The organism is Psychroflexus salis, assembly GCF_014640175.1.
Classification (GTDB): domain Bacteria; phylum Bacteroidota; class Bacteroidia; order Flavobacteriales; family Flavobacteriaceae; genus Psychroflexus; species Psychroflexus salis.
In genome coordinates, this window is sequence record NZ_BMGL01000014.1 from 1 (window position 1) to 57671 (window position 57671).

A 57671-nucleotide genomic window follows, 5' to 3' on the forward strand; every position below is an offset into this window, starting at 1 on the left:
TGCGCCGATGGTACTGCAATTATGTGGGAGAGTAGGTCGCCGCCTTCCTTATACTAAAAGTCCTTTATCTATAAAAATAAAGGACTTTTTTGTTTGTAGTAATATTAAATTAAAGTATCTGTAATTAATCCTTTATGTGAGATTTCTAATAAAATTATAAAGTACTTTCAAAACTGGATGTTTACTTCTGGTTTCTTCATCTTGGAAAAATAGTTTATCAAGTTCTAAATCTTTAAAACCAATAATGTTTTCAATTTCCGAGTCTTTTATTTTTCTATATGCCATTGACCAATCTGAAAATAACCTATCTTCTAAAACTCCTTTGTCTAGAAGTAGCAAATCGCTATGTCTAGGATCTTTTTTTATCTTTATATACACTTTGTCAATCTCTTCTGGAGGACCTTCTATGTATTGTATAAATTTCCCTTGGATAAGCAAAAGTAATCCTGTTATAGCTAATTTTCTGTTTTTTTCTCTAACTTGGTAAAGTAAATCTTCTACGTCTTTTTCATTTAAAACGTTTGCTTGATTACTCATGTAGGATACATATTCTAATTTCATATTGTAAGGTATGATACCGGAAAAATAAGTATTTTTTTAAATATTTAGTTTATTATTTAGTGAATTCAAAAAAGTTTATTTCAATTTTGTGGAAAATATAAAATAAATGAAGATTAAACTTAAGAAACCAATATGTTTTTTTGATTTAGAAACAACAGGAACCAATATTGCAAAAGATAGGATAGTAGAGATTTCTATTTTAAAGTTATTTCCTAATCAAAATAAAGAAATTAAAACTTGGCTTGTTAATCCAGAAATTCCTATTCCTAGTGAAGTTACAATGATTCACGGTATATCTAATAACGATGTTAAAGATCATCCAACTTTTAATCATCTAGCTTCTATTATCTTACAATTTATTAATGGTTGCGATTTAGCAGGATACAATAGTAATCGTTTTGATATTCCTATGTTAGCAGAAGAGATGTTACGCGCTGAACAAGATTTTGATTTAAAAAATGTAAATTGTGTCGATGTGCAAACTATCTTTCATAAAAAAGAGAAAAGAACACTTGAAGCAGCCTATAAATTTTATTGTAATAAAAATTTAGATCATGCACATAGTGCAGAAGCTGATACTACAGCTACTTATGAAGTTCTCGAAGGTCAGTTAGATATGTATGATGATCTTGAAAATGATATAAAATGGTTGGCAAACTTTAGTAAACATAAAGAATTTGCAGATTTTGCTGGTTTTATAAGATATAATAAGGAGGGAAATGAAATTTTTTCATTTGGAAAACATAAAGGGAAATTAGTTGAAGATGTTTTGCAAAAAGAGCCTGGATATTTTGGATGGTTTCAAAATGCTGATTTTCCAAGGTACACAAAAAAAATCCTTACAGCAATTAAATTAAGACAGTTCAATTCTTAGATTATGAAAATTATTTGCATTGGAAGAAATTACGTTGACCACATTAATGAACTTAAAAATCTAATACCTACTAGTCCAGTTGTCTTTTTAAAGCCGGATTCTTCTATTATTCCCAAAAAAAATCCATTTATTATTCCATCTTTTTCAAATAATATTCATTTTGAAACAGAGTTGGTTTTTAAAATTGACAAAGTAGGAAAGCATATTTCAGAAAAATTTGCGCATAAATATTATTCTAAATTTACACTTGGAATCGATTTTACAGCAAGAGATATTCAGGATAATTTAAAAAACCAATCTCTCCCATGGGAAATTTCAAAAGGTTTTGATGGTGCAACTTTTGTTGCCAATAAATGGTTTAATGTTTCAGATTATAATCTTGATGATATTGCTTTTAGTTTATTTAAAAACGACATTCAAGTGCAATCAGCAGTTTCAGCTCAAATGATTTGGAAAATCGATCAATTAATTACTTACGTTTCTCAATTTTATACTCTCAAAATAGGAGACATTATTTTTACTGGTACTCCCGCAGGTGTAGGTCAAGTTTTAAACGATGATGTTTTAAGTGGTTTTATCGGAAGCGTAAAGGTTTTTAGTTTAAATGTAAAATAGTATGAAAGCTGAAATAATTAGTATTGGAGACGAGATATTAATCGGTCAAATAGTAGATACCAACTCTGCTTTTATAGCCAAACAACTAAATGCAATTGGTATAGAAATTCATCAAATAACTTCTGTTCAAGATAATGAAGAATGTTTGGTTAAAGCTTTTAATAAGGCTAAATCTAAAGTAGATTTAGTTATTACTACCGGTGGTTTAGGTCCTACTAAAGACGATTTAACTAAAAAAACCTGGTGCACATATTTTCAAGATGAATTAATACTAAATGAAGGTGTAATGTCTCATATTGAAGAAATCTTCGAAAAGTATGTTAAGACTCCAATTTTACCAGCCGACAAAAGTCAAGCTTATTTGCCATCTAAATCAATTCCGTTATTTAATAAATATGGTACTGCACCAGGTATGTGGATGGAAACTAGCGAATGTGTTTTTATCTCCTTACCTGGAGTCCCGTTCGAAATGAAATCGCTGTTAATAGATGAAGTTATACCACAGTTGACCAAACGTTTCAAAACTCCTTTCATTTTACACCGAACTGTATTAACTTACGGTTTAGGAGAAAGCGCAATTGCTAACAAGATTGAAAAATGGGAAAACCAACTTCCAGAATTCATTAAACTAGCATATCTGCCAAGTCTCGGTAGAGTTCGTTTAAGGTTAACAGCACGTGGAACTGATGAAGATTTACTAAAGAATGAAATAGATGCCCAAATAAAAGATTTACACACATACATCGGAGACATTATTCGAGGCTATGAAGAAGATCTTGGGTTAGAAGAACAAATAGCTAATTTATTAACTCAAAACAAGCTTACATTGTCTACCGCTGAAAGTTGTACAGGCGGTAAATTAGCATCCACTATAACTGAAATACCGGGAGCATCAGCTTATTTTTCTGGCAGTATTGTTAGTTATGCAACTTCTGCAAAAAATGATGTATTAAAAATTGAAAAAGAATTCATAGAAAAATATTCTGTTGTAAGCGCTGAAATTGCAGAAGAGATGGCTAAGCGAACAAGAGTGTTGTTTAATACAGATGTTTGTATTGCTACTACAGGTAATGCAGGGCCAACTAAAGGAGATAGTGATGCAGATATTGGAACAGTTTTTATAGCTATTTCATCTCGCGTAAAAACTGAATCTTTTCAATTCAATTTTGGCACTCACAGAGAACGCGTAACTCATAAAGCGGTAAACAAATCTTTTGAATTATTAATGGATTTTTTGAGGGCCAATCTAACTAATTTAGTTGCATAAATTTTAAATCAGATTTTGCATTTTGAAGAGAATTAATTGAATAAAAATAAATTACAATATATACTTGGCTATATCGATAAAAAGTAGTTAATTTGCAACCTGTTTTTAAAACTTAAAGAAGTAAAGAAATGTCAAAAGTTTGTGAGCTTACCGGTAAAAGAGCGATGTCTGGAAATAACGTCTCTCACGCCTTAAATAGAACGAAAAGAAAGTTTAATGTAAACCTTATTAAAAAGCGTTTTTACATTCCTGAAGAAGATAAGTGGATTACACTTAAAGTAGCTACTTCGGCATTAAAAACAATTAATAAAAAAGGAATTTCAGCTGTTTTAAAAGAAGCCCGTTCTAAAGGTTTCTTGAAAAAATAGTATAATACGATAAGATTATGGCCAAAAAAGGAAATAGAGTTCAGGTTATTTTAGAATGTACCGAGCATAAAAATTCAGGCAAACCTGGAACTTCTCGATACATTACTACTAAAAATAAAAGAAATACGCCGGATAGAATTGAATTGAAAAAATTTAATCCAATTCTTAAAAAAATGACGGTTCATAAAGAAATAAAATAATAAGCTATGGCAAAGAAATCAGTAGGTACGATACAAACTGGAAGTAAGCGTTTAACAAAAGCCGTTAAAATGGTTAGATCCGCTAAGAGTGGTTCGTACACATTTGTTGAAAAAATTATGAATCCAGAAGACGTAAACGATTTTTTGAAATCTAAATAATTTCAAATTACGTATTTATTATTGGCCGTAGCTTTTGTGTTACGGCTTTTTTGTTTTTACTATATTTGCTAGGCTAAACGCTTTTATATTTTCCATGTTATGGGGTTATTCAAAAAAATATTTTCAAAAGAAAAAAAGGAAAAGCTAGATCAAGGTCTAGAAAAGTCAAAATCTAATTTTTTTAGTAAACTAGGTAAAGCTGTTGCTGGAAAATCTAAAGTAGATGATGATGTTCTTGATGATCTTGAAGAAGTCTTAATTTCTAGCGATGTTGGTGTCTCTACCACCATAAAAATTATCAGAAGAATTGAAGATCGGGTTGCTAAAGATAAATATCTAGGTACCGAAGAGTTAAATGCTATTTTACGAGAAGAAATCGCTAGCCTTCTTAGTGAAACGGAAGATGATAACCTTACTAAAAAACCAGAGCTAGGTCATCCACACGTTATCATGGTTGTAGGTGTAAATGGCGTTGGAAAAACTACAACCATTGGTAAACTAGCTAATCAGTTTAAAAATCAAGGAAAAAAAGTTGTTCTTGGCGCAGGTGATACTTTTAGAGCCGCAGCAATCGATCAACTCCAAATTTGGGCAGACCGTGTCGATGTTCCTATGATTAAGCAACAAATGGGAAGCGACCCTGCTTCAGTTGCCTTCGATACAGTACAAAGCGCCGTTAAACAAAATGCCGATGTTGTTTTGCTAGATACCGCAGGACGTTTGCACAATAAAGTTAATTTAATGAAGGAACTTACTAAAGTAAAACGCGTAATGCAAAAAGTAATACCTTCTGCACCTCATGAAGTTTTACTTGTACTTGATGGTTCTACAGGACAAAATGCATTCGAACAAGCTAAACAGTTTTCTGCTGCTACCGAAGTAACTGCACTTGCCATTACCAAATTAGATGGTACTGCTAAAGGTGGCGTTGTTATTGGTATTAGCGACCAATTGCAAGTTCCTGTTAAATATATTGGAGTAGGCGAAGGAATTGACGACTTACAGGATTTTAATAAAATTGAATTTGTAGATTCTTTCTTTAATCAATAACATGTCAGATTCTTCAAAACAACCCCCAATTCTTAATCCTAAGAATAAAATTGTTTTCAATAAAATAATTTTAATCTACTCTATTTTTTATTTAGCACTTAAAATTTATGCCATTGTTTTTATGAATCAATGGTTAGTTGAAAATTTAATTCTAAGTTCTCCCATTATTGTTATTGGAATTTTAGCTCATTATTTCCAACGTGAACAAATCCAGAATTGGACTTTTATTTTGCTTAGTATTGGTACTGCCATAATTTTAAGATTAAATGAAGCCAAGTGGATACTTCAAATACACGAATTTTTAAATTAAATTCTTATGCTTCAATTGAAATACATTAGTTACTTATTTATTTGCATATTTATTCTTAATTCATGTAAAAATGAAAAAGTATCAAAAACAGCTGAGAAGAAATTCACAACCTGGACTGAATCATCTATCCCAATAATGGATTACGATGAATTTAAACCCATGCTTCAGGCTAAAGACGAGCAAACTTTATATGTTTTTAATTTCTGGGCAACTTGGTGCAAACCTTGTGTTGAAGAACTGCCTTATTTTGAGAAAATCAATCAACGATACGATAATGTTGAAGTGACATTTGTAAGTTTAGATTTTTCAACAAAATTGAACGAACTCGTAATTCCTTTTGCTAATAAGTATAAATTGGTATCTAATATCCTTTTGTTAGACGATACCCGAAGTTTTTATTGGATTCCTGATGTTGATGAAAATTGGAGCGGTGCCATTCCTGCAACTTTAATTTTTTCAAAAAACGAACGTGCATTTTTCGAAAAAGCATTTACATTTGAAGAATTAGAAAGTGAAATTAAAAATCGTTTGCCATGAAAAATATATTCAAATCAATTAGAATTTTAGTTTTAATAAGTATTCCTTTTGTGTTATTTAGCTTTTTCAATCCAACATTGAAAAATGCATACGCTATTGGAGATCAAGTTGAAAATTTTGAATTACCCAATATTGATGGAAAATATGTATCGCTTTCAGATTATACAAATCAAAAAGGAGTAATAGTTATTTTTACGTGCAATACTTGTCCTTATGCTGTAGCTTACGAAGATCGAATTATTGCGCTACATAAAAAGTATGCAGAAAAAGGATACCCAGTATTGGCAATTAATCCAAATGATCCTGAAGTACAACCTGGCGATAGCTTTGCTGAAATGAAAAATAGAGCAAAAGAAAAAGGCTTTACTTTTCCATATTTGTTAGATGAGAAACAACAAGTTTATCCAAAATTTGGAGCATCCAGAACACCGCACGTATTTTTGCTTCATAACGAAAACAGTAACTTTGTTTTAAGATACATTGGTGCTATAGATGACAATTATAAAAATGCTGCTCAAGTAAAAATCCGTTTCTTAGAAAATGCAATTCAAGCTTTAAACGAAGGTAAAGAAATAGAGCTTAAAGAAACAAAAGCGATTGGATGTACAATTAAAACAAAATAATTTTTCCTATAAAATTAATTACAAAATCCACTTCACTTAAAGAAGTGGATTTTCTTTTTCATACATCTTTATAATTCCTTTTTCAAATTCGTACTTTTGCACAGTGAAAAAAACAGAAGGAAAAATAGATTCAAAAAAAGATATTCGAGTTCTTAGCAAAGATCAACTTCGAGAATTCTTTGTACAAGAAGGACACAAAGCATTTCGTGGAAATCAAGTATACGAATGGTTATGGAGTAAAGCATGTTATAGCTTTGATGATATGACCAACTTGTCTAAATCTACCCGTGAATTATTAGAAACACATTTTGTAATCAATAATGTACAAGTTGACCACATGCAAAAAAGTGAAGATGGAACCATTAAAAATGCTGTAAAATTGCATGATGGCTTAACTGTAGAATCTGTTTTAATTCCTACTTTTTCTAGAACTACTGCCTGTGTTTCTTCACAAGTGGGTTGTAGTTTAAATTGTAAATTTTGTGCTACCGCTCAATTAAAAAGGATGCGGAATTTAAACCCAGATGAAATTTACGATCAAGTTGTGGCTATAGATAAAGAAAGTAGAATGTACAATAACATGCCGCTTTCTAACATTGTTTATATGGGAATGGGCGAACCTTTAATGAATTACAATAATGTTTTAAAATCTATTGAAATGATTACCAGTCCTGAAGGCCTAGGTATGTCGCCTAAACGCATTACGCTCTCTACTTCTGGTGTTCCTAAAATGATAAAAAAATTAGCAGACGATGAAGTGCGATTTAATTTAGCAGTTTCTCTTCATTCTGCAAGACAAGAAGTAAGAGCGCAAATTATGCCTTTTACTGAAAAATTTAATTTGGCAGATTTAAGAGAATCATTAGTTTACTGGTTTCAAAAAACTAAAAAGAGAGTTACTTACGAATATATTGTTTGGGAAGGTATAAACGATACACAAGCTGATATTGATGCTTTGGTAGATTTTTGTAAAGCGATTCCATGTAAAGTTAATTTAATTGAATATAACCCAATTGATAGCGACGAATCTTTTCAACAAGCTTCAGATATTGCGGTTGCCAACTATGTAAAGCAACTAGAAAATAAAGGTATAACAGTTACAGTTCGACATTCTCGTGGTAAAGATATTGATGCAGCTTGTGGTCAATTAGCCAATAAACAGTAATTATTCTAACTTTTTTAAATTGCAACATTGATATTATATAACAGAAATATATTCTTTCAGAATTTTTATAACTTTGTTTAAAATATATAAATAATGAAAATTATCTCCAATACACCGCTATATTCAGTCCTTATTTTATTACTGGCACTTTTCTTGAGTTGTGATAGTGATGAATCCTTGCCAGTTGTTAACACAGTAGAAGTGTTAGAAGTTACAACAAACAGCGCTTCAAGTGGCGGAGAAATAATAGATAATGGAGGAAAAACAATAACTGAAAGAGGTGTTTGCTGGTCTACTGACAATACACCTACGATAGAAGATAATAAGACTTCTGATGGAAGCGGACTAGGTCTTTATTCTAGTAACATTACAGGATTAAATTCGTCAACATCTTATTATGTACGTGCTTATGCAACAAATAGTGATGGTACTAGCTATGGAAGTACTATTCATTTTTCAACTCTGAATGGAAATTATGAGTCTACCTTTACAGATTCTAGAGACGGTCAAGTATACAAAGCTGTTGAAATAGGTAGCCAAATTTGGATGGCAGAAAACCTTAAATATTTACCAAGTGTAGCAAGTCCTGATTCAAGTTCAGAATCAGTTCCTTACCATTATGTGTACGGTTATGATGGTAATAGTTTGGCTGCAGCAAAGAACACTTTTAATTATAATAATTTTGGAGTATTGTATAACTGGACAGCCGCTGTAGGAGGATCAAATAATTCGTCTAGTTCAAATCCAAGTGGAATTCAAGGTGCATGTCCTAATGGATGGCATTTACCTAGTAATGCTGAGTGGAATCAATTAACAGATTACTTGGGCAGTGTATTTGTTGCTAATCTCCTTAAAGAACAAGGAGTAGATAATTGGGAAAGTCCCAATGCTGCAATTAATTCAACTGGCTTTACAGCTCTTCCAGGTGGAAGGCGTCGTACTTTTGGACAAAACTATTTTTTTGGTATCGGTACTGCTGGTCATTGGTGGACATCTACCAGTCCAATTAATAATAATGCTGAAGCATATTCAAAGTCTTTACAACAAAATAGAGGCGATTTAATTAATTTTCAATATAATAAAGAAGCTGCTTTGTCTATTCGCTGTGTTAAAGATGAATAGATATCTAAAAGATTAAAAGGCAAATAAGCTCTTGCATTGGCAATTAATTTTTATGTAAATGTCTTTTTGAACAAATAGCTTCAATTTAAGTATGGTTTGAATATTTCCACCATAATTTTATAAAACCTATAACTTCATTTTTTACCTTAGCGTTTCAAAAAATATGATTTGTCTGCAAAAAAATCTTCAAAAGTTAAGGTAACGCCTTTAATGAATCAATACAATGCAATAAAACACAAGTATGCAGATGCTTTATTGTTATTTCGAGTTGGTGACTTTTACGAAACTTTTGGTGAAGATGCTGTAAAAACAGCCCGAATTTTAAATATAGTTTTAACCAATCGAAACAACGGAAGCGAACGTACAGAATTGGCTGGTTTCCCGCATCATTCTTTAAACACCTATCTGCCTAAGCTAGTTAAAGCAGGCGAGCGAGTTGCCATTTGCGATCAATTAGAAGATCCCAAACAAACCAAACAAATTGTAAAACGTGGTGTAACTGAATTAATAACTCCCGGAGTAGCCTTAAACGATGAAGTGCTTCAAAGTAAATCAAACAATTTTTTGGCTGCGCTTCATTTCTCTAAAAATACGGTTGGAGTTAGCTTTTTAGATGTGTCTACAGGCGAGTATCTTGCTTCACAAGGAAAAATAGATTATATCGATAAATTGTTGCGTAATTTTTCTCCAAGCGAAGTCTTGGTTGCTAAACAGGATAAAACTATTTTTAAATCTCATTTTTCACAAGAATTTAATGCGTATTACCTAGAAGATTGGTTGTTTAAGATAGATTATGCAAACGATTCATTAAAACAACACTTTAATACTACATCTTTAAAAGGTTTTGGTATTGAAGATATACAAGAAGGCATTATTGCTGCTGGAGCAATTTTACACTATTTAAGCGAAACCCAACACAACAAAATAAAGCATATTGCACAAATTGCAAGAATACCAGAAGATGCTTACGTGTGGATGGACAAATTTACCATTCGTAATTTAGAATTATACACATCTACATCTCCTGGAGCGGTTACTTTAATTGATGTAATTGATAAGAGCATTACACCCATGGGAAGCCGAATGTTGAAACGTTGGCTCGCTTTTCCGCTGAAAAACAAAACTCAAATTGAACAGCGCCATAATATTGTTAACTTCTTTTATAATCATCATGGAATTCAACAACAAATTCAGCAGCAATTAAAGCAAATTAGCGATTTAGAACGTTTAATTTCTAAAGTAGCTACCCAGAAAATAAGTCCAAGAGAAGTAAATCAACTAAATAATTCACTAGCTGCTGTTTTACCTATTAAAGAAATTTTACTAGTATCTAATTTAGAATCACTTCGCGTTTTAGGTGAAAATATAAACGCATGCGAATTACTTCAACAAAAAATAAAACAAGCTTTAAATGAAGATGCACCGGTTAACATCAATAAAGGAAATGTAATTGCTGAAGGTTTTCACGAAGAATTAGATGAACTACGAAAAATTGCTTTTTCAGGTAAAGATTACTTGGATGAAATGGTAAAAACTGAAATTGAACATACCGGAATTTCAAGTCTTAAAATAGGAAGCAACAATGTATTTGGATATTACTTAGAAGTAAGAAATACACACAAAGATAAAGTTCCTGAAAATTGGATTCGTAAACAAACTTTAGTAAGTGCAGAACGATACATTACTGAAGAATTGAAAACTTATGAAGCTAAAATTCTAGGAGCCGAAGAAAAAATATTAAAATTAGAGCAAGACTTGTTTCAGCAATTGGTTATTTGGTTAGGCGATTATATTGAAGCTGTACAGCAAAATGCTCAATACATTGCAAAAATTGATGTGTTATGTGGTTTCGCTGAGTTAGCAAGAATTGAAAATTATTGCCAACCAAGCATTAATAATTCCTATGCCTTGCAAATTGAAAATGGAAGGCATCCTGTTATTGAAAAACAATTACCAGCAGACGAAGCTTACATTAGTAATTCTATTTTTTTAGATCGAGAAGAGCAACAAATAATCATGGTAACTGGTCCTAATATGAGTGGTAAATCAGCTTTGTTACGCCAAACTGCTCTTATTGTTTTATTGGCACAAATGGGAAGTTTTGTACCCGCTAAATCTGCAGAAATTGGTGTAGTAGATAAATTGTTTACCCGAGTGGGAGCTAGCGATAACATATCCATGGGCGAATCAACTTTTATGGTCGAAATGCACGAAACGGCTTCCATTTTAAATAATATTTCTGAACGAAGCTTGGTATTGCTTGATGAAATTGGTCGTGGTACTAGTACTTACGATGGAATTTCTATAGCTTGGGCAATTAGCGAATACCTGCATGAACATCCAGCTCGTGCTAAAACTTTATTTGCTACACATTACCATGAGCTTAATGAAATGACCGAAAAGTTTCCAAGAATTAAAAATTTTAATGTTTCAATTAAACAGTTAAAAGATAAAGTTTTATTCCTAAGAAAACTCGTAGCTGGTGGAAGCCAACATAGTTTTGGTATTCATGTAGCTAAAATGGCAGGCATGCCACAACATGTTATTTCGCGTGCCAATAAAATTCTAGAAAAATTAGAAAAAAGCCATGCTTCTGAAGAATTAGTAGGTAAATTAAACCAAGCAGCCAACCAACCGCAACTTAGTTTTTTTAATTTAGATGATCCTTTGTTAGAACAAGTTAGAGACGAAATTGTAGATTTAGACATTAACACCTTAACTCCTGTTGAAGCCTTAATGAAACTGAATGAAATAAAACGGATGCTAGTTAAAAAGAAAGATTAACCAATAATCATCCCTGCAATAGTAGCAGAAAGTAATGATGCTAGCGTTCCACCTAATAAGGCTCTAAGTCCAAATTGAGATAAAACTTTTCTCTGTCCAGGAGCTAAAGATCCTATTCCGCCAATTTGAATCCCTATAGATGCAAAATTTGCAAAACCACAAAGCATATAAGTTGCCATGATTACCGATTTTTCAAATTTTAAGCTTAATAAGTTAGCCGTATCTTTTAATTCTGCCAATTGAATATAGCCAACAAACTCGCTAGCTACAATTTTAATTCCTAATAACTGCCCCATTAACATCATGTCTTCTTTGGCTACACCAACCAACCACATTAAAGGAGCAAAAACGAGTCCTAATATAGATTCTAAAGAAAATGATTCGTAAGGAGTGTTGTTTGCAACTACTGCATTTAAGGTAGTTAAATCTCCAAATTTTTCTAAACCATAATTAATCATGGCTATAAAAGCGATAAAAACCAATAGCATTGCACCCACATTGGCAGCTAATTTTAGACCTTCCGTTGTTCCGTTAGAAATCGCATCTAGAATATTCGACCCAATTTTTTCTTGTGAAACTTCTGCTGTTTGATTTATTTTTTCTTGTTGTGGATATAAAATTTTAGAAATAACAATAGCTCCAGGAGCAGCCATTACCGAGGCTGCTAGCAAATGCCTTGCAAACTCTAATTTAGCAACAGGGTCGTCGCCACCTAAAAAACCAATATAAGCTGCTAAAACTCCACCGGCAACTGTTGCCATTCCACCAATCATCACTAAAAGCACTTCAGATTTGGTTAACTTTTCTAAATAAGCTTTAATCATGAGTGGCGATTCGGTTTGACCTAAAAAGATGTTTCCTGCCACGCTTAAACCCTCAGCGCCAGAAATTCCCAATAACTTTCGAAGCACCCAAGCCATGCCTTTAACTACAACTTGAATTACACCTAAGTAAAATAATACCGATGTTAAGGCTGAAAAGAAAATAACTGTGGGTAAAATCTGAAAGATAAAAATAAAGCCAAAAGATTCAGTATTCATTAAATCACCAAGTAAAAATTCACTTCCAGCTACCGTAAAATCAAGAATTTTCACAAAGATTTTGCTAATAATGTCAAAAAAAGCTTGTACATAGCCAATCTTTAAAATACCAATTGCAAGAATTAATTGTGCACTTAGTCCGGCACCAACGGTTTTCCAGCTAATCGCTTTTCGATTAGCACTAAATAAAACAGCAATAATTAATAAAGCAATCATTCCTAAAACTCCACGCCAGAAGCTTTTAAAAGTAAATCCTTGACTTTTTACAAGTTCTTTCTTGTTTTCGGAAGCTAAAACTGATTTTTTTTCAACTTCTTGAAGTTGAATTTTTAATTCGTTATTTTCTAAATATAATTGCGAATCATCTTTTATATAAAATTCAAAACTTGAAAAATTAAAAATATTACCATTGGTTTGAAGTACCAACACACTATCTTTAACTTTATATCTCCCATCAATTTCAACAGAATCTTTAATTATTTTTAGAGTTTCATTTTTACTAAAAGTAAAAGATATTTCAATCTCTTCTGTATTGAAAAATTTTTGATCAGTGTTTTTTTTATATATTTCAGAAACTTTCCACTGCTTTAGCAAATTACTGTTGTTAGTTTGACCAAGTATGCCAAAAAGGCTAAAAAATGTCAATAAGAAGGTAAAGATAATTTTCATTTAAATAAATCTAACGTTTAGAAATTTCGTCTCTAATTTTGGCTGCTTTCTCATAATCTTCATTTTTTACAGCATCTTCTAAGAGTTGGTTTAAATGATTTATGCTAAAATTAGTAAGTTCATTTTTTGAACTAGATGCTGAGCTTTTTCCTGTTGTTTCTTCTTTGTCTGATAATTTGGCATCGAATAACCCAGCACTACTTCCTGGTTTTAGTTGTATGCCAGCCTTTTCAAGTATATTAATGTAAGTAAAAATTGGTGCATCAAACCGAAGAGCTAAAGCAATAGCATCACTAGTTCTTGCATCGATTATTTCTTCAATTTTATCGCGTTCACAAATTAAACTCGAGTAAAAAATGCCATCTACTAGTTTGTGAATAATAACTTGTTTAACATTTACTGCAAAGCGGTCAGCAAAAGCTTTAAATAAGTCGTGGGTTAGTGGCCTAGGCGGTTTAATTTCTTTTTCTAAAGCAATGGCAATAGATTGCGCTTCAAAAGCACCAATAACAATTGGTAATTGTCTTTTGCCGTTAATTTCACTTAGTAGTAATGCATAAGCTCCATTTTGTGTTTGGCTGTAAGATATTCCCTTTATGTTAAGACGAACTAAACTCATGGTTGATTTTAAATAATTAAAAAGCGGTCTAAAAACTAGGCAAATCTACCTAAATTTTAGACCGCCGTTTCAGGCTCCTAAAATATGAATTTAAGCATTATTAGCCTTAAATTCTTTTAGTTTTTCTGTAAGCTTTGGTATAACTTCAAAAGCGTCGCCAACAATACCGTAGTCTGCTGCTTTAAAAAATGGTGCTTCAGGGTCACTATTTACTACTACTTTTGTTTTAGATGCATTTATTCCTGCCAAGTGTTGAATTGCACCAGAAATTCCGATAGCTATGTATAAATTTGATGCAACAGGTTTACCCGTTTGTCCAACATGTTCGCTATGTGGTCTCCATCCCATATCGCTTACCGGTTTTGAACATGCTGTTGCTGCGCCTAATGTGCTGGCTAAATCTTCAATTAAATTCCAATTTTCAGGGCCTTTTAATCCCCGTCCGCCAGAAACTACAATTTCAGCATCTGCAATACTAACTTTATCTGTGTTTTTATCTACCGATTCTACAGTAATGCCAGAATTATTAACCACAACGCCAGTCTCATAATTCACTACTTCAATATCGACTTGGTTTTCATGCACTCCAAATGCATTGCTAGATACACCTATAATTTTAACATTGGTATGTATAGAAGTGATATTAAAAGCTTTATTGGTAAATGCAGTTCGTTTAACTGTAAACTCATTATCTACTTTAGGTAATTCTACAACATTAGATACGTAACCTGCTTCTAAGTTTATAGCCAATAGCGGAGCCAAATATTTTGCATTTGCACTTTGGCTAATCACTATAACTTTTGAATTTTCTTCCTTCGCAATTTCCGAAATAACTTCTGCATAAGCCTCCACATTAAATTTAGTAAAACTATCATTAGCTAAATTTTTTACTTTACTTATTCCGTAAGCTCCTAAATCGTTTGCGCTTTCTGCATTAAAAGAAATTGCAATGGCTTCAGTGTTTAACTGATCGGCTACACTTTTTGCGTATGAAGCTGCTTCTAAGGCTGCTTTTTTAAACTTTCCGTTTTCTGATTCTGTATATACTAGTACTGACATATCTATTTTTTTATATGGCTTTGGCTTCATTATGAAGCAAGTTAATTAATTCATCTATATTTTCTGCATCAACTAATTTTACATCTCCTTTTGGAGCTGGTTTACTAAATTGTTTTGCTTCTGTACTTAATTCGCTAACTGATGCTTCAACTACTTTTAAAGGTTTTTTTCTAGCCATCATTATACCACGCATATTGGGTATTTTTAAATCGCTTTCTTCTACTAAACCTTTCTGACCACCAATTACAAGTGGAAGTGAAGATGTGAGCGTTTCTTTACCGCCATCAATTTCCCGAATAGCAGTTGCTTTATCTCCTTCAACTTCAAGTCCTACACAGGTGTTAATAAAGTTAGCGCCTATTAGTTTGGCAAGCATACCAGGTACCATACCACCATTATAGTCAATAGACTCCCTACCAGCTATAATTAAATCGTAATTGCCATCTTTTGCAATTACTGCTAATTCTTTTGCTACCTGGTATCCATCTTTTGCTTCGGTGTCAACTCGTATGGCTTGGTCTGCACCTATAGCAAGCGATTTTCGAATAGTTGGTTCTGTATCTTTTCCGCCAACTGTAACAACATCTACATTAGCTCCCTGTTTTTCTTTAAACCACATGGCTCTAGTTAGACCAAATTCATCATTCGGATTAATAACAAATTGTACACCATTGGTGTCAAATTTTGTATCGCCATCTGTAAAATTTATCTTTGAAGTCGTGTCGGGCACATGACTTATACAAACTAAAATTTTCATATTTATTTGTTTTCGAATTTACTTGTGCGAATATACAAAAATTAGGCTTTTTTTATTATGCACGCATAACAAAATTTTATTAAATTTTAATAGGCTAAAGTTGTGTTTATTTCTATTTTTGCAACTTCTGAAAATTATATCTAATGAGAACAATACAGTTTAGGGAAGCAGTTTGCGAAGCTATGTCCGAAGAAATGAGAGCAGACGAGTCTGTTTATTTAATGGGAGAAGAAGTTGCTGAATACAATGGTGCATACAAAGCTTCTAAAGGTATGTTAGATGAATTTGGTCCTGATCGAGTAATTGATACACCTATAGCCGAATTAGGTTTTGCTGGAATAGGAGTAGGTTCTGCAATGAATGGCAATCGTCCAATTGTAGAATTTATGACATTTAATTTCTCTTTAGTAGGGATTGATCAAATTATAAATAACGCTGCTAAGATGCGCCAAATGTCTGGAGGACAATTTAACATACCTATTGTTTTTCGTGGGCCTACCGCGTCTGCTGGTCAACTGGGTGCAACGCATTCACAAGCTTTCGAAAGTTGGTATGCAAATACACCTGGTTTAAAAGTTGTAATACCTTCAAACCCTTACGATGCTAAAGGTTTGCTAAAATCTGCAATACGCGATAACGATCCTGTAATTTTTATGGAAAGTGAACAAATGTATGGCGATAAAGGCGAAGTTCCAGAAGAAGAATATACTATTCCTTTAGGAAAAGCAGATATTAAAAGAGAAGGCGATGATGTTACTATCGTTTCATTTGGAAAAATTATAAAAGAAGCTTATAAAGCAGCAGATCAATTAGCAGAAGATCATAATGTTTCTTGTGAAATAATCGATTTACGAACAGTAAGACCCCTAGATTACGATGCAATTATAAATTCTATTAAAAAAACAAACCGACTGGTAATTTTAGAAGAAGCATGGCCATTTGGTAACGTTGCTACTGAAATAACTTATCGTATACAACAAGATGCATTCGACTTTTTAGATGCACCAATAATTAAAATAAATACTGCAGATACACCAGCACCTTATTCTCCAGTTTTACTAAAGGAGTGGTTGCCCAACCACGAAGATGTTATTAAAGCTGTAAAGAAAGTAATGTATCTGTAAGTTGAATAATTTACTTAATTTTGAAGCTTCGTTTGTTACATCAAATGAAGCTTTTTTGTTTATGAAAAAACTCCTTGTAATTTTTGTTCTTCTCTTTGGTACTGCTCTAGTTGCCCAAACCAAAGTAAGCGGCTACGTATACGACGAAGATGGTAATGCTCTACCTTATGCAAATGTTGTATTTCCCAATTCTACCGAAGGTACAATTACTAATGAAGATGGTAAATTTTATTTAGAGTCTGATAAGTCATACTCCAATTTAGAAGTTAATTTTGTTGGTTTTATAACAGAGACAATTCCTTTAAAAAAATCGGCCACGTATAGCCTCAAGGTTACCTTAAAAACAGATAATGAAGCTTTGAGCGAGGTAATAATTTTCAGCGGAAAAACTTCAAAAAAAAACAACCCAGCCATCGATATTTTAAAGAAAATATGGAAAAATAAAAGACAAAATGGAGTAAATAAATTCGATTACTATGCTTTTGATAAATACGAAAAATTAGAATTTGATTTAAATACTATAGATAGTACCTTAATCAACTCCCGAGTTTTTAACGGTATGGAGTTTATTTTTGAAGAAGTAGATACTAACAAAGTAACGGGAAAAACTTATTTGCCTATTTTTATAAACGAAGCCGCTTCTAAAGTATATGGAAATAATGTAAATAATACGAAGCGTGAAATTTTACTAGGAAATAAAAATTCTGGTTTTAGTGATAACCAAACTTTAATTCAATATGTAAAAGATATTTACTCAGAATATAATGTATACGATAATTATTTAAAATTTTTCGATAAAAGTTTTGTCAGTCCTTTGTCTAGAACTGGAATTGATAACTATAATTATGTTTTAGCAGATTCTACTTATATCAATGATAAACATTATTACAACATAGTATATTATCCAAGAAGAAAAGGAGAATTAACTTTTAAAGGAGACTTTTGGGTCAACGATTCTACATGGGCGATTAAAGAAATTAATCTAACCATGAATAAAGATGCAAATATTAACTGGGTTAAAGAAGTATATATTGAACAAGAATTTGAAGTTCTAAACGATTCAGTCTTTTTGATAACTAGAGATCATTTCATGACAGATTTTACTTTTCAAAAAAAAGAAGAATCGCGAGGTGTTTATGGTAAAAGAACTACGCTTTACAGTAATTATGAGTTTAACCAACCTAAATCCAAAACCTTTTATAAAGAAGATTATCAGCCCCATAACGATAGTGTGTATTTTCGAGAAGACAATTTTTGGAAAGATAAGCGGCTTGAACCATTAAATAAAGACGAACAACGTGTTTACACTATGCTAGACACACTCAGAACCGTAGATGCATTCAAGCGAATGTATAGCCTAGGAACTGTGTTAGCAACTAATTACTGGGAAAGAGATGGATGGGACTTTGGTCCTGTTTTTTCTACATTTGGTTACAATGATGTAGAGGGTTTGCGTCTTCGAGCTGGAGGAAGAAGCTATAAAAGTCAAAACGACAAATTCAGATTGCAAGGTTTTTTGGCATATGGTTTTAAAGATGATAAATTTAAATATGGTATTTCGGCTAAATATTTACTAAATCCAAAATTGCATTGGGTAGTTGAAGCAGGTAACCGAAGAGATGTTGAGCAGCTTGGAGCAAGTTTAACCAACACATCAGATGTTTTAGGTAGGAGTTTAGCAAGTTCTGCTGTATTAACAATTGGTGCTAATGCAAGCTTAACCAGTATTAATTTATCAAGTTTAGCCTTTACCATAGAGCCAGCTAGAAATTTTGAAGTTAGGATAGGCTCAACCTATCGAACTTTAATCTCAGCTTCAGATAAATTTAGTATTGCTTATTTTGATGATATTTCAGAAAATTTGGTTAGCGAAGAAACCAAACAATTGGAAACATCAATAATTTTTAAATATATGCCAGGACGTAAAACTTCTGGTTACGGGGTTGAACGGTATATTTTAAACCCAAACGATTATCCAGAGATGTTTTTAAATTATTCTAAAGGATTTACAGGAGCTCTAGACAGCGATTTTAATTATCAAAAGCTACAGTTTTTTTACAGACAGCCGATTCAAATGGGAGGCTTTGGTAAATTTACTTCAACCTTCGAAGCAGGAAAAACATTCGGAGATGTTTCTTTAGGATTACTAGATGTTGTTCCAGGTAATCAAACTTTATTCTCTATTTTAGGTACTTTTCCATTACTTGACTTTTACGATTTTGTAACAGATTCCTATGTTAGTTTACACGTCGAGCATAATTTTAATGGTAGATTGTTTTCCAGAATTCCACTTTTACGCGACTTAGATTTACGTGAAATTGTAAGTGCAAGAGCTGTTTATGGAACAATTTCAGATAGCAATCAAGCCTTAAATGCATCTAATTCTAATCCAGTTTTCTTTGCTCCAGACCAAGAGCCGTATTGGTCATATAGCTTAGGGCTGGGAAATATTTTTAGAGTGTTTCGATTAGATTTTCATTTTAGAGGGAATTATAGAAGTCTGCCTGATGCAAGAACATTTGGTGTTACTGGTGCTTTTGGCTTTTATTTTTAAAAAAAATAAAGAGCTCTAATTAAAGTTTTCTTATTTTTGTCGATTATTTTAATTAATATTTATAGAAATGACTTTTGATGTACTTATAGAAATTCCAAAGGGAAGCAGAAACAAATATGAATACGATTTTGAATTAAAAAAAATACGTTTTGATCGTATGCTTTTTTCTTCTATGATGTATCCAGCAGACTATGGATTTGTTCCAGAAACTCTTGCTCTAGATGGCGATCCGCTAGATGTTTTAGTTTTGGTTACAGAACCTACTTTTCCAGGATGTGTTATGGAGGTCAAACCTATTGGGGTTTTCCATATGACTGATGAAAAAGGTCCTGATGAAAAAATTATTTGTGTTCCTGTAAGCGATCCTGTTGCTAGTAAATTTGAAGATTTAAGTGATTTAAACCCACACTTGGTTTTAGAAATAGAACATTTCTTCAAAGTGTATAAGGATTTAGAAAAGAAAAAAGTTGATGTTGGTGGTTGGGGTAATGTAAATGAAGCTAAAGAAATTGTTTTAGCTTGTGAAAAAAGATTCGAAGAGAGTGATATTCCTTCGCAAGAAGTATCAATAAAGTAACTAAAATTTACAATATTTAAAAGCAGCATCAAAAAATGCTGCTTTTTTTATGGGATTAATTTTTTTTCATTTAGTTTTAACAAAATTTTTAATTAAAATCTATGGAATCAAATGTTATTTTCATTCCTATCATCCTTTCAGTGATAGGTCTATTATTTATGGTAGTTAAAATGTTTTGGGTAAAGAAACAATCACCAGGCAACGCCAGAATGCAGCAAATTTCTAAAAGTATTAAAGAAGGTGCGCTTGCTTTCCTAAACGCAGAGTACAGACTTCTGTTGGTTTTTGTTTTAATAGCTTCAATTGCATTATTTTTTGTTTCTCAAGCTGTAGAAACCACAAGTTGGTTTATTATCCCAGCGTTTATAGTTGGTGCTTTCTTTTCAGGATTAGCTGGAAATATAGGGATGCGCGTAGCAACAGATGCCAATGCAAGAACGGCTGAAGCAGCAAAAACAAGTTTGCCACAAGCCTTAAAAGTTTCTTTTAGTGGAGGAACAGTTATGGGGCTTGGAGTTGCAGGTCTTGCAGTTTTAGGACTAAGTCTTATCTTTTTATTTCTAATGGGTCAGTTTTTAGTAGAAGGTAGTGGAAAATTTTATGAAGAAATGACAATAGTTTTAGAAGCTCTAGCTGGATTTTCGCTAGGAGCAGAATCTATTGCATTATTCGCTAGAGTAGGTGGTGGTATTTATACAAAAGCAGCAGATGTAGGGGCTGATTTGGTCGGTAAAGTAGAAGCTGGTATCCCAGAAGACGATCCAAGAAACCCTGCTACTATTGCAGATAATGTAGGCGATAATGTTGGCGATGTAGCTGGAATGGGAGCAGATTTGTTTGGGAGTTACGTAGCTACTGTTTTAGCAGCGATGGTACTTGGAAATTATGTTATTAGAGATATGTCCACATTAACTCAATTTACAGATAATTTTAATAATATGGGCCCAATATTACTACCGCTTGTAATAGCAGGTGTTGGGGTTTTAGCATCAATCATAGGAACATTTTTTGTTCGAATAGGGAGTAATGAAGCAAAAGAAGCAACTGTTCAACGTGCTTTAGATATAGCCAATTGGTCATCAATTATTTTAACTGGTATTGTTACTTGGTTTTTAATACAATGGATGCTTCCCAATACCATTAATATGGATTTCTTTGGTGAAGGCTTAAAAGAAGTTCCGTCAAGGCATGTTTTTTACGCATGTTTAATTGGTCTTGCTGTTGGTGCATTAATTTCAATGGTAACGGCATATTATACGAGTTTGGGTAAAAAACCTGTACTAGATATCGTCAAGAATAGTTCCACCGGGGCTGCAACCAACATAATAGCTGGTTTAGCAGTAGGTATGAAGTCTACTTTTTGGTCGGTTTTATTATTTGCTGCTGCTATTTATGGTTCGTACGCCTTAGCTGGGTTTTATGGTGTAGCTCTAGCTGCATCAGCTATGATGGCTACAACTGCTATGCAATTAGCAATCGACGCTTTTGGACCAATTGCAGATAACGCAGGAGGTGTAGCTGAAATGAGTGAATTAGATGAAAAAGTTAGAGAACGTACAGATATTTTAGATTCTGTTGGTAATACAACAGCTGCTGTGGGAAAAGGTTTTGCTATTGCATCTGCAGCTTTAACTGCTCTTGCTTTGTTTGCTGCTTATGTTACTTTTACTGGTATTGAAGGTATTAATATATATAAAGCAGATGTTTTAGCTATGCTTTTTGTTGGTGGTATGATTCCAGTTGTGTTTTCAGCTTTAGCAATGAAATCTGTTGGAAAGGCTGCTATGGAAATGGTAAAAGAAGTTCGAAGACAATTTAAAGAAATTCCAGGCATAATGGAAGGCACAGGGACTCCAGAATATGCAAAATGTGTTGATATTTCAACTAAAGCAGCTTTAAGAGAAATGATTTTACCTGGTTTAATTACCATAGTTACGCCAATTTTAGTGGGATGGATTTTTGGAGCTGAGCCATTAGGAGGTTACATGGCTGGGGTTTGTGTTTCTGGTGTGATGTGGGCTATTTTTCAGAATAATGCTGGAGGAGCTTGGGATAATGCTAAGAAATCTTTTGAAGCTGGTGTAGAAATAGATGGAAAGATGCAATATAAGGGAAGTGAAGCACACAAAGCTGCTGTTACCGGAGATACTGTTGGAGATCCATTTAAAGATACTTCAGGACCATCAATGAATATTTTAATTAAACTAACTTGTTTGGTAGGTTTAGTAATCGCTCCGGTTTTAGGTCATCAAGACGATAAAGGTACTAGCGATAATGATTTTAATGAGAAAAATCAAATAGAAGTTACTATCGATGAATCAAATCATCGTGCTGCTTTGCAAGATGTAAATTAGTAACTCCATATATAAAGGAAAAGCCAACTGCTTAAAGTTGACTTTTCCTTTTATATTTCATATAATAAGTATAGTATTGAAATTAAAATAATTTAAAGCTTACAAAACCTAATTTCAGGTGTTATATGGATTTAATTACTTCATTTATAGACTACATTGAGAGTGAAAAGAAATACTCCAAACACACTATATTGGCTTATCAAAAGGATGTTTTGCAATTTAAGTCTTTTGTAGAAAACGTTTTTGATGAAACTAATCTGGCTGATGTAAAATATACTTTTATAAGAAATTGGATCATTTACTTAAAAGAAAAAGGTCTTGAAAATAATAGTATAAACCGAAAAATATCTACACTACAGCTATTTTATAAACACTTATTAAAGTCTAATGTAATAGAAGTTTCACCACTTGTAAAACATAAATCTTTAAAAGCTGGTAAAAAAGAAGAAATTCCCTTTTCAGTTTCAGAAATAGAAAAAGTGTTGGGCTTATTTGGTGATGACTTTGCGTCTATACGAGACAAATTGATAATTGAATTGCTCTATTCTACAGGAATGAGACGAGCAGAACTTGTCGGTTTGACTGAAAATTCGTTTAATCAAGAAAACTTACAATTGAAAATTTTAGGGAAAAGAAATAAAGAGCGGATAGTGCCCTTACTGCCAAAAGTAGTTAGCTTAATTGAAAAATATTTAAAACTTAAAAAAAACTTTTCCGTAACATCTGTTTCTTTTTTTGTAAAGGATTCTGGAGAACCAATCTCAGATAATTTCGTTTATCAAGTTGTAAATAAAGCTTTTGCAAACGCATCAACAAAATTAAAAAAGAGTCCTCATATTTTAAGACATAGTTTTGCCACACATTTATTGAATAACGGAGCTAATTTAGCTGAAGTCAAAGATTTATTGGGCCATACTAGTCTTGCTTCAACACAGGTTTATACACATAATAGTATAGCTAAATTAAAGGCATCACACCAAACAGCACATCCTAGAAATAAAACTTAAAAAGGTATCATTAAATTTTAAAATAAAAAAGTAAAAAAAATAAACAAAAAGTTTTTTTATAACAAAATAAAGTATCTATATTTGCAATCCGAAAAATAAGGCATGTAAATGTAATTGCCGATGTAGCTCAGCTGGCTAGAGCAGCTGATTTGTAATCAGCAGGTCGTGGGTTCGAGTCCCTCCATCGGCTCTAATTTTTCGATACGTTCTTTTGGGGAGATACTCAAGCGGCCAACGAGGACAGACTGTAAATCTGTTGGTTTTCACCTTCGCAGGTTCGAATCCTGCTCTCCCCACTGTAAATAGCAAACATCATTAAGATGTATTAAAAATGCGGGAGTAGCTCAGTTGGTAGAGCGTCAGCCTTCCAAGCTGAATGTCGCCGGTTCGAACCCGGTCTCCCGCTCTAAGTAGCAGAATTGAAGTTTGCTTTTATTCTGCCGACGTAGCTCAGGGGTAGAGCGCTTCCTTGGTAAGGAAGAGGTCACGAGTTCAATTCTCGTCGTTGGCTCAAGTGAAGAAAAAGTCACAGGGGATTTGCTACCTTGTTGGCTTCAATTGTTGTTTAAAATAAACACTAATATATAACTAAGATTAAATAATTAATTATGGCAAAGGAAAATTTTGATCGTTCCAAACCACACCTTAATATAGGTACTATTGGACACGTTGATCACGGTAAAACAACTTTAACGGCTGCAATTACTAAAGTTCTTGCAGATAAAGGTTATTCAGAAGCTTCTGCTTTTGATCAAATTGATAACGCTCCTGAAGAAAAAGAGCGTGGTATTACCATTAATTCTTCTCACGTTGAGTATCAAACAGAAAATCGTCACTATGCGCACGTTGACTGTCCAGGTCACGCGGATTACGTGAAAAACATGGTTACTGGTGCTGCTCAAATGGATGGTGCTATTTTAGTGGTTGCTGCTACTGATGGTCCTATGCCGCAAACTAGAGAACATATCTTGCTTGGTCGCCAAGTTGGTATCCCAAGAATTGTTGTTTTCTTGAATAAAGTAGATCTAGTTGACGATGAAGAGTTGTTAGAATTGGTTGAAATGGAAGTGAGAGACTTGCTTTCTTTTTATGAATATGACGGGGATAATGGTCCTGTAATTTCTGGTTCTGCATTAGGTGCTCTTGAAGGAGATGCTAAATGGTCTGAAACTGTTATGGAATTAATGGATGCTGTTGATAGCTGGATTGAATTACCACAACGTGACGTTGAAAAAGATTTTTTAATGCCAATCGAAGATGTGTTTTCAATTACAGGTCGAGGTACAGTAGCTACGGGTCGTATTGAAACGGGTGTTGCTAATACTGGTGATCCTGTAGATATTATAGGTATGGGTGCTGAAAAGCTTAAATCAACTATAACTGGTGTTGAAATGTTCCGTAAAATATTAGACCGTGGAGAAGCTGGAGATAATGTTGGTATCTTGTTAAGAGGTATTGAAAAATCTCAAATTTCTCGTGGTATGGTAATTACAAAGCCTGGCTCTGTAACTCCACATGCTAAATTTAAAGCGGAAGTATATATTCTTAAAAAAGAAGAAGGTGGTCGTCATACACCATTTCATAACAACTATAGACCGCAATTTTATGTAAGAACAACTGACGTAACAGGTACAATTAACTTGCCTGATGGTGTAGAAATGGTGATGCCTGGTGATAATTTAACTATTACGGTTGAACTTTTACAGCCTATAGCAATGAATGTTGGTTTGCGTTTTGCAATTCGCGAAGGTGGACGTACAGTTGGAGCTGGACAGGTTACTGAAATTTTAGATTAATTTCAATTTATAAATAAATTCTGATTGGGGTGTCTAACAAGACGCCTCAATTAGTATTTACGGGTTTAGCTCAGTTGGTAGAGCACTGGTCTCCAAAACCAGGTGTCGGGAGTTCGAGCCTCTCAACCCGTGCAAGTAAAATTAATTAGCACGTTTCGAGAAGTTTATCCTGTATGATGTAAAAATCAAGTCAAAGGAAGCTTAACAATCCATGCAAAATCGAATAACAATGGCAAATATTACTAATTACATCTCAGAGTCATTTAGCGAGCTTAAAAACAACGTTACCTGGCCAACTTATGCAGAAGGACAAAAATTGATGCTCATTGTCGCAGTCTTTTCAATTTTGTTTTCGCTTGCCATTTGGGGTGTCGACGAAGTTTTTAGTAGCGCAATTAGACAATATTTTAACTGGGTTAAATCTTAATTATGTCTGATACTAGCATCAAAAAATGGTATGTTGTTCGTTCGGTTAGTGGACAAGAAAATAAAGTAAAAGATTATATTGAGAAAGAAATATCTCATGAAGGTCTTTCTGATTTTATAGACGAGATTCTTGTTCCTACGGAAAAAGTGGTTCAAATCCGTAATGGCAAGAAATATAATAAGGAAAAAGTATATTTTCCAGGCTATATTATGATTAATGCGGCTTTGGAAGGTGAAGTTGCTCATATTATCAAAAATATAAATGGAGTTATAGGATTCCTAGGTGAAACAAAAGGAGGAGATCCGGTTCCTTTGAGAAGATCTGAAGTTAATCGATTATTAGGTAAAGTAGACGAACTTTCAACGCAAAAGGAAAATGTCGCTATTCCATTTACCGTAGGAGAGTCTGTTAAAGTTGTAGATGGTCCTTTTAATACATTTACTGGTGTTATTGAAGAAGTAAATGAAGAAAAACGTAAGCTTAAAGTCATGGTAAAGATATTTGGTAGAAAAACACCAGTTGAATTAAGCTATATGCAAGTAGAAAAAATTTAATTGTTACACTTTTATAATAGTTGGTTTCTCAGCTTCCATTTGAAATCAACACAATAAATTAAACAAAATGGCAAAAGAAATTAGTAAGGTTGTAAAGCTGCAAGTTAAAGGTGGCGCTGCTAATCCTTCACCACCAGTTGGTCCAGCACTTGGTGCTGCTGGTGTAAATATCATGGAATTTTGTAAGCAATTCAATGGTAGAACACAAGATAAAGCTGGAAAAGTTTTACCTGTTGTTATAACAGTGTACAAAGACAAATCGTTCGATTTCGTTATTAAAACACCACCAGCTGCTGTTCAAATTATGGAAGCAGCCAAAATTAAAAAAGGTTCAGGTGAACCTAATAGAATGAAAGTAGCCAGTATAACTTGGGATCAGGTAAAAGTAATAGCAGAAGATAAAATGCAAGATTTAAATGCATTTAAAGTAGAATCGGCTATGAAAATGGTTGCTGGTACTGCACGTTCTATGGGTATTAATGTAAAGGGCAATGCTCCTTTTTAATTAAAGAATTTTAAAAATGGCAAAAATCACTAAAAAGCAAAAAGAAGCAAAAGCTAAAATAGATACATCAAATCTCTATTCTGTAGCTGAAGCTTCTGCTTTAGTAAAAGATACTAGTTCTGCTAATTTCGATGAGTCTATCGATTTAGCAATTAGATTAAATGTAGACCCAAGGAAAGCTAACCAAATGGTTAGAGGCGTGGTTACACTTCCACACGGAACAGGTAAAGTTGTTCGTGTTTTAGCATTGGTAACTCCAGATAAAGAACAAGAAGCAAAAGATGCTGGAGCTGATTTCGTTGGTTTGGATGAATACCTAGAGAAAATTAAATCTGGGTGGACCGATGTAGATGTTATTGTTACTATGCCTGCTGTTATGGGTAAGCTTGGGCCTTTAGGAAGAATCTTAGGACCAAGAGGTTTAATGCCTAATCCTAAAACAGGTACGGTTACCATGGATGTTGCAAAAGCAGTATCTGATGTTAAAGGTGGTAAAATTGACTTTAAAGTCGATAAAACAGGAATCGTTCATGCATCTGTTGGTAAAGCATCATTCGAAAACGAACAAATTGCAGGAAATGCAAGGGAGCTTCTTAATACCATCGTAAAGTTAAAACCATCGGTAGTTAAGGGAACTTATATAAAAAGCATTAATATATCATCAACAATGGGACCTGGTATTTCTATAGATACGAAAAGGTTTACTGAGCAATAATTTAGGATTATGACAAGAGAAGAAAAATCACAAGTAATACAAGATTTAACTGCCCAGTTAGCTGAAACACCTAACATTTATTTAGCCGATATCTCTGGTTTAAACGCAGAAGATACTAGTAAGTTAAGAAGAGCTTGTTTTAAGGCTAACATAAAGTTGATGGTAGTTAAAAACACTTTACTGTCTAAAGCAATGGCTTCGTCAGATAAAGAGTTTGGAAATCTTCCAGATACATTAAAAGGTAATACTTCTATAATGTTATCTGAAACAGGAAATGGCCCTGCTAAAGTCATTAAAGATTTCAGAAAGAAAAATGATAAACCATTGCTTAAAGGAGCTTATGTAGAAGAAGCTATCTACGTAGGAGACGATTATCTGGAGACTCTGTACAACATTAAGTCTAAAGATGAAGTTATTGGAGATATCATCGGATTGCTTCAATCGCCAGCTAAGAATGTTATATCCGCATTAAAATCAAGCGGAAACAAACTTTCTGGTATATTGAAAACTCTTTCTGAAAAAGAATAAGTAACACACTAAATTAATTATAAATAACAAAATTTTTTAAAAACGATAGAAATGGCAGATTTAAAAGAATTCGCAGAACAATTAGTTAATCTTACTGTAAAAGAAGTAAATGAATTAGCTGATATTTTAAAAGAAGAGTACGGAATTGTGCCAGCTGCTGCTGCAGTAGCTGTTGCAGGTGGAGCCGCTGCAGGTGGTGAAGCTCAAGAAGAGCAAACTGAATTTGACGTAATCTTAAAAGCTCCAGGTGGGTCTAAGTTAGCAGTTGTTAAACTTGTTAAAGAGTTAACTGGACTTGGTCTTAAAGATGCTAAAGGTTTAGTAGATGGTGCACCAGCTCCAGTTAAAGAGGGTGTATCTAAAGATGAAGCAGAATCTTTAAAATCACAATTAGAAGAAGCAGGAGCTGAAGTTGAGCTTAAGTAAGCTCTTCTGTAGATAATTTATAAGGTTTAGGCCCTCAGAATTTTATCTGATGGTCTAGACCATTTTGCGTATTTATACGCCACAATGTTTTTAAACATTATTTTTTTAGTTAATTTTGTAGTAAAGAGCTATTTAGCTTAATTAATGCATTAAATTCTTCCTTAGATGTTAGCAACGCAAAACGAACGCTTTAGTTTTTCAACAGTTACCAACAAGCCTGATTATCCAGATTTTCTTGATATCCAAGTAAAATCATTTAAAGATTTTTTTCAGCTTGAAACAAAAACCGTTGAAAGAGCAAACGAAGGTTTATATAAAACCTTCAAAGAAAATTTTCCTATTACAGATACAAGAAACCAATTTGTATTAGAATTTATCGATTACTTTATAGACCCTCCAAGATATTCCATCCAGGAATGTATTGAACGTGGTTTAACATACAGCGTGCCCCTAAAAGCCCGCTTAAAACTTTATTGTACAGATCCAGAACATGAAGATTTTGAAACAATTGTACAGGATGTTTATTTAGGAACTATTCCTTACATGACTCCGAGTGGTACTTTTGTTATAAATGGAGCAGAACGTGTGGTAGTCTCTCAATTGCACAGATCACCAGGTGTATTTTTTGGTCAATCTTTTCATGCAAATGGAACTAAATTATATTCTGCAAGGGTAATTCCTTTTAAGGGTTCTTGGATAGAATTTGCTACCGATATTAACAGCGTTATGTACGCTTATATCGATAGAAAGAAAAAATTGCCGGTGACTACCTTATTTAGAGCTATTGGTTTTGAGAGAGATAAGGATATCTTAGAAATATTCGATCTAGCTGAAGAAGTTAAAGTTTCCAAAGCAGGTTTAAAGCGTGTTTTGGGAAGAAAGCTTGCTGCTCGTGTACTGAATACATGGTATGAAGATTTCGTAGATGAAGACACAGGAGAAGTAGTTTCTATTGAAAGAAATGAAATTGTACTTGATCGAGATACTATCTTAGAAAAAGAACATATTGAAGATATTATCGAGACGGGCTCCAAAACAATATTGCTTCATAAAGAAGATAATTTAACGGGAGATTACGCGATTATTTACAATACATTGCAAAAAGATCCTACTAACTCTGAAAAAGAAGCAGTAGAACATATATACAGACAATTACGTAATGCTGAACCGCCAGACGAAGAAACAGCACGTGGTATTATTGAAAAATTATTTTTTAGTGATCAACGTTATAATCTTGGTGAAGTTGGCCGTTATAGAATGAATAAAAAGTTAGGACTTGATATCGAAATGGATAAAAAAGTTTTAACAAAGTTAGATATTATCACGATTATTAAATATTTAATCGAATTGGTAAATTCTAAAGCTGAAGTAGATGATATAGACCACTTGTCTAATAGACGTGTAAGAACTGTAGGCGAACAACTTTCGCAACAATTTGGTGTTGGTTTATCTCGTATGGCTAGAACTATTCGTGAACGTATGAACGTACGTGATAACGAAGTTTTTACGCCTATTGACTTAATTAACGCAAAAACTCTTTCATCTGTAATCAATTCCTTCTTTGGTACCAATCAGCTTTCTCAATTTATGGATCAAACCAATCCAATTGCTGAATTGACCAACAAACGTAGATTATCTGCTTTAGGCCCAGGTGGTCTATCGAGAGAACGAGCAGGCTTCGAAGTACGTGATGTACATTACACTCACTACGGTAGACTATGCCCTATTGAAACTCCCGAAGGTCCGAACATTGGTTTGATATCTTCTATGTCTGTTTATGGTAAGGTGAACAGTATGGGGTTCATCGAAACACCTTATAGAAAGGTTGAAAATGGAAAAATTAATTTCGATGAAAAACCTATTTACCTTTCTGCTGAAGAAGAAGAAGGCAAATTAATTGCACAGGCTAATATTGATATAGCAGAAGATGGAGCCATTAAAGCAGAGCGAGTAATTGCTCGTATGGAAGGTGATTTTCCAGTTGTAGATCCTAAAGAAGTAAATTACATAGATGTAGCTCCAAACCAAATATCTTCCATATCTGCATCATTAATTCCATTTTTAGAACACGATGATGCAAACCGCGCACTTATGGGATCGAATATGATGCGACAAGCAGTTCCATTGTTAAGAGTAGACTCTCCAATTGTAGGAACCGGCTTAGAAAGAAGAGTAGCAAAAGATTCACGTGTTTTAATTAATGCTGAAGGCAACGGAGTTGTTGAATACGTAGACGCTGAAAAAATTGTAATTAAATACGATAGGACTGAAGAAGAAAGAATGATAAGTTTTGAATCTGACTCAAAAACTTACGAGCTTATTAAATTCAGAAAAACTAATCAAGGCACATCTATAAACCTAAAACCAATTGTTAGTGTTGGAGATCGTGTAGAAGAAGGCCAAGTTCTCTGTCAAGGCTATGCAACTGAAAAGGGCGAATTAGCATTGGGTAGAAATATGAAAGTTGCTTTCATGCCTTGGAAAGGATATAACTTCGAAGATGCAATCGTGCTTTCTGAAAAAGTAGTAAGAGACGACATCCTTACTTCTATTCACATCGATGAGTATTCCTTGGAAGTTAGAGATACTAAATTAGGAAATGAAGAGCTAACTGCAGACATCCCTAATGTATCAGAAGAAGCAACTAAAGATTTAGATGAAAATGGTATGATTCGCATAGGAGCTGAAATTAAGCCTGGCGACATATTAATTGGTAAAATTACTCCAAAAGGAGAAAGCGACCCTACACCAGAAGAGAAACTTTTAAGAGCTATTTTTGGAGACAAAGCTGGGGATGTTAAGGATGCTTCACTAAAAGCTTCACCTTCGCTTAACGGAGTAGTTATCAATAAAAAATTATTCTCTAGAGCAATAAAAGATAAACGTGCTAGAGCTAAAGATAAGCAAGAAATAGACCGATTAGAAAGTAAATATGCTGTTAAATTTGAAGAACTGCGTAGCGTATTAATCGATAAACTTTTTGCACTTGTAAATGGTAAAACTGCACAAGGTGTAATGAACGATTTAGGTGAAGAAGTTTTACCTAAAGGAAAGAAATACACCCTGAAAATGTTAAACTCAGTTGACGATTTCTCTCACCTTACACAAGGTACTTGGACCACAGATGATGACTTAAATGGCTTAGTAACCGATTTACTTCACAATTATAAAATTAAATTAAACGATCTTCAAGGAAACTTAAGACGTGAAAAATTTACGATAAGTGTTGGAGATGAGTTACCATCTGGTATTTTAAAATTAGCTAAAATTTATGTTGCTAAAAAACGTAAATTAAAAGTTGGTGATAAAATGGCTGGACGTCACGGTAACAAAGGTATTGTAGCTAAAATAGTTCGACAAGAAGACATGCCATTTTTAGAAGATGGAACTCCTGTCGATATTGTTTTAAATCCACTTGGTGTACCTTCTCGTATGAATATTGGTCAAATTTATGAAACTGTTTTAGGTTGGGCTGGGCAAAAATTAGGGCGCAAGTTTGCAACTCCAATTTTTGATGGCGCAACTATAGACCAAATAAATTCACTAACCGACGAAGCAGGAATTCCAAGATATGGTCATACTTATTTATACGATGGTGGAACTGGAGAACGTTTTGACCAGCCAGCAACAGTAGGTGTGATATATATGTTGAAGCTAGGACACATGATTGAAGATAAAATGCATGCACGTTCAATTGGTCCATATTCATTAATAACACAACAACCCCTTGGTGGTAAAGCACAGTTTGGTGGTCAGCGTTTTGGTGAAATGGAAGTTTGGGCGCTTGAAGCTTATGGAGCTTCAAGTACATTACGCGAGATTTTAACTGTAAAATCAGACGACGTAATCGGTAGAGCTAAAACTTACGAAGCAATCGTTAAAGGAGAACCGATGCCAGAACCTGGCATTCCAGAATCGTTTAACGTATTAATGCACGAATTGAAAGGTCTTGGATTAGACTTAAAATTAGAAGAGTAAAGTCTTGCCGCAGCTTGTGTTGCGGCATTACTTCTTATATTACAAAATTTAGATTAATTCTTTAGCAAACTTGTACTATGGCAAGAAATAATGAAAAGGATACCCAAAAGAGATTTAATAAAATCTCTATCGGTTTAGCTTCACCAGAGCAGATTTTAAGCGAATCTCGAGGAGAAGTTTTAAAACCAGAAACAATTAACTACAGAACCCACAAGCCAGAGCGCGACGGCCTTTTTTGCGAACGTATCTTTGGTCCCGTAAAGGACTACGAATGTGCTTGTGGTAAATATAAAAGAATTCGATACAAAGGTATTGTATGCGATCGCTGTGGAGTTGAAGTAACTGAAAAAAAAGTACGTAGAGAACGTGTAGGTCACATTAGTTTAGTGGTGCCTGTAGCGCATATTTGGTACTTCCGCTCTTTACCTAACAAATTGGGTTATTTACTTGGTATCCCGTCTAAAAAATTAGACATGATTATTTACTACGAAAGATATGTAGTAATTCAACCAGGTGATGCCAAAAATGAAGAAGGTGAAGCACTTCAAAAAATGGATTTCTTAACAGAAGAAGAATACCTAAATATTTTAGATAGTCTTCCACAAGAAAACCAGTATTTAGATGATGAAGACCCAAATAAATTTATCGCTAAAATGGGTGCAGAATGCCTTATCGAAATATTGAAGCGACTAGATTTAGATGAACTTTCATACGATTTAAGACACAAAGCTAACAACGAAACTTCTAAGCAACGTAAAACTGAAGCTTTAAAACGCCTACAAGTAGTAGAATCTTTAAGAGATTCAAAAAATAATCGTGAAAATAATCCTGAGTGGATGATTATGAAAGTAATCCCAGTTATACCACCAGAATTAAGACCATTAGTTCCACTTGATGGTGGCCGATTTGCTACATCAGATTTAAACGATTTGTATAGAAGAGTTATTATCCGTAACAATCGTTTAAAACGATTAATGGAAATAAAAGCTCCTGAAGTAATTTTACGTAACGAAAAACGTATGTTACAAGAATCTGTAGATTCTCTTTTCGATAATACACGTAAATCTTCAGCTGTAAAAACAGATTCAAACCGACCTTTAAAATCACTTTCAGATTCTTTGAAAGGTAAACAAGGTAGATTTAGACAAAACCTATTGGGTAAACGTGTAGATTATTCTGCTCGTTCTGTTATTGTTGTTGGTCCTGAACTAAAAATGTTTGAATGTGGTTTGCCAAAAGATATGGCTGCTGAACTTTACAAACCATTCATTGTTCGAAAATTAATCGAACGTGGAATTGTTAAAACAGTAAAATCTGCTAAAAAAATAATAGATAAAAAAGAACCAGTAGTTTGGGATATTCTCGAAAACGTTCTTAAAGGACATCCAGTTTTATTAAACCGTGCTCCTACACTTCACCGTTTAGGAATCCAAGCTTTTCAGCCTAAATTAATCGAAGGGAAAGCAATTCAGTTGCATCCTTTAGTTTGTACAGCTTTTAACGCGGATTTTGATGGTGACCAAATGGCAGTTCATTTACCTCTTGGCCCAGAAGCAATTTTAGAAGCACAATTATTAATGCTTGCTTCTCATAATATTCTAAATCCAGCTAATGGTTCGCCTATTACTGTTCCATCTCAAGATATGGTCCTTGGTTTATATTATATGACCAAAGAACTTAAAACAACTAATGAACATAAAGTTTTAGGTGAAGGCTTAACATTTTATTCTGCAGAAGAAGTGGAAATTGCTTACAACGAACGTAAACTAGAACTTAATGCAGCAATTAAAGTAAGAACAAAAGACTTTAATGAAGAAGGAGAACTTGTAAATAAAATTATGGAAACCACTTGTGGTCGTGTTTTATTTAACAAATATGTACCAGAAGCTGTAGGTTACATAAATCAAGTTTTAAATAAAAAAGCGCTAAGAGATGTTATTGGAAAGGTGCTTAAAGTAACTAATGTTCCAGAAACTAGTGCATTTCTTGATAGTATTAAATCTCTTGGTTATGAATTTGCATTTAAAGGTGGTTTGTCGTTTTCATTAGGAGACATTATTATTCCAGAAGAAAAACAATCACTTATTGATGATGCTAACGAACAAGTTTCAGGTGTTGTAGCTAACTATAACATGGGTCTTATTACCAATAACGAACGTTATAACCAAGTTATTGATATTTGGACAGCAACAAATGCAAACCTTACTGAACTAGCAATGAAGCGAATTACAGAAGATAAACAAGGATTCAATTCTGTGTTTATGATGTTAGATTCTGGTGCTCGTGGCTCTAAAGAACAAATTAGACAGCTAACAGGTATGCGTGGATTAATGGCTAAGCCTAAAAAATCCACTTCAGCAGGTGGCGAAATTATTGAAAACCCAATTCTTTCTAACTTTAAAGAAGGTTTATCAATTTTAGAATATTTTATTTCAACACACGGTGCGCGTAAAGGTCTTGCCGATACGGCACTTAAAACTGCCGATGCTGGTTACTTAACTAGACGTTTAGTAGATGTTTCTCAAGATGTTATTGTTAGAGAAGAAGATTGTGGAACATTGCGAGGTATCGAAGTAACTGCGCTTAAGAAGAATGAAGAAGTTGTTGAAACTTTAGCAGAAAGAGTTGTAGGTAGAACTTCATTGAATGACATTGTAGACCCAATTTCACAGGAGTTAATTGTGGCAGAAGGTCTTGAGATTTCAGAAGACGCTGCAAGTAAAATTGAAGCATCTGTCTTAAACTCTGTTGAAGTACGTTCGCCACTAACTTGTGAATCTAAAAAAGGTATTTGTGTTAAATGCTATGGTAGAAATTTAGCTACTGGCAAAACTGTTCAACGTGGTGAAGCAGTAGGTGTTGTAGCTGCACAATCTATTGGAGAACCAGGTACTCAGCTTACCTTAAGAACTTTCCACGTAGGTGGTATTGCAGGTAACATTTCTGAAGAAAATAAACTTGAAGCTAAGTTTGAAGGTATTGCAGAAATAGAAGATTTAAAAACCGTAAAAGGCAAAGATAACGACGATAAAGATGCTGAAATTGTAATTTCAAGAACTTCCGAAATCAAAATTGTTGATAAAAAATCTGGAATCGTTTTAAGTACAAACGTTATTCCTTACGGTTCGCAATGCTTTGTGAAAAATGGCGATAAAATTAAACCAGGCGATGTAATTTGTAAGTGGGACCCATATAATGGTGTTATTATTTCAGAATTTGCTGGTCAAATTGAATTTGAAAACATTATTCAAGGTCAAACTTATTCGGTTGAAAGTGATGAACAAACTGGATTCGAAGAAAAAGTGATTATAGAATCTAAGAATAAACGTAAAATCCCTACACTACATATCTTAGATAGAAGTGGAGAGAAACAACGCTCTTATAATCTGCCTGTTGGTGCTCACTTAATGGTTAACGACGACGAAAAAATAAACATAGGTAAAGTGCTAGTTAAAATACCTCGTAAATCTTCTAAAGCAGGAGATATTACAGGTGGTTTGCCACGACTTACCGAATTGTTTGAAGCGAGAAACCCTTCTAATCCTGCAGTTGTAAGTGAAATTGACGGTGTAGTTTCTTTTGGAAAAATTAAACGAGGTAATCGCGAAATTATCGTAGAGTCTAAACTTGGTGAAATTAAAAAATACTTGGTTAAATTATCAAATCAAATTCTTGTTCAAGAAAATGATTATGTTAGAGCAGGTATGCCACTTTCTGATGGATCTGTTACCCCAGAAGATATCTTAAATATCAAAGGACCTAGTGCTGTACAACAGTACTTAGTAAACGAAGTGCAAGAAGTATATCGTTTACAAGGTGTTCAAATTAACGATAAGCACTTCGAAGTAGTCGTAAGACAGATGATGCGTAAAGTTAAAATTAAAGACTCTGGAGATACTATCTTCTTAGAAAATCAATTAATCCATAAAGAAGACTTTATAGAAGAGAATGATAATATTTATGGCAAAAAAGTAGTAGAAGATGCAGGCGATAGCATTAATCTTAAGCCAGGACAAATTGTTACCTTACGTGAATTGAGAGACGAAAACTCTTCATTAAAACGAGAAGACAAACAACTTGTTCAAGCAAGAGATGCTGAGCCAGCAACAGCTACCCCGATTTTACAAGGTATTACAAGAGCTTCACTTCAAACTAAGTCATTTATCTCTGCTGCATCATTCCAAGAGACTACAAAAGTTTTAAATGAAGCTGCTGTAAGTGGTAAAGTAGATCGCTTAGAAGGCCTCAAAGAAAATGTTATTGTAGGACACAAAATCCCTGCAGGAACTGGTCTTAGAGAGTTCGATAATATTATTGTAGGTTCTAAAGAAGAAATGGATTCTATGCTAACTGGTGTAGAAGAAACCAAAGTGAATTTTAATTAATTAATTTATGAGCGACCAAAAAGAAAATAAGCAGAAAAAGCTAAACATTCAATTAGATGATGAAACTGCTCAAGGAAAGTACAGTAATTTGGCTATCATTAATCATTCAGTTACAGAGTTTGTTTTAGATTTTGTAAATGTAATGCCTGGTACTCCTAAAAGCAAAGTTCAGTCTAGAATAATTCTTACTCCACAGCATGCAAAACGATTGCTTAAAGCTTTGAATGATAACATTCATCGTTTTGAAAATGCGAATGGTAAAATAGAAGAACAAGAAAAGCATAGTATTCCGCTTAATTTCGGTCCAACTGGTCAAGCTTAACAACAAAAACTCGGTGAAAACCGAGTTTTTTTAATACCAAAGTGTCATTTGTAACTTCAGTGTTGTGAATGACACTTTGGCATTTTTAGGTAACTGGCAATGCTTTTGATTATTAGTTATAAAATTGTATAAAATGTCTGAAAATAATACTATAGATAAAGAAAAGGCTGGAGCTGAAGAAAATCAAAACTCTACTAAATCAGCTAACCAAAGCGATGAAAACCAAGTTAAAGATGAAGTTTCTGAAAATGAAAACACTAAGCATTCTGATGCTACAGAGCAATTGAAAGAAGATACAGAGGACAACAAGGCTAAGGAAGATGCAACTGAAGTTAAAGAAGAGCAAGAATTAACAGTTGAAGAAAAATTAAAGTTAGAAGTAGACGTGCAGAAAGATAAATATTTGCGTCTTTTCGCTGAATTTGAAAATTATAAACGCAGAACAAGTAAAGAGCGCCTTGAGCTTTTTAAAACTGCAGGCCAAGAAGTTATGCAATCTATGCTTCCAGTAATTGATGATTTTGATCGTGCTCTAAAAGAAATTTCAAAATCTGATGATAAAGATGCTGTTAAAGGTGTTGAATTAATATATTCCAAATTAAAGGATACTTTAAAGGCAAAAGGACTTGAAGAAATGTCAGTAAAAATTGGAGACACTTTTGATGGAGATTTGCATGAAGCCATAACGCAAATTCCAGCACCAGAAGAGAAGCTTAAAGGTAAAATCATTGATATTGTAGAAAAAGGTTATACCCTAGGTGAAAAAATAATTCGTTATCCAAAAGTGGTAACGGGTAAATAATTTAGAAAAAATAATATGAGTTCTAAACGAGACTATTACGAAGTATTAGGTGTTAGCAAAAATGCAACTGCAACTGAAATTAAAAAGGCATACAGAAAACTAGCTATCAAATACCACCCTGACAAAAATCCAGATAATGCTGAAGCTGAAGCTAAATTTAAACAGGCAGCCGAAGCTTACGAAATCTTGAGCAATCCACAAAAAAAGGCTAAATACGATCAGTTTGGTCATTCCGCTTTTGATGGTTCCGGCGGTTTTGGCGGCGGAGGTATGGATATGGATGACATTTTTAGTCAGTTCGGTGATATCTTCGGCGGTGGTGGCTTCGGTGGTTTTGGTGGCTTTGGCGGAGGTCAACAACGACGACATGCCAAAGGAAGCAACTTAAGAATTAGGGTTAAGTTAAAACTTAAAGATGTTGCAAAGGGCGTGGAGAAGAAGGTTAAAGTTTCTAGAAAAAAACAAGCTAACGATACAACCTATACAACTTGTTCTACCTGTAATGGTTCTGGACAGGTTACTAAAATTACTAACACTATTTTAGGTAGAATGCAAACTGCAACTACTTGTGGTACTTGCAGTGGTAGCGGTAAACAATTAGATAAGCGTGGTAAAGGAACTGACGCTCATGGATTAAAAATTGAAGAAGAAACAGTAAGTATAAAAATCCCTGCTGGAGTAGAAGACGGAATGCAAATGAAGGTTCCCGGTAAGGGTAACGAAGCCCCAGGTGGCGTTGCAGGAGATTTAATTGTTTTAATAGAAGTTGAAGAAAACAATAGTCTACAAAGAGATGGAGAAAATTTACACTACGATTTATATGTAAGTTTTGCAGATGCTGCTTTAGGTGGAAGCAAAGAAATTGAAACCGTTGATGGAAAAGTTCGCATTAAAATTGAACCAGGGGTACAAAGCGGTAAAATACTAAGATTACGAGGCAAAGGCTTACCTAAACTAAACGCTTATAACTCTGGAGATTTGTTAGTTCATATTAATGTATGGACACCTAAAGCTCTATCAAAAGAACAAAAAAACTTTTTCGAAAAAATGAAAGATGACTCAAATTTCATACCTGACCCACAAAAATCTGATAAGTCATTTTTTGAAAAAGTCAAAGATATGTTTTCATAGTGTTCGTTATTAACACTAAATTATATATATTTGAACATCGCTCATAAGCGATGTTTTTCTTTTTCATAGCAATTTTTTCCCATCCTAGGCTAGCCAAGGGTGGGTTTTGTTTTATTAAAAACCCTGCAAGATTTTTTAAATCTTGCAGGGTTTAATTTTTTATTTAATTTCAATTTAAAATTTACTTTTGCTCAGCATATTTTTTCTTATAACGCTCATACAATTCAGTTTGGTGTGTTTCTAAACTTATTTCACGCCCATTAATAAAAGCATGCGTTAAAATGTTACCCATCATATCTAAGGCATCGCCTTCACTAATAAATAAAGTGGCGTCTTTACCTACTTCTAAACTACCTACTTGTTTATCTATTCCTAGAATTTTTGCGGTGTTCAAAGTTATAAGTTGTAAAGCTTCTTCTTTTTCTAAACCGTGCGCAACTACTGTACCAGCATAAAATGGTAGATTTCTCGCATTCATGCGCTCCATTTGTCCACTGTTTTCTAATCCTACTAAAACACCAGCTTCATGAAGAAGCCTAGGCAACTTGTATGGTAAATCGTAATCGTCGTCATCTGCTTCAGGAGTTTCATGTACACGAGCAACTAAAACAGGTACTTGATGCTCTATTAATTGGTCGGCTACTTTATGAGCATACTTCCCACCAACTAGTACAACATTTTTAAGACCTAATTCGGATTTAAAATGTAAAGCATCTAAAATATCTTTTTCAGCATCGGTATGGATATACAGTTTTTGCTCTTCATTAAATAACTTTTGCATTGCACCTATAGGTAAGTTTAATAAAGCTTCTGGCTGATTTGCAAAAGCTTTAGCTTGCTTAAAAAAGCTGTAGATTTCTTGCACTTTCTCGTCGTATTTTTCATCGGCTTTGTAACCTACCTTAGGATCATACCAAGCTCCTTTTTTTACAAAACGCTTTGGCCAATTTAAATGAATTCCATCATCTTTTTTTACTATGGCATCTTCCCAATTCCAAGCATCTAATTGAACTATAGAAGATGTTCCAGAAATTTGGCCACCTCGTGGTGTTACTTGTGCCAATAAAACTCCGTTAGGGCGCATACTTTCTACAACCTTGCTTTCGGTATTGTAAGCGATGATACTACGGATGTGCGGTAAAAAACTTCCTACTTCATCTTCGTCGTCGCTGGCACGGACTGCATCAATTTCTACTAATCCCAAAGTTGAATTTGGAGCGATAAAACCAGGATAAACATGTTTGTCTTCTGCATAAATTACTTGTGCATTAGATGCATCTAGATTTTTTTCTTCGGCAGAAGCTACTACAGTTAGTTTGCCACTTTTAAAAGCAATAACAGAATTTTCTATAACTTCTCCATTGCCTAAATGTGCGGTTGCACCAATAATAATAATTTCTTGGCTTTGTGCTGGAGCTGGTGTTTGTTGTGCATAACTTAGTATTCCAACTAAAAATGCGCAGATATATAACGGTATAAATTTCATAATTTTAATTTTAGTGGTGGTGTTGCGTTTCTGTGAATTCTCCATCTAAAAAGCTGTCCATAGAGTTACAATGTAATTCGCGTTCTTTCTTTTTTACAACTGCTTGCGTTTTCATGCCGCTATTTTTAGCTTTTAATAACTCAGCAATAAGTTTCGCTCGTTCTTCTTTTAAAGCTTTGCGTTGTTTTTTGTCTTCTTCTAAATCAAAATAAATTACACCACCAATTAAAGTTTTTTCTGCTTTAGCATAAATAGAAAGCGGATTATGCGTCCAAAGTACTAAATCTGCTTCTTTTCCTTCTTTTACAGAACCTACTCGGTGGTCTATGTGTAACAGTTTAGCTGGGTTTAAAGTTACCATCTTCCATGCATCATCAGCATTCATTCTGCCATATTTCATGCTTTTTGCAGCTTCTTGATTTAATCTTCTAATCATTTCGCCATCGTCAGAATTAATTGCTGTAACTACACCTTCGTTATGCATTAAAGCTGCATTATAGGGTATCGCATCGTTAACTTCATATTTGTAAGCCCACCAGTCGCTAAAAGTCGAACCGCCAGCACCGTGTGCTTTCATTTTATCGGCTACTTTATAACCTTCTAAAATATGCGTAAAGGTATTTACTGTAAAACCAAACTGATCGGCTACTTTCATTAACATATTAATTTCACTTTGTACATAAGAGTGACATGAAATAAAGCGTTCACCATTTAAAATTTCCAGTAAAGTTTCCATTTCGTCATCAAAACGATATGGTTTTCCAGAAGCTTTTAATTCGCCATAAGCTTTAGCTCTCGAAAAATAATCTATAAAAACTTGCTCAACGCCCATTCGGGTTTGTGGAAAACGAGTTCGGCTACCCCAGTTGGATTGCTTCACGTTTTCACCCAAAGCAAATTTGATAAATTTTGGGCTGTCTTCGTAAATCATATCTTTTGGCGACGCGCCCCATTTCATTTTTAAAATAGCCGAACGACCACCAATTGGATTGGCAGAACCATGCAAGAGTTGAGTGGTTGTAACTCCACCGGCCAAAGCACGATAAATAGAAATATCATCTGGATTTACTACATCTTCCATTGTTACTTCTGCAGAAGAATTGTGACCACCTTCATTTACAGAACTTGCCGCAATATGCGAATGCTCATCAATAATTCCAGCGGTTAAAAATTTATCGGTTCCATCGATTATTTTTGCTTTTTTATCGCTTAATGATCTCCCTATTTTATAAATTTTTCCATCGCGTAATAAAACATCGGCATTTTTTAGTGTACCAACATCTTCACCTGTAATTATAGTTGTATTTTTAATTAAAATGCGCTCTGGATTTGGTTTAGGTGAAGTCTTACCAAAGGCAATATTTGGAAATGTAATTTCACTTACATAAGTATCGTTTTCTGTTTTGTTTTCTGAAGCTTTATCTTTTTCAGTTTTATCTAAATTGTCAGTTTTTTCATTTTTTTCAGTCTCTTTTTTAGAAGCTATAAAGCTTGTTTCATCTCCATTAAACAAAATTACTTTCCCTTTAATTTCAGTTGAAGCATCTGGAACGTAGGCACTAAAACGATTCATTTTAGTTGAAGCTGAGTCACTTTCAGTAAGCATAAAATTTAACCAGTTTTTCTCAAAAGCAATCTTAGCTCCTAATTTTAAACTGTCTTTTTTGGCTTCTAAACTATACTTACCCGATTTGTTTTTAATGTTGATTTCAATTTTTTTATTCTGAAAATTTAAGGTGTAATCTCCTTCAATTTTAGGTAAATCATCATCTTTAATAATGTTTCTTTTTCCTTGAATCCAGTTTTCATATATGTTCGATTCTTTATCGAATACATTTCCAGATGTAATAATGAAGTTAGCGGCCATTCCGTTTTTCAAGCTACCAACTTGGTTTTCCATGCCTAAAATTTGAGCGGGAACTTCGGTTAGTGCACGCAAGGCAATTTTTTCGTCCAAACCTTTTTCAATTGCAATTTGAATTTTTTTATGAAGCGCTTTAGGCGATTTTAATTCTGCTGAAGTTATGGCGAATTCTATACCAGCTTCTGCTAAATGTTGTAAATTACGTGGGGCGTGTTGCCAGTGTTTCATTTCTTCTAAACTGACGTAATTTGCCATAAATGGATCTTCTACATCGTAAGCATCTGGGAAATTAACAGGTAAAATTAATCTTGCATTGGTGGCTTTAATTTCGTTAATGCGTTTGTACTCATCTCCACCACCCACAATAGTATATTGAATGTTGAATAAATCGCCAACATTGTCTGCTCTTAACACATTTAAGTAATCACCTGCATGTATAATTTGTGGTAGATTTCGTTGCTCTAACAAAGCTTCTAAGGCTAAATCCTTTTCACTCATGTTTCCTTTTGCATACCAATTCGCATCGTTGTAGGTTTGGCGCAGAAGTGCCGTCATCCCCATTATAGAACTGGGATAAGATTGGCGTGTTTGTTTGCTTCTCGAAAATCCTAGATATTGAGCAGTTTTGTTATTTACAATGGTTTTATTGGTGTTGCTTTCGTCTTCTGTTAACGCAACAAGCATTGAAGTTCCTCGAATTACACCGTCTTGTAAATGCGTGTTAACCATTCCAAAACCGGCTTCTCGTAGGTTTTTGGCAGATTTTTCATCAAAATTGAAGTAATCTACAGCATGTTGTTCTGGCCTAATATGATCGTTCCAATAATAGCCTTTTCGGTTGGCTTCGTATTGTGCGCCCGAAGATACTCTTTTTATATCCTGCATTCCAAAGTTGGAATATAAATCTATAAATGAAGGATAAATGTGCTTGCCGTTTAAATTAAATACAATTGCGTTTTCAGGGATTTCAACCGATTTTCCAATTGCTAAAATTTTTCCTTTTTGAATAACTAAGGTAGCATTTTCAATTGTTTCGTTTGCATTTACATGAATAATTGCTTCAGTAAAGGCAACAGGATTTGAGTCGGTTATTTTTACACCTAAGTTGGTTGGGAAATAATCCTGAGACCAAAGCGAAGCTGAAAAGCAAAACAATATGAGTAAAAATAGTTTGCGCATAAATTAAAGATTTCAAATTTGGACTAAAATAAGATAAAATGGTTTAATGATAAGGTTAATGAAAATATTGTATTCAAACTCTTTAATAAACATGGGATTTATGAAATTGTAGTTTAAAATTTGCTTGATTGTGGCTGCGAAATTTGAAGAACTTGGTTTCACAACTTATTTTTATTATTTGATTTGGATTTAAAAAGGTTAACTACTAAAGGTAAAACAAGTAGAATTCCCACAATCAAAAAGAAAACATAGATGTAGATTTCAATATTATTAAAATAACGAAACTTACTTAAATTTCCACTCATAATTACAATAATCAATCCACTAACTCCAAGGATTATTTTAGTGGTTGATGGTGTTTTATTCATGCACTAATTCTAATAAAATAAAGATTGTTTTATAGTATGTACTTTTCAGGCCTTTGTCTTTTAGTTTCAATTTTTTCAAATAAATAAGTCAATTTTAAAAGTAATTCTTCTTGATTTGGTTTTCCAATAAAAGTCAGACCTTGTGGTTCACCCGTATTTTTATAACCCATTGGTACAGTAATTGCTGGATATTTTGCAACTGCTGCTTGTCCTGCGTGGTAATTATTAATAGATAAAATCGCATCAAGTTGATGGCTTTTAAAATGGGTTTCAAAATATGTTTTTCCTGCATTTAGTAAGTTAATCCGAACAGAATCTACTTGTTCATCACTTAAATTTTGTGCTAATATTCCATCTAACCTTGCTTGTCCATAAGGTATATAATTTATAGAATCTGTTTTGTTAAATTCCACTACATCTTTTACATTTTCAGACGTTTTCGGTTTAGTTTTAAATTCTTTAAAATAGGAAGCTAAGTCTCTTTTCATATCTCCGTTTAGCAATTCTAAAAAACCACTAAAATCCATATTTTCTGGCGAAATTAATTCAATGTGAAATCCATCTTCTTCAAGCTTAATTACGGTTTCTCGGTATAAAGAATCTTCCATAAGCGATTCAATAATTCCTAATCGAATTTGATTTGGAGCTTGTATTTCTTATTCAAGATGAAGTTTAAATTCACTATTTTTATTTTGCATAGCATCATACAAAATAAAATTGTCTAAGGTGTTTTTAGTAATGGGTCCTGGGGTGTCTAATGTGCTCGAAATTGGTATAATTCCATCTTGGCTTAAACTTCCTAAAGTTGGTTTTAAACCTACTACAGATTGCTGACTAGAAGGAGATAAAATAGAACCAGAAGTTTCGGTTCCAACTGCGCCAACAGCATAATTTACAGCCGTACTTACAGCGCTTCCTGAACTAGAGCCGCCAGTGTCGAATTTTCGAATTCCGTAAGGATTTAATGTTTGACCACCAACTGCAGAATACCCATTAGGGCAACCAGCACATAAAAAATTAGCCCATTCACTAAGGTTTGCTTTTCCAAGGATAATTGCTCCATTCGATTTTAAATGTTTTACAATTGTTGCGTCTTCTTTGGGTTGATGATCAATTAAAAAAGCCGCTCCAGCAGTGGTTTTTATGTTTTTTGTGTTGATGTTGTCTTTCAATACAATTGGCATCCCAAAAATAGGATGTTGTTTGTTGGCTTTGTTTTTGTCCAACTTTTCAGCTTCTTTAACAGCATTTGGATTTACACTAATAATTGCATTTAAACTTAAGTCTGCATTGGTTTCAGTAATCACAATTCTGTATAAATACCATTGGGTTAATAATTTATAAGAAATTTTATCAGCTTCAATAAATTCTTGAATTTCGGCAATGCTTTTTTCAAAAACAAAAGGAGCGATTTTTTTATAGGTATCTTCAGTAAAATTTTCCAGTTGTGGTTGCACTACATTCAGTAAATCGTTTTTATCGCTGATTTTAGATTGTATGAGTTTATAACGAAGACTTGGGTTTTCATTTTTTTGACTTTCTTCAATCAATTCCGTTTCATCATAAGCTTGCCATTTGTTGAATGATGGATATGTTTTTTCTTTTTTACAAGCTAGTAATAAAGTGGCTAAGCAAATAATTGCTATTATTTTTTTGTTTTTCATCTTCAAATGAATTTAATTTCAACTTTAGGACTTTAAAAAATGAAATAGGTTAAAAAACACCTATTTAGTTAAAAACCAAAGTCGTAATTTACTAATAAGGCCACTTTAGTTAAAAACCAAAGTCGTAATTTACTAATAAGGCCACTACATACGAATAACTATCCATGCCTTCAGGTTGATTATTTAAATTAAGGTATGAGCCATACATTAGTTTCAACATAGGTTCAATCGGGTTTTGGTAATCCAACCAAAATTCTTGCAATTCTCGGTAATTTTCTAGAACACCATAATTTACACATTGTTTTAACTCTTCAAAAACACGTGGGTCTCGAATATAAATTTCTTGTAAACACTTTTTTAATGCAAAACCATGGGTGGCATATTTAAAGCTTTCATCAGTATGATGCATGCCTACTAAACATGCAATAAAGTTAGCTTCATTTTCTTTGGCAAAACCCATTTGGTGAGCTACTTCGTGAGTTAAGGTGGTTGGCCATTTAAATGAAGGAATATTACTGTTGTATTGCGCTTCTAAGCTAAACGGATTTAAATACCCACCAAAACCGCCGTAGGTAAGTGGAAGCGAAAAAAGCGATTTTTTAAGATTCTGTTTTCCATAATCTAGATTAAGTTTTGGTTCATTTACAGATTCAATTCCACTGAAAATTAAGTCTGAAATTTCTTGGTGATTGTACTTAAAATTCACCGCAAGCGAGTCATTTGCTTTTAAATTTTGATGCAATTTATTGGTTCTAGTAATTATTTTTTCAGTAAAGTCGATTAATTCAAATGTGCTATAATCGTTCCTTATTTGAAGCTGTTCGTGTACAGGAACTCGGTAATAATTAAAGCCCCAAAACAAATGGAAAAGCACATATATTTTTGAAATAAAAGCAATGGCAATAACTAAATTTTGTTTCCAATTTTTGAATTTTTTCCGAATTAACTGAAAGATAAATCGAATGGCTAATGCAATTAGTATAATGTAAAATAAATCTCCTATTGAAAAGGGAATCCAACTTAATAAAAAATGAAAAACACTTCGAATTAAAGTATAAATCTTTCTACTATATACCGTCTCAACAAAATATGGAAATTGAGATAAAATTTGGATACAAACGAAAAATATGGGCAGCACATACACCCAAATTTTAGTTGATTTGGAAATTTGATTTTGTTTCGTCTTTATTTTCAATACCAGTTAGTTTTTACAGTGTTTATAACCGATTTGTTTACATAATATTTTAATTAAGTGTAAATTACTTAAAAATTCTTTGATCAAAAGGGAAGGGCGCAAGACTTGTAATTTTAATTTTTTTAAAATCAGGATGATGAGGATTAATTAAATAATTGAAATCGCCTTGTACTACAGCCGATGGTACTTTTAAAATACAAGCTTCAGAAGCATCGATAAATGCATCGCCTAATTTTTGGGTTTCCATATGTTGCGGAAACAAATTCCAGTTTTTGCTTAGTTCTTTTATAGCTAATTTTTTGATTTTTATTTGGTTTGGAATTTCAATTTTGAGTATCATAAAATCACTGGGTAAACTAGCTAAATTTAAATGCACAATTACTTCAGCCATCGCTAAAGCTCTGCTTTCTGCAGTATAAATAATTTCAATTCCTTTGGAATTCCATCGATTACCAAACTTAGCAGCACCACGACCATTTAATTGGTTAGCGTATTTTTTTCTAGATAATCTAAATACATGCATTAGGCAAAAATTCCGTGCTCTATTCTGTTTAACTCGGCCATAACTAAATCCTTACCGTAAGAGTCATTAAGGAGCTCGGCGGGTTTTAAGTTGCTTAGTGCATAACTAGGCGTGTTGAGCCATAAATAAAACTGCTCTTGGGTATCGAAAACTGAGTTGCCAAAATGTGTAACTTCTGCCAGTTCGATAATTTTTTCGGTATGAATGGGTTTAAAAATATAATCTTCTTCGTTGCTGTGGCGTTGAAGTGTTTTTTTGGAAACATTTAAATAGTTAGCCCAATCATCTTCGGTAAATGGGGTAATTTGTTTAATCTCGTTGAATAGTGAATAAGGAATACCTTGCTTTATAGCTTGAATAATAAGCATTTTGTCTTCAAAAAAATTTGAATAATTTAATTTTGCACTAAAGTTATGCTGTGATAATGAATCGATTTCTTCAACATAACTAACCAAAGCTTCTTGAACTGCTTTAAGCTTTGTTGGATTAGTTTTATATTTTTTTGGCTCCATAATAAAGACATTTGTCTACGAATATAAGACTTTTTTCTTTGAGTTTTTAAAATAATCAAATATTTTTTCATTTTACTTTTTAAACTCTAGCTAGTTTAGGTGTTATTTATACTATACCAGTTTGTTTTAGCTATGTTTTCTAAGACGCTAATCATTCATGTAAAAGTAGGACTTATATTTGCTTTTATATGCTTAAACTTTCCTTTCAGTTATAAGTCTTATAGAAGAATTATAATTTAAAACTATGCAGTTTATTGAGGTCTTAAAACAATTAAATATTCAATTGTTATTGATAGAAAGTGTACAAAGCTTAACGGATTATGCTAAAGTAGATTTAAGTGAAGATGCACTTAGCAAGTTTGCTGTAAACCCTGCCAATCATGAAGAGCTTCAATTGTATTTGAGTAAAATTCAGCAAAAAGAAAAAGCTAAAGTTTTGTATGGTGGATATTTAGAAAAAAGGAATTTATATGCAAATTCGACTTTGTTTAATTCAAATCAAATACGAAATATACATTTAGGTTTAGATTTTTGGGCTGAAGCTGGAACAGCAATTCTAGCTCCTTTAGATGGAATAGTACATTCTGCTCATTATAACGAAGGAGAAGGAAACTACGGCGGAACCATCATTTTAAAACATCAATTTAAAGATTTTTCTTTTTTCAGTCTGTATGGTCATTTAAGTAAAGCTTCGTTATCGTTGAAAATTAATTCCAAAATAAAAAAAGACGAAGTGTTTTGTAATTTAGGTGGGAAATATGAAAATGGAAATTACGTACCACACCTTCATTTTCAATGGATTTTGAATTTACCCAAAGATGCAGTAGATTATCCTGGCGTATGTACAGCCTATCAAATTGAAGACTTCGCAAACAACTCACCAAAACCGACTCTTTCATTAACAAATAGCTAAGTAAATTTACCTATTTTTGCAAAATAGTAATTACACATGATGCAACTGAATATTCAAAACGAAACTTCACGCTTAAAGGCTGTTATTTTAGGTATAGCTAACTCCAATGGGCCTGTACCAAGCATAGAAGAAGCTTACGATCCAAAATCTATCGAATTTATAAAAAAAGGAGCTTATCCTAAAGAAATAGATATGATTGAAGAAATGGAACAAGTTGCGGCTGTTTTAAGAAAATACAATGTAGATGTGTTTAGACCTAAAAAGATTGAAAATTACAATCAAATATTTGCGAGAGACATCGGTTTTGTAATCGAAGACAAATTTATTAGAGCCAATATTTTGCCCGATCGGGAACAAGAAATTGAAGCTATTCATTATGTAATTAATCAAATGAATCCTGAAAATGTAATTGTTTTGCCAGAAGATTGCCATATAGAAGGTGGAGATATTATGCCTCATGGCGATTATATTTTCATCGGCACTTATCGTGGTAAAGATTATTCAGACTATATAACAGCTAGAACTAATATTGAAGCTGTAAAAGCCATTCAAAATATATTTCCAGAAAAAAAAGTAAAATCTTTCAACTTAAGAAAAAGCAATAACAATGCAAAGGCTAACGCACTGCATTTGGATTGCTGTTTTCAGCCAGTAGGAAAAAATAAAGCCATTATTCATAAAAATGGGTTTTTAGACGAAGCGGAATATCAATGGTTAGTAAATTTCTTCGGAAAAGAAAATATATTTGAAATCGATGCAGAAGAAATGTATCAAATGACGAGTAATATTTTTTCCATTGCTGAAGATGTAGTAATTTCAGATCGCTATTTTACAGGATTAAACACTTGGTTAAGAAGTCATAACATTATAGTTGAAGAAGTTTCGTATCGAGAAATTGCCAAACAAGAAGGATTGCTTCGTTGTTCAACCTTACCACTAATTAGAGCTTAATATGAAAAAACAAATAACCGATAGCGTTTTAATGATTCGCCCTGCTTCATTTAGAATGAATGAAGAAACAGCAGTAAACAATTATTTTCAACGTAAAACCGAAGATATTCACTTAGCAACCAACCATAAAGCACAAACAGAATTCGATGCTTTCGTAGAATTGCTTAAGTCTAAAGATATTCATGTAACCGTAGTTGAAGATGATCCAAAATTAGATACTCCAGATGCTTTGTTTCCTAATAATTGGATTTCTTTTCACCAAGATGGAAGGGTGGCTTTGTATCCTATGTTTGCCGAAAATAGACGCAGGGAACGCCGAGAAGAAGTTTTGCTTCAACTCGAAGAACAAGGTTTTACAATTGAAAGTATTGTAGATTATACTTCGGCTGAAGAAGAAGATTTATTTTTAGAAGGAACAGGAAGCTTAATTTTAGACCGCGTAAATCGAAAAGCATATTGTACTATTTCAGCAAGAGCAGAAGAAGAATTAGTACTTGAATTTTGCGAAGATTTCGAGTTTACACCTATAATTTTTCAGGCAAACCAAAGTGTAGATGCTAAACGCTTACCTATTTACCACACCAATGTAATGATGTGCTTAGCCGAAAATTTTGCTGTAATTTGTATGGCTAGTATCGACGATAAAAGCCAACGTAAATTAGTAGCCAATTCGTTAAAACAAGATGGAAAGCAAATTATAGACATTACCGAAGCTCAAATGCATCAATTTGCTGGAAATATGTTGCAAGTAAAATCTTCAACTTCAAATCAAACTTATTTGATTATGAGTAAAACTGCACACGATTCTTTAACAAAAAGTCAAATTGCTGAAATTGAAAAACACACCCAAATTTTAAGTGCAGATTTAAATACTATTGAAGTAAATGGAGGTGGAAGTGCGCGTTGTATGTTAGCCGAAGTTTTTCTGCCAAAAAAATAGAAAACAGTTGGTTAATTAAATAGCCTGCAATTAAAAACTCGAGCTTTTATCTTTTGGCTAGATAGCTTTTGTTTACATACTACAATAACTTATTAAATTGCAATCTAATGAAACTTTAAGTGCAACTACTTTTTTAATTTGCAAACAAAAAAATAATGCCAAGGAAAAGAAAAAATGACGACTTGCCTAAAGCAAAATTAACGGCTTCAAACTTAAAACGAAGCCTTCGTTTATTTAAATATATTGGTCCACATAAATGGAAATTAATACTCGGTTTAGTATTTTTAAGTTTTACAGGTTTAACCGCTTTGTTGTTTCCAAAATTAATGGGTGACTTAATAGAAACTGCAGATTTTACAGCTAGTGATATTAATAGAATGGGGCTTGTTTTGTTAGGCTTGTTTACTGCCCAAGCTATTTTTTCTTTCTTTCGAGTAGTGTTATTTGTAAATGTTACCGAAAACATGTTGGCCAGTATTCGCGAAGATACCTTTGGTAAACTAATTAAAATGCCGATGCAGTTTTTTTCGAGTAGAAAAGTAAGCGAATTAAATAGTAGAATAGCAGCAGACATCAGCCAAATTCAAGATACATTTACAACAGGTATTGCTGAGTTTTTACGGCAATTTATTATTGTAATTGGTGGAGTAGTGGCACTTTTTTTTACTTCGGTAAAACTATCGCTACTTATGTTAGCCACAATTCCTGTATTTGCAATAATTGCTGTGTTTTTTGGTAAATACATCCGTAAACTTTCTAAAGATGCTCAAGACGAAGTAGCAGAATCCAACTCCATAGCTTCCGAAAGCCTTCAAGGTATTGCTAATGTAAAAGCTTTTACAAACGAATTTTTCGAAATGCTTCGTTACAATAAGGCCGTAGCCAATATTAAACAAATTGCTATTAAAGGTGGATTGGCCCGTGGTGCTTTTTCATCTTTCATTATATTTTGCATTTTCGGTGCTATTGTACTTTTAGTTTGGTATGCGGTTAAGTTACAAAGCCAAGATTTACTTACGCAATCTCAACTCATCACCTTTATTTTATATACCATTTTCGTAGGTGCTTCCATCGGTGGTTTGCCTATTCAATATGCACAAATACAAAAAGCAGTCGGAGCAACTGAGCGTGTTTTTGATATTATTGATGAAGTAACCGAACCAATTCGCGCTGAGTCTCAACATGAACTATCCAGTCGATTAGCTGGAAATATTCAATTTAAAGATGTAGATTTTCATTATCCTTCACGTTCAGAAATTCAGGTTTTAAAGAACTTAAATTTTGAAGTTAAAGCTGGCGAAACGGTAGCCATTGTTGGTCCAAGTGGAGCGGGGAAGTCAACAATTGCTTCTTTGCTACTACAGTTTTATAAACCAACTCATGGCCATATTTTAATCGATGGTGAATCTTGTGCAGAAATGGATTTGTATAGTATAAGAAAGGAAATGGCATATGTGCAACAAGAAGTTTTTCTGTTTGGTGGAAGTATTTTAGAGAACATACAATATGGGAAATTTGATGCTTCGTTAGGTGAAGTAAAAGCAGCTGCCAAAAAAGCAAATGCACATCAATTTATTGAAGCTTTTCCTGAGCAATACCATACTATAGTTGGCGAACGTGGAATTCAATTATCGGGTGGTCAACGCCAACGTATTGCTATTGCAAGAGCAATTTTAAAAGACCCAAGTATTTTAATTTTAGATGAAGCTACTAGTGCGCTAGATGCAGAATCTGAACATTTAGTACAGGAAGCTTTGCAAACTTTAATGCAAGGAAGAACATCTTTTGTTATTGCACATCGATTATCTACCATTCAAAATGCTAATCAAATTTTGGTGTTAGAAGATGGAAAGTTAGTAGAAAAAGGAAGCCACGAAGAGTTAATTAAAAATACAAACGGACGTTACCGAAATTTAGTGGAGCTTCAGTTGCAAGCTTAATTAATTTTGCAATTATTCCTTTTAATTCTTTCTATAACAGCATTTGCAACTTCAATGCTTAATGGAATTATTAGAAACTAAATTTCATATTTTTGCAACTTATAAAATAACGAATGAAAAGAGTTGTAGTTGGATTAAGTGGTGGAGTAGATTCTAGTGTTACTGCTTATTTATGTAAAGAAATGGGTTACGAAGTAATCGGTTTGTTTATGAAAAACTGGCATGACGATTCTGTAACCATTAGTGATGAGTGCCCTTGGTTAGACGATAGTAACGATGCCATGTTAGTAGCCGAAAAACTTGGGATTCCTTTTCAAACGGTAGACTTAAGTGCTGAATACAAAGAACGTATTGTAGATTATATGTTTAAAGAATACGAAGAAGGTCGCACACCAAATCCTGATGTACTTTGTAATCGCGAAATTAAATTTGATGTATTCTTAAAAATAGCCGAATCACTTGGAGCAGATTACGTAGCCACGGGTCATTATTGTAGAAAAACTAGCTTTACTTCAGATGGTAACGAGATTCATCAATTACTTGCGGGTAAAGATCAAAATAAGGACCAATCTTATTTTTTATGTCAAATTTCGCAACAACAATTAGCAAAAATTATTTTCCCAATTGGTGAGCTTCAAAAATCTGAAGTACGACAAATTGCAGCTGAGCAAAATTTAATTACAGCCGATAAAAAAGATTCGCAAGGTTTATGCTTCATTGGTAAAGTTCGTTTACCTGAATTTCTTCAACAACAATTAAAACCTAAAAAAGGAGATATTATAGAAATTCCAGTGGATTCTTCCATTTATAATGAGCAAAAATCTTTTGGAAATAGTTTGCTAGATGATACATCTAAATTTAAATATTTGCCAGAAAATGGTAAAGTGGTAGGTCAGCACGATGGCGCTCATTTTTTTACCAAAGGCCAACGTAAAGGCCTTGCTGTTGGTGGAACCAAAGAACCTTTGTTTGTACTAGATACCGATGTAAATAAAAATATAATTTATACTGGTCAGGGTAAAAATCATCCAGGGTTACTACGTAAAGGCTTACTGGTAAAACCGCACGAAACACATTGGCTTAGAGAAGATTTGGCTTTAAAAATAGGAGAAAAATTAGAAGTAATGGCGAGAATTAGGTATCGACAACCTTTGGAAAAAGCAACTTTATATCAGGAAAAAGAAGGCTTATTTGTTATTTTTGAAAATGAACAATACGCCATTGCCGAAGGTCAATTTGTAGCTTGGTATGAAGGAGAAGAATTGCTCGGTTCGGGTGTAATTTCATAAAGTTTAAACATGCATAAAAACAACAGAATAACTTCACTTTTTAATATACAATATCCATTAATTCAAGCAGGTATGATCTGGGCTAGTGGTTGGAAATTGGCTTCAGCTGTTAGTAATGAAGGCGGTTTAGGAATTATAGGCGCAGGCTCTATGTATCCAGAAATTTTACGTGAGCACATTCAAAAATGTAAAAATGCTACATCAAAACCTTTTGCGGTTAATGTTCCGATGCTGTATCCTGATTTAGAAAAAATCATGGATATTATTATTGAAGAAAAAGTTCCCATTGCTTTTACTTCAGCTGGAAATCCTAAAACATGGACGCCTATTTTAAAAGCAAACGGAATTAAAGTAGTCCACGTGGTGAGTAGTGTAAAATTTGCTTTAAAAGCACAAGAAGCTGGAGTAGATGCAGTAGTAGCTGAGGGTTTTGAAGCTGGTGGACATAATGGAAGAGAAGAAACAACTAGTTTAACTTTAATTCCTATGGTGGCCAAAGAAATCGAAATTCCTTTAATTGCCGCTGGCGGAATTGCAACTGGAAAAGCCATGCTGGCAGCGATGGTCCTTGGCGCTGATGCGGTGCAAGTTGGAACTCGATTTGTTGCGAGTCATGAAGCTTCGTCGCATCTTAAATTTAAAGAAGAAGTGGTTAAAGCTAAAGAAGGAGCAACACAGCTAACCTTAAAAGAATTAGCGCCTGTTCGATTAATAAAGAATAAGTTTTTTAATGATGTGCAAAAGTTATATCAAAAAGGAACTTCAGCTGAAGAACTAAAAGAATTACTAGGTAGAGCCAGAGCTAAAAAGGGAATGTTTGAAGGTGACTTAGATGAAGGTGAATTAGAAATAGGACAAATAGCTGGCCTAATCGACGAAATAAAACCCGCTGCAGAAATTGTTAAAGAAATAATCAACGAATTTGAAGCTGCTAAACAACAAGTCTCAGTTTTATAAAAATGTTGAATCTAATTTTATCAAATTTTAACGCATTGTATGGCTAAATTAATAGGCGTCAATTTTTTCAGCGTTTCTTTTTCAGTCGGATTTAATCGACAAATGTTTCTTTAATTAAACTTTTACATTTGGCTATTTCAGACTTTAATAGTCGATCAAATCTTTTTAAAATTCGAGTCTTGTCAATTGTGTGAATTTGGTCAATCGCAACCATTCCGTTTTTACCCTTATGTTTTACGTTTACTCTTGTCGGATATTTTTTAAGATTAGTCGTCATTGGATCCACTACAATGGTTTTCAAGAACTTGTTAATTTCGTTTGGTGATAGAATTACACAGGGACGAGTTTTTTTAATTTCACTTCCAATCGTCGGGTCAATATTAACGAGTACAATAGCGTATTGTTTTAACTCCATTCTTCAAAGTTTTCATCATCAAAAACATCATCAAGTAATAATTTGTCATCATTATTTGCTCTCATTTCTTTAAAAGCATTTTCCCAATTTTTTCTCGGTTTGTCTATTGGTTTAAGGATGATCTGTCCTTTCTCCAGAATCATTTCAACTTTATCTTTGATCTTGTACTTTTCTAAAATGGTCTTGCTTAAACGCAAACCTTTTGAATTTCCGATTTTTATAATTGCTGTTTCCATAATTGTTACTTTGTAATCATAAAGTAATAACTTTCATTTTTTTTTTTTGCAAAGTTTTTTTAGCATTAATGGGCAACAATTATCAATTAAAAACTCCTAATACCACTTTCTGGTAAATAGTCTAAACAAGGTTGGAATATCTAAAGTAACGATGAAGCGAATGCGCTCAGCATAATTAGGTTGTCCAACTTCCCAACCCAAGCTAGAATACGCTGGAAAATACATTTCAAAATAATCTTCAACTAGATTAAGTCGAATTCCAGAGTCGTATAGAAATTCGGCATCTGCACCACGGTTTTTTACAAAACCCATGTCTCCATAAGCAAAAATCCAATTCCAAATGGTTGTGCTAACATTAGTAGTTGCTATCCATTCATTTGCAAATGCGGGTTGTAGCATCGATTTAAAACCACCTTCAGCCATGATGAATTGTTGACTAAATAAACCGCTTTCTTCACTTCGACCGTAGTAATTATAATCGAATAAATAGTCGGTTGGTCGGTCTAAAGCAAAGCTAAAAAAATCTGAATCAGTATCGTTAAACAAAAATAAACCACCATAAAAGCGGAAATTAATTTGTCTATTATTTATAAATAATTTTCTAAATGTACTTGTGGCAGAAACTTTACTGAATTTTTTAGAAATTTGGTAATCTACATTTGCTGTAAAAAATCGATCTAGGTTTTTATTTTGATATCTGTAATTTACATTGTAAATATCGTATTCGGGTTCATTGAAAGTTGTAAGTTCACTTTCGTCTCGGTTTACACTCGAAGTTCTTACTGATAATGATTGTCGTACATTACTTCGTAAATTTTTAGGGCGATAAAAGAAACTAGCATAGGCAGAATATGAATTAAAAAATAAATCTACGTCATACGAAAATCGAGAACCACCAATTCCTGTTCGTATGGAGAAAATTTCATCATCTTTAAACATAAAGGTATAGTCCATAGAAGCTGAACCAACTAGAGCATTACTTACTAAACCATACTTGGGAGAAAGTGCATAACTAAATTGCTTAGGTAATAAAGACGTATTGTACAGTTTGGGGCCTGCATAAAATCCGTCGTATAAATTATAGCCAAATTCAGGAATAACAAATAATTGTTCTTTGCTTGGGTCTTCAATATCTTCCAGTAATCGAAGTTGCAAAGGCTTACTAAATAACTTGCTTACCCGTTGGTAATTATTTCGTTTATTTAATTCTGGTATTTTGCCATTGTAGTTTATTGCTAAACGTTCAGCTCCTTCATTTTTAAGCCGTATCACGGTGTCTTTTCCAAAACCTTCTACCCAAGTTTTATGGATTTCTTTGTTGTTTTTAAGTTGCGAAATAGCTACAGGTAATTGATTGGGATACCGATTAACAATCTTTACTTCTAAAGAATCTTTGTTCTTGTTGCGTTTTACCTGCTGAATTTTAAAATCGATAAATTGATTTGTAGAAGCAAAATCATTAAACCACCAATCAATATCTTTTTTGGTGTTTTTGTTTAAACTGGATTTAAAATTTTCTAAGGAAGTAAATTTAGATTTATTTGTAACATAAAATTCTTTAATACCTTGATTTACTTCGTTTTTACTTGAGTAATCTTTTAAATAATCCATCGCAATTCCTGCTTTGTATGGATTAGCAATTTTTTTATTAAAACGCAATAAAGAATCTTGTGGAGTAACCAAGGTTTGATCGATGTTTTGCCGAATCATGGTTTGTAGCAGAAAATCGTATTGGTCATTAAAATCTAAACTAGATGCATGAGTCCAGCTAATTCCTTTAATATTACTTAAAGTTCCAAGCAATTTGGTGTCTGGATAAAAAATATCTACATACTCCATCATTAATGAATATTGAATCGCATCTAAAATCCACTGATCTTTACGAGAATTTATAAATATAGAATACTTTAAATATTGGTCTGTTAAGGTTTTAAAAAGTTTGATATCAAATTGAAAACCATCGGGAAATGGCCTGATAAAATCGGGCAACTGGTTTAAACCATAAACCGGAGATAAATCGTAATCTTTTTCTGAAACTAGAATACGTTCATTAGGAAACTTATCAAGCCGAACACTTAAAAAGTTTAAAATACGATCGATTATTAAAGCTTCAATATTTTCATTTAATTGGTTTTCTTTAATGTTCGAAATGAGAGTTCCAAAGTCGGTTACGGTAGTAGTAAAGCTATTTACTAATTCTAAGTGTAGGTCTATTTGACTATGGTTTTTACCAGTTAACAAATAGCTTTTTGTGAGTTCGTCTTCTTTTAATAAG

At 33.4% G+C, this 57671-nt stretch carries 51 protein-coding genes and 5 tRNA genes (1 of these 56 running past the window's edge); 41 read left to right on the forward strand and 15 right to left on the reverse strand.

Going from position 1 to position 57671, the window contains the following annotated elements:
* Positions 1–132: 132 nt before the first annotated feature.
* Positions 133–537 (reverse strand): BLUF domain-containing protein, encoded by a 405-nt coding sequence (locus tag IEV63_RS11535; protein WP_229737240.1) that lies wholly within the window; start codon positions 535–537, stop codon positions 133–135.
* Positions 538–667: 130 nt separating this feature from the next.
* Here IEV63_RS11535 and IEV63_RS11540 point away from each other — a divergent pair, with 130 nt between their 5' ends.
* The 13 genes from IEV63_RS11540 (at position 668) to mutS (ending at position 11635) form a co-directional block, all read left to right on the forward strand.
* A complete protein-coding gene (locus IEV63_RS11540; protein WP_188406977.1) occupies positions 668–1435 on the forward strand; it encodes a 3'-5' exonuclease in 768 nt (255 codons plus the stop codon).
* Positions 1436–1438: 3 nt separating this feature from the next.
* Positions 1439–2050 carry a fumarylacetoacetate hydrolase family protein gene (locus IEV63_RS11545; protein ID WP_188406978.1) on the forward strand — a complete coding sequence of 204 codons (612 nt, stop codon included), beginning with the start codon at positions 1439–1441 and terminating at the stop codon, positions 2048–2050.
* A 1-nt stretch (position 2051) separates the two neighbouring features.
* Positions 2052–3317 carry a competence/damage-inducible protein A gene (locus IEV63_RS11550; RefSeq protein ID WP_188406979.1) on the forward strand — a complete coding sequence of 422 codons (1266 nt, stop codon included), beginning with the start codon at positions 2052–2054 and terminating at the stop codon, positions 3315–3317.
* 128 nt (positions 3318–3445) lie between these two features.
* Positions 3446–3685 carry a 50S ribosomal protein L28 gene (gene rpmB / locus IEV63_RS11555; protein ID WP_188406980.1) on the forward strand — a complete coding sequence of 80 codons (240 nt, stop codon included), beginning with the start codon at positions 3446–3448 and terminating at the stop codon, positions 3683–3685.
* Between the two features lie 17 nt (positions 3686–3702).
* The gene (gene rpmG, locus IEV63_RS11560; protein ID WP_188406981.1) at positions 3703–3885 is read left to right on the forward strand and encodes a 50S ribosomal protein L33; all 183 of its coding nucleotides are present in this window, start codon (positions 3703–3705) and stop codon (positions 3883–3885) included.
* Between the two features lie 6 nt (positions 3886–3891).
* A complete protein-coding gene (locus IEV63_RS11565) occupies positions 3892–4044 on the forward strand; it encodes a DUF4295 domain-containing protein (RefSeq protein WP_188406982.1) in 153 nt (50 codons plus the stop codon).
* 99 nt (positions 4045–4143) lie between these two features.
* Positions 4144–5094: a signal recognition particle-docking protein FtsY gene (gene ftsY, locus IEV63_RS11570; protein WP_188406983.1), complete on the forward strand. Its 951-nt coding sequence runs from the start codon at positions 4144–4146 to the stop codon at positions 5092–5094.
* 1 nt (position 5095) lies between these two features.
* The gene (locus tag IEV63_RS11575) at positions 5096–5404 is read left to right on the forward strand and encodes a hypothetical protein (protein WP_188406984.1); all 309 of its coding nucleotides are present in this window, start codon (positions 5096–5098) and stop codon (positions 5402–5404) included.
* 6 nt (positions 5405–5410) lie between these two features.
* On the forward strand, positions 5411–5941 hold the full coding sequence (locus IEV63_RS11580; protein WP_188406985.1) for a TlpA family protein disulfide reductase: 531 nt from the start codon (positions 5411–5413) through the stop codon (positions 5939–5941).
* On the forward strand, positions 5938–6564 hold the full coding sequence (locus IEV63_RS11585) for a thioredoxin family protein (RefSeq protein ID WP_188406986.1): 627 nt from the start codon (positions 5938–5940) through the stop codon (positions 6562–6564). The genes IEV63_RS11580 and IEV63_RS11585 overlap by 4 nt, the downstream gene beginning before the upstream one ends.
* Positions 6565–6667: 103 nt before the next feature.
* Positions 6668–7729: a dual-specificity RNA methyltransferase RlmN gene (gene rlmN / locus IEV63_RS11590; protein ID WP_229737241.1), complete on the forward strand. Its 1062-nt coding sequence runs from the start codon at positions 6668–6670 to the stop codon at positions 7727–7729.
* A 93-nt stretch (positions 7730–7822) separates the two neighbouring features.
* The gene (locus tag IEV63_RS11595; protein WP_188406987.1) at positions 7823–8851 is read left to right on the forward strand and encodes an FISUMP domain-containing protein; all 1029 of its coding nucleotides are present in this window, start codon (positions 7823–7825) and stop codon (positions 8849–8851) included.
* Positions 8852–9061: 210 nt separating this feature from the next.
* Positions 9062–11635, forward strand: coding sequence for a DNA mismatch repair protein MutS (mutS, locus tag IEV63_RS11600; protein ID WP_188407051.1), 2574 nt, complete (start codon positions 9062–9064; stop codon positions 11633–11635).
* Here the strand turns inward: mutS and IEV63_RS11605 are convergent.
* The 4 genes from IEV63_RS11605 to IEV63_RS11620 all read right to left on the reverse strand — a co-directional run bounded on the left by IEV63_RS11605 (position 11632) and on the right by IEV63_RS11620 (position 15779).
* Entirely contained in the window at positions 11632–13344 is a 1713-nt protein-coding gene (locus IEV63_RS11605) for a NupC/NupG family nucleoside CNT transporter (protein ID WP_188406988.1), read from the reverse strand. The two genes, mutS and IEV63_RS11605, sit on opposite strands and share 4 nt — an antisense overlap.
* A gap of 10 nt (positions 13345–13354) precedes the next feature.
* On the reverse strand, positions 13355–13963 hold the full coding sequence (locus tag IEV63_RS11610) for a bifunctional nuclease family protein (protein WP_188406989.1): 609 nt from the start codon (positions 13961–13963) through the stop codon (positions 13355–13357).
* Positions 13964–14053: 90 nt separating this feature from the next.
* On the reverse strand, positions 14054–15022 hold the full coding sequence (locus IEV63_RS11615; protein WP_188406990.1) for an electron transfer flavoprotein subunit alpha/FixB family protein: 969 nt from the start codon (positions 15020–15022) through the stop codon (positions 14054–14056).
* Between the two features lie 10 nt (positions 15023–15032).
* Positions 15033–15779 carry an electron transfer flavoprotein subunit beta/FixA family protein gene (locus IEV63_RS11620; protein ID WP_188406991.1) on the reverse strand — a complete coding sequence of 249 codons (747 nt, stop codon included), beginning with the start codon at positions 15777–15779 and terminating at the stop codon, positions 15033–15035.
* Positions 15780–15922: 143 nt separating this feature from the next.
* Between IEV63_RS11620 and IEV63_RS11625 the strand changes: the two genes are divergently transcribed.
* From IEV63_RS11625 to dnaJ, 22 genes are all read left to right on the forward strand, one after another.
* Positions 15923–16903 carry a pyruvate dehydrogenase complex E1 component subunit beta gene (locus IEV63_RS11625; protein ID WP_188406992.1) on the forward strand — a complete coding sequence of 327 codons (981 nt, stop codon included), beginning with the start codon at positions 15923–15925 and terminating at the stop codon, positions 16901–16903.
* Between the two features lie 61 nt (positions 16904–16964).
* Positions 16965–19457, forward strand: a complete 2493-nt coding sequence (locus IEV63_RS11630; RefSeq protein WP_188406993.1) for a DUF5686 and carboxypeptidase-like regulatory domain-containing protein — start codon at positions 16965–16967, stop codon at positions 19455–19457.
* 67 nt (positions 19458–19524) lie between these two features.
* Complete coding sequence (locus tag IEV63_RS11635) at positions 19525–20034, forward strand: inorganic diphosphatase (RefSeq protein ID WP_188406994.1); 510 nt, start codon at positions 19525–19527, stop codon at positions 20032–20034.
* 101 nt (positions 20035–20135) lie between these two features.
* Positions 20136–22388, forward strand: coding sequence for a sodium-translocating pyrophosphatase (locus IEV63_RS11640; RefSeq protein ID WP_188406995.1), 2253 nt, complete (start codon positions 20136–20138; stop codon positions 22386–22388).
* A gap of 125 nt (positions 22389–22513) precedes the next feature.
* Positions 22514–23395, forward strand: a complete 882-nt coding sequence (locus tag IEV63_RS11645; RefSeq protein ID WP_188406996.1) for a tyrosine-type recombinase/integrase — start codon at positions 22514–22516, stop codon at positions 23393–23395.
* 116 nt (positions 23396–23511) lie between these two features.
* Positions 23512–23585, forward strand: a tRNA-Thr gene (locus IEV63_RS11650).
* Between the two features lie 23 nt (positions 23586–23608).
* Positions 23609–23691: transfer RNA gene (locus tag IEV63_RS11655), tRNA-Tyr, on the forward strand.
* Between the two features lie 37 nt (positions 23692–23728).
* Positions 23729–23801: transfer RNA gene (locus tag IEV63_RS11660), tRNA-Gly, on the forward strand.
* 33 nt (positions 23802–23834) lie between these two features.
* Positions 23835–23906, forward strand: a tRNA-Thr gene (locus tag IEV63_RS11665).
* Positions 23907–24003: 97 nt separating this feature from the next.
* A complete protein-coding gene (tuf, locus tag IEV63_RS11670; protein WP_188406997.1) occupies positions 24004–25191 on the forward strand; it encodes an elongation factor Tu in 1188 nt (395 codons plus the stop codon).
* Positions 25192–25250: 59 nt separating this feature from the next.
* Positions 25251–25323, forward strand: a tRNA-Trp gene (locus tag IEV63_RS11675).
* A 97-nt stretch (positions 25324–25420) separates the two neighbouring features.
* Entirely contained in the window at positions 25421–25618 is a 198-nt protein-coding gene (gene secE / locus IEV63_RS11680; RefSeq protein WP_188406998.1) for a preprotein translocase subunit SecE, read from the forward strand.
* Positions 25619–25620: 2 nt separating this feature from the next.
* Positions 25621–26172, forward strand: coding sequence for a transcription termination/antitermination protein NusG (nusG, locus tag IEV63_RS11685; protein WP_188406999.1), 552 nt, complete (start codon positions 25621–25623; stop codon positions 26170–26172).
* 67 nt (positions 26173–26239) lie between these two features.
* A complete protein-coding gene (gene rplK / locus IEV63_RS11690) occupies positions 26240–26677 on the forward strand; it encodes a 50S ribosomal protein L11 (protein ID WP_188407000.1) in 438 nt (145 codons plus the stop codon).
* 16 nt (positions 26678–26693) lie between these two features.
* The gene (gene rplA, locus IEV63_RS11695) at positions 26694–27392 is read left to right on the forward strand and encodes a 50S ribosomal protein L1 (RefSeq protein WP_188407001.1); all 699 of its coding nucleotides are present in this window, start codon (positions 26694–26696) and stop codon (positions 27390–27392) included.
* Positions 27393–27401: 9 nt separating this feature from the next.
* The gene (rplJ, locus tag IEV63_RS11700) at positions 27402–27920 is read left to right on the forward strand and encodes a 50S ribosomal protein L10 (protein WP_188407002.1); all 519 of its coding nucleotides are present in this window, start codon (positions 27402–27404) and stop codon (positions 27918–27920) included.
* Between the two features lie 51 nt (positions 27921–27971).
* Positions 27972–28346, forward strand: a complete 375-nt coding sequence (gene rplL / locus IEV63_RS11705; protein ID WP_188407003.1) for a 50S ribosomal protein L7/L12 — start codon at positions 27972–27974, stop codon at positions 28344–28346.
* Positions 28347–28511: 165 nt separating this feature from the next.
* Positions 28512–32324 (forward strand): DNA-directed RNA polymerase subunit beta, encoded by a 3813-nt coding sequence (gene rpoB / locus IEV63_RS11710; RefSeq protein ID WP_188407004.1) that lies wholly within the window; start codon positions 28512–28514, stop codon positions 32322–32324.
* Between the two features lie 77 nt (positions 32325–32401).
* Complete coding sequence (gene rpoC / locus IEV63_RS11715) at positions 32402–36709, forward strand: DNA-directed RNA polymerase subunit beta' (protein ID WP_188407005.1); 4308 nt, start codon at positions 32402–32404, stop codon at positions 36707–36709.
* A gap of 7 nt (positions 36710–36716) precedes the next feature.
* Positions 36717–37031, forward strand: coding sequence for a DUF3467 domain-containing protein (locus tag IEV63_RS11720; RefSeq protein WP_188407006.1), 315 nt, complete (start codon positions 36717–36719; stop codon positions 37029–37031).
* Between the two features lie 133 nt (positions 37032–37164).
* Positions 37165–37833, forward strand: coding sequence for a nucleotide exchange factor GrpE (locus IEV63_RS11725; RefSeq protein WP_188407007.1), 669 nt, complete (start codon positions 37165–37167; stop codon positions 37831–37833).
* 15 nt (positions 37834–37848) lie between these two features.
* Positions 37849–38964: a molecular chaperone DnaJ gene (dnaJ, locus tag IEV63_RS11730; RefSeq protein WP_188407008.1), complete on the forward strand. Its 1116-nt coding sequence runs from the start codon at positions 37849–37851 to the stop codon at positions 38962–38964.
* A 181-nt stretch (positions 38965–39145) separates the two neighbouring features.
* Here dnaJ and IEV63_RS11735 read toward each other — a convergent pair whose 3' ends face one another.
* From IEV63_RS11735 to IEV63_RS11760, 7 genes are all read right to left on the reverse strand, one after another.
* Positions 39146–40450 carry an amidohydrolase family protein gene (locus tag IEV63_RS11735; protein ID WP_188407009.1) on the reverse strand — a complete coding sequence of 435 codons (1305 nt, stop codon included), beginning with the start codon at positions 40448–40450 and terminating at the stop codon, positions 39146–39148.
* Between the two features lie 10 nt (positions 40451–40460).
* Positions 40461–43493 (reverse strand): amidohydrolase family protein, encoded by a 3033-nt coding sequence (locus IEV63_RS11740; RefSeq protein WP_188407010.1) that lies wholly within the window; start codon positions 43491–43493, stop codon positions 40461–40463.
* Positions 43494–43890: 397 nt separating this feature from the next.
* The gene (locus IEV63_RS13015; protein ID WP_229737242.1) at positions 43891–44469 is read right to left on the reverse strand and encodes an amidase; all 579 of its coding nucleotides are present in this window, start codon (positions 44467–44469) and stop codon (positions 43891–43893) included.
* A 48-nt stretch (positions 44470–44517) separates the two neighbouring features.
* On the reverse strand, positions 44518–45525 hold the full coding sequence (locus IEV63_RS13020; protein ID WP_229737243.1) for an amidase family protein: 1008 nt from the start codon (positions 45523–45525) through the stop codon (positions 44518–44520).
* Between the two features lie 109 nt (positions 45526–45634).
* Positions 45635–46720, reverse strand: a complete 1086-nt coding sequence (locus IEV63_RS11750) for a DUF3810 domain-containing protein (protein ID WP_229737244.1) — start codon at positions 46718–46720, stop codon at positions 45635–45637.
* Between the two features lie 64 nt (positions 46721–46784).
* On the reverse strand, positions 46785–47243 hold the full coding sequence (locus tag IEV63_RS11755) for an RES family NAD+ phosphorylase (RefSeq protein WP_188407011.1): 459 nt from the start codon (positions 47241–47243) through the stop codon (positions 46785–46787).
* Positions 47243–47755: an Xre family toxin-antitoxin system antitoxin gene (locus IEV63_RS11760; protein WP_188407012.1), complete on the reverse strand. Its 513-nt coding sequence runs from the start codon at positions 47753–47755 to the stop codon at positions 47243–47245. The genes IEV63_RS11755 and IEV63_RS11760 overlap by 1 nt, the downstream gene beginning before the upstream one ends.
* Before the next feature lie 244 nt (positions 47756–47999).
* Between IEV63_RS11760 and IEV63_RS11765 the strand changes: the two genes are divergently transcribed.
* From IEV63_RS11765 to IEV63_RS11790, 6 genes are all read left to right on the forward strand, one after another.
* Positions 48000–48668: a peptidoglycan DD-metalloendopeptidase family protein gene (locus IEV63_RS11765; RefSeq protein WP_188407013.1), complete on the forward strand. Its 669-nt coding sequence runs from the start codon at positions 48000–48002 to the stop codon at positions 48666–48668.
* A gap of 36 nt (positions 48669–48704) precedes the next feature.
* Positions 48705–49619, forward strand: a complete 915-nt coding sequence (locus IEV63_RS11770) for a dimethylarginine dimethylaminohydrolase family protein (protein ID WP_188407014.1) — start codon at positions 48705–48707, stop codon at positions 49617–49619.
* Position 49620: 1 nt separating this feature from the next.
* Positions 49621–50559: a citrulline utilization hydrolase CtlX gene (gene ctlX, locus IEV63_RS11775; RefSeq protein WP_188407015.1), complete on the forward strand. Its 939-nt coding sequence runs from the start codon at positions 49621–49623 to the stop codon at positions 50557–50559.
* A gap of 155 nt (positions 50560–50714) precedes the next feature.
* Complete coding sequence (locus IEV63_RS11780; protein ID WP_188407016.1) at positions 50715–52499, forward strand: ABC transporter ATP-binding protein; 1785 nt, start codon at positions 50715–50717, stop codon at positions 52497–52499.
* A gap of 113 nt (positions 52500–52612) precedes the next feature.
* Positions 52613–53788, forward strand: coding sequence for a tRNA 2-thiouridine(34) synthase MnmA (mnmA, locus tag IEV63_RS11785; RefSeq protein ID WP_188407017.1), 1176 nt, complete (start codon positions 52613–52615; stop codon positions 53786–53788).
* Positions 53789–53797: 9 nt separating this feature from the next.
* On the forward strand, positions 53798–54745 hold the full coding sequence (locus IEV63_RS11790) for an NAD(P)H-dependent flavin oxidoreductase (protein ID WP_188407018.1): 948 nt from the start codon (positions 53798–53800) through the stop codon (positions 54743–54745).
* Between the two features lie 91 nt (positions 54746–54836).
* On the opposite strand, the gene IEV63_RS11795 is transcribed toward IEV63_RS11790, so the two are convergent.
* The 3 genes from IEV63_RS11795 to IEV63_RS11805 all read right to left on the reverse strand — a co-directional run.
* Positions 54837–55160: a type II toxin-antitoxin system PemK/MazF family toxin gene (locus IEV63_RS11795; protein WP_188407019.1), complete on the reverse strand. Its 324-nt coding sequence runs from the start codon at positions 55158–55160 to the stop codon at positions 54837–54839.
* Entirely contained in the window at positions 55151–55396 is a 246-nt protein-coding gene (locus IEV63_RS11800; RefSeq protein WP_188407020.1) for an AbrB/MazE/SpoVT family DNA-binding domain-containing protein, read from the reverse strand. Before IEV63_RS11800 ends, IEV63_RS11795 begins: the two co-directional genes overlap by 10 nt.
* Positions 55397–55492: 96 nt before the next feature.
* Positions 55493–57671, reverse strand: the 3' portion of a protein-coding gene (locus IEV63_RS11805) for a gluzincin family metallopeptidase (protein ID WP_229737245.1). It continues 644 nt past the right edge of the window; only the last 2179 of its 2823 coding nucleotides appear in the window; the start codon falls outside the window, past its right edge; the stop codon is at positions 55493–55495.

Excerpts from the sequence above, each read along its gene's own strand:
- IEV63_RS11610 (WP_188406989.1), bottom strand. The coding sequence starts at position 13,963 with ATGAGTTTAGTTCGTCTTAACATAAAGGGAATATCTTACAGCCAAACA.
- IEV63_RS13015 (WP_229737242.1), bottom strand. The coding sequence starts at position 44,469 with ATGGAAGATTCTTTATACCGAGAAACCGTAATTAAGCTTGAAGAAGAT.
- rpmG (WP_188406981.1), top strand. The coding sequence starts at position 3,703 with ATGGCCAAAAAAGGAAATAGAGTTCAGGTTATTTTAGAATGTACCGAG.
- IEV63_RS11540 (WP_188406977.1), top strand. The coding sequence starts at position 668 with ATGAAGATTAAACTTAAGAAACCAATATGTTTTTTTGATTTAGAAACA.
- IEV63_RS11755 (WP_188407011.1), bottom strand. The coding sequence starts at position 47,243 with ATGCATGTATTTAGATTATCTAGAAAAAAATACGCTAACCAATTAAAT.
- mutS (WP_188407051.1), top strand. The coding sequence starts at position 9,062 with ATGAATCAATACAATGCAATAAAACACAAGTATGCAGATGCTTTATTG.
- rpoC (WP_188407005.1), top strand. The coding sequence starts at position 32,402 with ATGGCAAGAAATAATGAAAAGGATACCCAAAAGAGATTTAATAAAATC.
- secE (WP_188406998.1), top strand. The coding sequence starts at position 25,421 with ATGGCAAATATTACTAATTACATCTCAGAGTCATTTAGCGAGCTTAAA.
- IEV63_RS11760 (WP_188407012.1), bottom strand. The coding sequence starts at position 47,755 with ATGGAGCCAAAAAAATATAAAACTAATCCAACAAAGCTTAAAGCAGTT.
- IEV63_RS11545 (WP_188406978.1), top strand. The coding sequence starts at position 1,439 with ATGAAAATTATTTGCATTGGAAGAAATTACGTTGACCACATTAATGAA.
- rplA (WP_188407001.1), top strand. The coding sequence starts at position 26,694 with ATGGCAAAAATCACTAAAAAGCAAAAAGAAGCAAAAGCTAAAATAGAT.
- IEV63_RS11620 (WP_188406991.1), bottom strand. The coding sequence starts at position 15,779 with ATGAAAATTTTAGTTTGTATAAGTCATGTGCCCGACACGACTTCAAAG.
- IEV63_RS11535 (WP_229737240.1), bottom strand. The coding sequence starts at position 537 with ATGAGTAATCAAGCAAACGTTTTAAATGAAAAAGACGTAGAAGATTTA.
- IEV63_RS11635 (WP_188406994.1), top strand. The coding sequence starts at position 19,525 with ATGACTTTTGATGTACTTATAGAAATTCCAAAGGGAAGCAGAAACAAA.
- IEV63_RS11575 (WP_188406984.1), top strand. The coding sequence starts at position 5,096 with ATGTCAGATTCTTCAAAACAACCCCCAATTCTTAATCCTAAGAATAAA.
- IEV63_RS11625 (WP_188406992.1), top strand. The coding sequence starts at position 15,923 with ATGAGAACAATACAGTTTAGGGAAGCAGTTTGCGAAGCTATGTCCGAA.
- IEV63_RS11790 (WP_188407018.1), top strand. The coding sequence starts at position 53,798 with ATGCATAAAAACAACAGAATAACTTCACTTTTTAATATACAATATCCA.
- ftsY (WP_188406983.1), top strand. The coding sequence starts at position 4,144 with ATGGGGTTATTCAAAAAAATATTTTCAAAAGAAAAAAAGGAAAAGCTA.
- nusG (WP_188406999.1), top strand. The coding sequence starts at position 25,621 with ATGTCTGATACTAGCATCAAAAAATGGTATGTTGTTCGTTCGGTTAGT.
- mnmA (WP_188407017.1), top strand. The coding sequence starts at position 52,613 with ATGAAAAGAGTTGTAGTTGGATTAAGTGGTGGAGTAGATTCTAGTGTT.
- IEV63_RS11605 (WP_188406988.1), bottom strand. The coding sequence starts at position 13,344 with ATGAAAATTATCTTTACCTTCTTATTGACATTTTTTAGCCTTTTTGGC.
- IEV63_RS11640 (WP_188406995.1), top strand. The coding sequence starts at position 20,136 with ATGGAATCAAATGTTATTTTCATTCCTATCATCCTTTCAGTGATAGGT.
- IEV63_RS11630 (WP_188406993.1), top strand. The coding sequence starts at position 16,965 with ATGAAAAAACTCCTTGTAATTTTTGTTCTTCTCTTTGGTACTGCTCTA.
- rplK (WP_188407000.1), top strand. The coding sequence starts at position 26,240 with ATGGCAAAAGAAATTAGTAAGGTTGTAAAGCTGCAAGTTAAAGGTGGC.
- rpmB (WP_188406980.1), top strand. The coding sequence starts at position 3,446 with ATGTCAAAAGTTTGTGAGCTTACCGGTAAAAGAGCGATGTCTGGAAAT.
- ctlX (WP_188407015.1), top strand. The coding sequence starts at position 49,621 with ATGAAAAAACAAATAACCGATAGCGTTTTAATGATTCGCCCTGCTTCA.
- IEV63_RS11765 (WP_188407013.1), top strand. The coding sequence starts at position 48,000 with ATGCAGTTTATTGAGGTCTTAAAACAATTAAATATTCAATTGTTATTG.
- rplL (WP_188407003.1), top strand. The coding sequence starts at position 27,972 with ATGGCAGATTTAAAAGAATTCGCAGAACAATTAGTTAATCTTACTGTA.
- rplJ (WP_188407002.1), top strand. The coding sequence starts at position 27,402 with ATGACAAGAGAAGAAAAATCACAAGTAATACAAGATTTAACTGCCCAG.
- IEV63_RS11565 (WP_188406982.1), top strand. The coding sequence starts at position 3,892 with ATGGCAAAGAAATCAGTAGGTACGATACAAACTGGAAGTAAGCGTTTA.
- dnaJ (WP_188407008.1), top strand. The coding sequence starts at position 37,849 with ATGAGTTCTAAACGAGACTATTACGAAGTATTAGGTGTTAGCAAAAAT.
- IEV63_RS11595 (WP_188406987.1), top strand. The coding sequence starts at position 7,823 with ATGAAAATTATCTCCAATACACCGCTATATTCAGTCCTTATTTTATTA.
- IEV63_RS11580 (WP_188406985.1), top strand. The coding sequence starts at position 5,411 with ATGCTTCAATTGAAATACATTAGTTACTTATTTATTTGCATATTTATT.
- IEV63_RS11725 (WP_188407007.1), top strand. The coding sequence starts at position 37,165 with ATGTCTGAAAATAATACTATAGATAAAGAAAAGGCTGGAGCTGAAGAA.
- rpoB (WP_188407004.1), top strand. The coding sequence starts at position 28,512 with ATGTTAGCAACGCAAAACGAACGCTTTAGTTTTTCAACAGTTACCAAC.
- tuf (WP_188406997.1), top strand. The coding sequence starts at position 24,004 with ATGGCAAAGGAAAATTTTGATCGTTCCAAACCACACCTTAATATAGGT.
- IEV63_RS11770 (WP_188407014.1), top strand. The coding sequence starts at position 48,705 with ATGATGCAACTGAATATTCAAAACGAAACTTCACGCTTAAAGGCTGTT.
- IEV63_RS11735 (WP_188407009.1), bottom strand. The coding sequence starts at position 40,450 with ATGAAATTTATACCGTTATATATCTGCGCATTTTTAGTTGGAATACTA.
- IEV63_RS11780 (WP_188407016.1), top strand. The coding sequence starts at position 50,715 with ATGCCAAGGAAAAGAAAAAATGACGACTTGCCTAAAGCAAAATTAACG.
- IEV63_RS11740 (WP_188407010.1), bottom strand. The coding sequence starts at position 43,493 with ATGCGCAAACTATTTTTACTCATATTGTTTTGCTTTTCAGCTTCGCTT.
- IEV63_RS11800 (WP_188407020.1), bottom strand. The coding sequence starts at position 55,396 with ATGGAAACAGCAATTATAAAAATCGGAAATTCAAAAGGTTTGCGTTTA.
- IEV63_RS11615 (WP_188406990.1), bottom strand. The coding sequence starts at position 15,022 with ATGTCAGTACTAGTATATACAGAATCAGAAAACGGAAAGTTTAAAAAA.
- IEV63_RS13020 (WP_229737243.1), bottom strand. The coding sequence starts at position 45,525 with ATGAAAAACAAAAAAATAATAGCAATTATTTGCTTAGCCACTTTATTA.
- IEV63_RS11645 (WP_188406996.1), top strand. The coding sequence starts at position 22,514 with ATGGATTTAATTACTTCATTTATAGACTACATTGAGAGTGAAAAGAAA.
- IEV63_RS11720 (WP_188407006.1), top strand. The coding sequence starts at position 36,717 with ATGAGCGACCAAAAAGAAAATAAGCAGAAAAAGCTAAACATTCAATTA.
- IEV63_RS11550 (WP_188406979.1), top strand. The coding sequence starts at position 2,052 with ATGAAAGCTGAAATAATTAGTATTGGAGACGAGATATTAATCGGTCAA.
- IEV63_RS11795 (WP_188407019.1), bottom strand. The coding sequence starts at position 55,160 with ATGGAGTTAAAACAATACGCTATTGTACTCGTTAATATTGACCCGACG.
- IEV63_RS11585 (WP_188406986.1), top strand. The coding sequence starts at position 5,938 with ATGAAAAATATATTCAAATCAATTAGAATTTTAGTTTTAATAAGTATT.